46 protein-coding genes and 2 pseudogenes (2 of these 48 only partly in view) are annotated in these 57,671 nt (G+C 71.6%); 25 read left to right on the top strand and 23 right to left on the bottom strand.

What is annotated here, in order from left to right; translation table 11 throughout:
• From IH50_RS0100725 to IH50_RS0100705, 5 genes are all read left to right on the top strand, one after another.
• Nucleotides 1-2,915: the 3' portion of a helicase-related protein gene (locus tag IH50_RS0100725; protein ID WP_030856109.1), read on the top strand. 211 nt of this gene lie to the left of the window's left edge; the window shows 2,915 of its 3,126 coding nt (coding positions 212-3,126); its start codon lies off the left edge, out of view; its stop codon occupies nucleotides 2,913-2,915.
• Entirely contained in the window at nucleotides 2,912-4,768 is a 1,857-nt protein-coding gene (drmB, locus tag IH50_RS0100720; protein ID WP_030856108.1) for a DUF1998 domain-containing protein, read from the top strand. Before IH50_RS0100725 ends, drmB begins: the two co-directional genes overlap by 4 nt.
• Entirely contained in the window at nucleotides 4,765-5,850 is a 1,086-nt protein-coding gene (locus tag IH50_RS0100715) for an AAA family ATPase (protein ID WP_030856106.1), read from the top strand. The genes drmB and IH50_RS0100715 overlap by 4 nt, the downstream gene beginning before the upstream one ends.
• Nucleotides 5,851-6,536: 686 nt before the next feature.
• Nucleotides 6,537-6,734: a hypothetical protein gene (locus tag IH50_RS0100710; RefSeq protein WP_030856104.1), complete on the top strand. Its 198-nt coding sequence runs from the start codon at nucleotides 6,537-6,539 to the stop codon at nucleotides 6,732-6,734.
• Nucleotides 6,735-6,801: 67 nt separating this feature from the next.
• Nucleotides 6,802-12,897, top strand: coding sequence for a hypothetical protein (locus tag IH50_RS0100705; RefSeq protein WP_030856102.1), 6,096 nt, complete (start codon nucleotides 6,802-6,804; stop codon nucleotides 12,895-12,897).
• Nucleotides 12,898-13,028: 131 nt separating this feature from the next.
• Here IH50_RS0100705 and IH50_RS0100700 read toward each other — a convergent pair whose 3' ends face one another.
• Complete coding sequence (locus IH50_RS0100700; protein WP_030856100.1) at nucleotides 13,029-14,081, bottom strand: CBS domain-containing protein; 1,053 nt, start codon at nucleotides 14,079-14,081, stop codon at nucleotides 13,029-13,031.
• Entirely contained in the window at nucleotides 14,078-15,895 is a 1,818-nt protein-coding gene (locus IH50_RS0100695; RefSeq protein ID WP_030856097.1) for a DUF262 domain-containing protein, read from the bottom strand. The genes IH50_RS0100700 and IH50_RS0100695 overlap by 4 nt, the downstream gene beginning before the upstream one ends.
• Nucleotides 15,896-16,192: 297 nt before the next feature.
• Between IH50_RS0100695 and IH50_RS0100690 the strand changes: the two genes are divergently transcribed.
• Nucleotides 16,193-16,843 carry an alpha/beta hydrolase family protein gene (locus tag IH50_RS0100690; RefSeq protein WP_158801126.1) on the top strand — a complete coding sequence of 217 codons (651 nt, stop codon included), beginning with the start codon at nucleotides 16,193-16,195 and terminating at the stop codon, nucleotides 16,841-16,843.
• Between the two features lie 101 nt (nucleotides 16,844-16,944).
• Here the strand turns inward: IH50_RS0100690 and IH50_RS37280 are convergent, their stop codons facing one another.
• Nucleotides 16,945-17,166, bottom strand: coding sequence for a hypothetical protein (locus tag IH50_RS37280; protein WP_037871785.1), 222 nt, complete (start codon nucleotides 17,164-17,166; stop codon nucleotides 16,945-16,947).
• Nucleotides 17,163-17,498 (bottom strand): hypothetical protein, encoded by a 336-nt coding sequence (locus IH50_RS0100680; protein WP_234328049.1) that lies wholly within the window; start codon nucleotides 17,496-17,498, stop codon nucleotides 17,163-17,165. The genes IH50_RS37280 and IH50_RS0100680 overlap by 4 nt, the downstream gene beginning before the upstream one ends.
• A 92-nt stretch (nucleotides 17,499-17,590) precedes the next feature.
• Here IH50_RS0100680 and IH50_RS0100675 point away from each other — a divergent pair, with 92 nt between their 5' ends.
• Nucleotides 17,591-18,031, top strand: a complete 441-nt coding sequence (locus IH50_RS0100675) for a hypothetical protein (RefSeq protein ID WP_030856091.1) — start codon at nucleotides 17,591-17,593, stop codon at nucleotides 18,029-18,031.
• Between the two features lie 24 nt (nucleotides 18,032-18,055).
• On the opposite strand, the gene IH50_RS0100670 is transcribed toward IH50_RS0100675, so the two are convergent.
• From IH50_RS0100670 to IH50_RS0100660, 3 genes are all read right to left on the bottom strand, one after another.
• Nucleotides 18,056-18,970, bottom strand: a complete 915-nt coding sequence (locus IH50_RS0100670) for a YceI family protein (protein ID WP_030856089.1) — start codon at nucleotides 18,968-18,970, stop codon at nucleotides 18,056-18,058.
• 457 nt (nucleotides 18,971-19,427) lie between these two features.
• Entirely contained in the window at nucleotides 19,428-20,027 is a 600-nt protein-coding gene (locus tag IH50_RS0100665; protein ID WP_030856087.1) for an HD domain-containing protein, read from the bottom strand.
• Nucleotides 20,028-20,055: 28 nt separating this feature from the next.
• Nucleotides 20,056-22,911: a hypothetical protein gene (locus IH50_RS0100660; protein WP_030856085.1), complete on the bottom strand. Its 2,856-nt coding sequence runs from the start codon at nucleotides 22,909-22,911 to the stop codon at nucleotides 20,056-20,058.
• A gap of 312 nt (nucleotides 22,912-23,223) precedes the next feature.
• Between IH50_RS0100660 and IH50_RS0100655 the strand changes: the two genes are divergently transcribed.
• The gene (locus IH50_RS0100655; RefSeq protein WP_030856084.1) at nucleotides 23,224-23,763 is read left to right on the top strand and encodes a hypothetical protein; all 540 of its coding nucleotides are present in this window, start codon (nucleotides 23,224-23,226) and stop codon (nucleotides 23,761-23,763) included.
• 306 nt (nucleotides 23,764-24,069) lie between these two features.
• On the opposite strand, the gene IH50_RS0100650 is transcribed toward IH50_RS0100655, so the two are convergent.
• Entirely contained in the window at nucleotides 24,070-24,834 is a 765-nt protein-coding gene (locus IH50_RS0100650) for a CDP-alcohol phosphatidyltransferase family protein (RefSeq protein ID WP_030856082.1), read from the bottom strand.
• Nucleotides 24,835-24,942: 108 nt separating this feature from the next.
• Here IH50_RS0100650 and IH50_RS0100645 point away from each other — a divergent pair, with 108 nt between their 5' ends.
• The 5 genes and pseudogenes from IH50_RS0100645 to IH50_RS0100625 form a co-directional block, all read left to right on the top strand.
• Nucleotides 24,943-25,920, top strand: coding sequence for a zinc-dependent alcohol dehydrogenase (locus tag IH50_RS0100645; protein ID WP_030856080.1), 978 nt, complete (start codon nucleotides 24,943-24,945; stop codon nucleotides 25,918-25,920).
• A gap of 132 nt (nucleotides 25,921-26,052) precedes the next feature.
• Nucleotides 26,053-26,451, top strand: a complete 399-nt coding sequence (locus tag IH50_RS0100640) for a 6-pyruvoyl trahydropterin synthase family protein (protein ID WP_030856078.1) — start codon at nucleotides 26,053-26,055, stop codon at nucleotides 26,449-26,451.
• Between the two features lie 11 nt (nucleotides 26,452-26,462).
• The gene (locus IH50_RS0100635) at nucleotides 26,463-27,665 is read left to right on the top strand and encodes a glycosyltransferase family 4 protein (protein ID WP_051767134.1); all 1,203 of its coding nucleotides are present in this window, start codon (nucleotides 26,463-26,465) and stop codon (nucleotides 27,663-27,665) included.
• Nucleotides 27,662-28,636, top strand: a complete 975-nt coding sequence (locus tag IH50_RS0100630) for a class I SAM-dependent methyltransferase (RefSeq protein ID WP_030856076.1) — start codon at nucleotides 27,662-27,664, stop codon at nucleotides 28,634-28,636. The genes IH50_RS0100635 and IH50_RS0100630 overlap by 4 nt, the downstream gene beginning before the upstream one ends.
• Nucleotides 28,633-29,481, top strand: a pseudogene (locus tag IH50_RS0100625) (lysylphosphatidylglycerol synthase transmembrane domain-containing protein); the annotation flags it as partial. The gene IH50_RS0100630 and the pseudogene IH50_RS0100625, both read left to right, overlap by 4 nt.
• A gap of 254 nt (nucleotides 29,482-29,735) precedes the next feature.
• Here the strand turns inward: IH50_RS0100625 and IH50_RS39215 are convergent.
• The gene (locus tag IH50_RS39215) at nucleotides 29,736-30,521 is read right to left on the bottom strand and encodes a creatininase family protein (protein ID WP_078913789.1); all 786 of its coding nucleotides are present in this window, start codon (nucleotides 30,519-30,521) and stop codon (nucleotides 29,736-29,738) included.
• Nucleotides 30,522-30,562: 41 nt separating this feature from the next.
• On the opposite strand from IH50_RS39215, the gene ribA reads away from it, so the two are divergent.
• Nucleotides 30,563-31,222, top strand: a complete 660-nt coding sequence (ribA, locus tag IH50_RS0100615) for a GTP cyclohydrolase II (protein WP_030856070.1) — start codon at nucleotides 30,563-30,565, stop codon at nucleotides 31,220-31,222.
• A gap of 13 nt (nucleotides 31,223-31,235) precedes the next feature.
• On the opposite strand, the gene IH50_RS0100610 is transcribed toward ribA, so the two are convergent.
• A complete protein-coding gene (locus IH50_RS0100610) occupies nucleotides 31,236-32,465 on the bottom strand; it encodes a serine hydrolase domain-containing protein (protein ID WP_030856066.1) in 1,230 nt (409 codons plus the stop codon).
• A 57-nt stretch (nucleotides 32,466-32,522) separates the two neighbouring features.
• On the opposite strand from IH50_RS0100610, the gene IH50_RS0100605 reads away from it, so the two are divergent.
• Entirely contained in the window at nucleotides 32,523-32,969 is a 447-nt protein-coding gene (locus IH50_RS0100605) for a PPOX class F420-dependent oxidoreductase (RefSeq protein ID WP_030856064.1), read from the top strand.
• A 33-nt stretch (nucleotides 32,970-33,002) separates the two neighbouring features.
• On the opposite strand, the gene IH50_RS0100600 is transcribed toward IH50_RS0100605, so the two are convergent.
• The 10 genes and pseudogenes from IH50_RS0100600 to IH50_RS0100560 all read right to left on the bottom strand — a co-directional run bounded on the left by IH50_RS0100600 (nucleotide 33,003) and on the right by IH50_RS0100560 (nucleotide 44,560).
• Complete coding sequence (locus tag IH50_RS0100600; protein ID WP_030856061.1) at nucleotides 33,003-35,390, bottom strand: ATP-binding cassette domain-containing protein; 2,388 nt, start codon at nucleotides 35,388-35,390, stop codon at nucleotides 33,003-33,005.
• Nucleotides 35,391-35,631: 241 nt separating this feature from the next.
• A complete protein-coding gene (locus IH50_RS0100595) occupies nucleotides 35,632-36,216 on the bottom strand; it encodes a histidine phosphatase family protein (RefSeq protein WP_030856059.1) in 585 nt (194 codons plus the stop codon).
• 5 nt (nucleotides 36,217-36,221) lie between these two features.
• The gene (gene gnd / locus IH50_RS0100590; RefSeq protein WP_030856058.1) at nucleotides 36,222-37,106 is read right to left on the bottom strand and encodes a phosphogluconate dehydrogenase (NAD(+)-dependent, decarboxylating); all 885 of its coding nucleotides are present in this window, start codon (nucleotides 37,104-37,106) and stop codon (nucleotides 36,222-36,224) included.
• A gap of 6 nt (nucleotides 37,107-37,112) precedes the next feature.
• Nucleotides 37,113-38,759, bottom strand: coding sequence for a glucose-6-phosphate isomerase (pgi, locus tag IH50_RS0100585; protein WP_030856056.1), 1,647 nt, complete (start codon nucleotides 38,757-38,759; stop codon nucleotides 37,113-37,115).
• Nucleotides 38,752-39,687 carry a glucose-6-phosphate dehydrogenase assembly protein OpcA gene (gene opcA, locus IH50_RS0100580; RefSeq protein WP_030856054.1) on the bottom strand — a complete coding sequence of 312 codons (936 nt, stop codon included), beginning with the start codon at nucleotides 39,685-39,687 and terminating at the stop codon, nucleotides 38,752-38,754. The genes pgi and opcA overlap by 8 nt, the downstream gene beginning before the upstream one ends.
• A complete protein-coding gene (zwf, locus tag IH50_RS0100575; RefSeq protein ID WP_030856052.1) occupies nucleotides 39,684-41,297 on the bottom strand; it encodes a glucose-6-phosphate dehydrogenase in 1,614 nt (537 codons plus the stop codon). The genes opcA and zwf overlap by 4 nt, the downstream gene beginning before the upstream one ends.
• Entirely contained in the window at nucleotides 41,294-41,473 is a 180-nt protein-coding gene (locus IH50_RS41490) for a hypothetical protein (protein WP_158801124.1), read from the bottom strand. The genes zwf and IH50_RS41490 overlap by 4 nt, the downstream gene beginning before the upstream one ends.
• Before the next feature lie 374 nt (nucleotides 41,474-41,847).
• Complete coding sequence (locus IH50_RS0100565; protein WP_030856050.1) at nucleotides 41,848-43,263, bottom strand: glycoside hydrolase family 16 protein; 1,416 nt, start codon at nucleotides 43,261-43,263, stop codon at nucleotides 41,848-41,850.
• A gap of 295 nt (nucleotides 43,264-43,558) precedes the next feature.
• Nucleotides 43,559-43,760, bottom strand: a pseudogene (locus IH50_RS42290) (MMPL family transporter); the annotation flags it as partial.
• Nucleotides 43,761-43,789: 29 nt separating this feature from the next.
• Nucleotides 43,790-44,560 carry an IclR family transcriptional regulator gene (locus IH50_RS0100560; protein ID WP_030856048.1) on the bottom strand — a complete coding sequence of 257 codons (771 nt, stop codon included), beginning with the start codon at nucleotides 44,558-44,560 and terminating at the stop codon, nucleotides 43,790-43,792.
• A gap of 101 nt (nucleotides 44,561-44,661) precedes the next feature.
• Here IH50_RS0100560 and IH50_RS0100555 point away from each other — a divergent pair, with 101 nt between their 5' ends.
• The gene (locus IH50_RS0100555) at nucleotides 44,662-45,999 is read left to right on the top strand and encodes a 6-phospho-beta-glucosidase (RefSeq protein WP_030856045.1); all 1,338 of its coding nucleotides are present in this window, start codon (nucleotides 44,662-44,664) and stop codon (nucleotides 45,997-45,999) included.
• 178 nt (nucleotides 46,000-46,177) lie between these two features.
• On the opposite strand, the gene IH50_RS0100550 is transcribed toward IH50_RS0100555, so the two are convergent.
• Nucleotides 46,178-47,311: an ATP-grasp domain-containing protein gene (locus IH50_RS0100550; protein WP_030856042.1), complete on the bottom strand. Its 1,134-nt coding sequence runs from the start codon at nucleotides 47,309-47,311 to the stop codon at nucleotides 46,178-46,180.
• Nucleotides 47,312-47,550: 239 nt separating this feature from the next.
• Between IH50_RS0100550 and IH50_RS0100545 the strand changes: the two genes are divergently transcribed.
• Together IH50_RS0100545 and IH50_RS0100540 are read left to right on the top strand one after the other, a co-directional pair.
• A complete protein-coding gene (locus IH50_RS0100545) occupies nucleotides 47,551-48,408 on the top strand; it encodes a metallophosphoesterase family protein (protein ID WP_030856040.1) in 858 nt (285 codons plus the stop codon).
• A complete protein-coding gene (locus IH50_RS0100540) occupies nucleotides 48,405-49,082 on the top strand; it encodes a 4'-phosphopantetheinyl transferase family protein (RefSeq protein WP_030856039.1) in 678 nt (225 codons plus the stop codon). The genes IH50_RS0100545 and IH50_RS0100540 overlap by 4 nt, the downstream gene beginning before the upstream one ends.
• A gap of 12 nt (nucleotides 49,083-49,094) precedes the next feature.
• On the opposite strand, the gene IH50_RS0100535 is transcribed toward IH50_RS0100540, so the two are convergent.
• Together IH50_RS0100535 and IH50_RS0100530 are read right to left on the bottom strand one after the other, a co-directional pair.
• Nucleotides 49,095-49,331, bottom strand: coding sequence for a hypothetical protein (locus IH50_RS0100535; protein WP_030856037.1), 237 nt, complete (start codon nucleotides 49,329-49,331; stop codon nucleotides 49,095-49,097).
• 466 nt (nucleotides 49,332-49,797) lie between these two features.
• Nucleotides 49,798-50,454 carry a helix-turn-helix domain-containing protein gene (locus IH50_RS0100530; RefSeq protein WP_030856036.1) on the bottom strand — a complete coding sequence of 219 codons (657 nt, stop codon included), beginning with the start codon at nucleotides 50,452-50,454 and terminating at the stop codon, nucleotides 49,798-49,800.
• A 223-nt stretch (nucleotides 50,455-50,677) separates the two neighbouring features.
• Between IH50_RS0100530 and IH50_RS0100525 the strand changes: the two genes are divergently transcribed.
• The 7 genes from IH50_RS0100525 to IH50_RS0100495 all read left to right on the top strand — a co-directional run.
• The gene (locus tag IH50_RS0100525) at nucleotides 50,678-51,337 is read left to right on the top strand and encodes a hypothetical protein (RefSeq protein WP_030856034.1); all 660 of its coding nucleotides are present in this window, start codon (nucleotides 50,678-50,680) and stop codon (nucleotides 51,335-51,337) included.
• Nucleotides 51,338-51,627: 290 nt separating this feature from the next.
• A complete protein-coding gene (locus IH50_RS0100520) occupies nucleotides 51,628-52,626 on the top strand; it encodes a LacI family DNA-binding transcriptional regulator (protein ID WP_030856032.1) in 999 nt (332 codons plus the stop codon).
• A 136-nt stretch (nucleotides 52,627-52,762) separates the two neighbouring features.
• Nucleotides 52,763-54,106 (top strand): ABC transporter substrate-binding protein, encoded by a 1,344-nt coding sequence (locus tag IH50_RS0100515; RefSeq protein ID WP_030856029.1) that lies wholly within the window; start codon nucleotides 52,763-52,765, stop codon nucleotides 54,104-54,106.
• Nucleotides 54,107-54,109: 3 nt separating this feature from the next.
• A complete protein-coding gene (locus tag IH50_RS0100510) occupies nucleotides 54,110-55,063 on the top strand; it encodes a carbohydrate ABC transporter permease (protein ID WP_030856026.1) in 954 nt (317 codons plus the stop codon).
• On the top strand, nucleotides 55,060-55,926 hold the full coding sequence (locus tag IH50_RS0100505) for a carbohydrate ABC transporter permease (RefSeq protein WP_030856024.1): 867 nt from the start codon (nucleotides 55,060-55,062) through the stop codon (nucleotides 55,924-55,926). The genes IH50_RS0100510 and IH50_RS0100505 overlap by 4 nt, the downstream gene beginning before the upstream one ends.
• A 37-nt stretch (nucleotides 55,927-55,963) precedes the next feature.
• The gene (locus IH50_RS0100500) at nucleotides 55,964-57,547 is read left to right on the top strand and encodes a glycoside hydrolase family 13 protein (RefSeq protein ID WP_030856021.1); all 1,584 of its coding nucleotides are present in this window, start codon (nucleotides 55,964-55,966) and stop codon (nucleotides 57,545-57,547) included.
• Nucleotides 57,548-57,609: 62 nt separating this feature from the next.
• Nucleotides 57,610-57,671, top strand: partial view of a discoidin domain-containing protein gene (locus tag IH50_RS0100495; RefSeq protein ID WP_420708977.1) — the 5' portion only. 2,077 nt of this gene lie beyond the right edge of the window; the window shows 62 of its 2,139 coding nt (coding positions 1-62); its start codon is at nucleotides 57,610-57,612; the stop codon falls past the right edge of the window.

The raw sequence follows: 57,671 nt of genomic DNA, 5'->3' as shown, positions 1-57,671 counted from the left end.
CGGCGGGCGACCCCGTGCCGGAGTCGAACTCCTGGCTGCCGTCGTCCCTCGGCTTCAGCTTCTACACCGATGCCGAGACCCTCGAGGTCGAGTGCTCCGCCGCCCGTTACCGCACCCGGTCGCGCAGCGGTCAGCGCGGCCGGACGTGGCAGCGGATCGCGATACCGGCCGAGACGCATCTCCTCGGCCCGGACCGGAACCAGGTCCCCGTCCTGGACGCGCGAGCCGAACTGCGCGTCACGCGCCGCGACTTCGGCAACGGGAAGCTCGTCACCGTCGCCCTCGTCAACGCGGCCCGGTACGACTCCGCGCTCGGAAAAAGTGCCCACTGGGACGGGATGCTGTTCCAGGTGGAGCTGCGGGCCCGGCCCGCCGGCGGGCAGGTGCTCCCGTACCCGAGCGTGCGCCTGGCCAGCAGGGACCCGGAGGAACAGGAACTGCGCCTGCAGTACCGGCACGTGCGCACCCACGCCGTCGGCCACGGGTGCGCCGTCGAGGAGCTGCGGGACGACGGCCGGACGGTGACCGGACTCCGGGCGGCCGTCATGCCCGAGGCGGAGGTCACGGGCGTACGAGCCGCCGGACTCACCGACACCCCCGTGCTCAGCCTCACCCACCTCGCCGACCCGGCCGTCTCCACCGACCAACTCCGTGAAGAACTTTTCGAGTTCGCCTCCGCCTACCGGGCCTGGTACGTCGGCCAGCTCAACACCGAGGTACCCGCATGGGGCCGCGAGGCGGCCGACCGCGTCCTCGGACGGATCGGCACCGCGGTCTCCCGCATCGAGTCCGGCGTCCGCACCCTCTGCGACCCCCGGCGCCCCGAACTGCTGCACGCCTTCCGGGCCGCCAACCACGCCATGGCGCTGCAGATGCGCCACTCCGCCGCCGACCTCGCCGGCACCCGGCGCCCCCGCCGCGACGACGGCGTGCCGCCGGACCCGCGACCGTACGCGGACGCCACCTGGCGCCCCTTCCAGCTCGCGTTCTTCCTGCTGGCCGTCGACGGCGCCGTCGACCCCCGGCACCCGGACCGCGCCGTCACGGACCTCATCTGGTTCCCGACCGGTGGCGGCAAGACCGAGGCGTACCTGCTGCTGGCCGCGTTCGTGATGGTGCTGCGCCGGAGCGGACCCGACGGCGGGGGCACCGCCGTACTCAGCCGGTACACGCTCAGCCTGCTGACCACCCAGCAGTTCCAGCGCGCCGCGACGACCGTGTGCGCCCTGGAGTCCATGCGCCGCGCCGACCCGGCCACCTACGGCGAGGAGCCGTTCTCCATCGGGCTGTGGGTCGGTGAGACCACCACCGCGAACAGCTACGACAAGGCGCGCCGCGACTTCGAGGACGCGCGGGCGGCCGCCACCCCGGACGACGTGTTCATCCTGGACCGCTGCCCGTGGTGCGGCACCCGCGTCCTGCCCGCCCACAAGTCGCCCGACATCGGCGACTACGGGGTGCGGGCAGGCGCCGACTCCTTCGCCTTCTTCTGCCCCCGGGACGAGTGCCTCTTCCACGACGAGCTGCCCGTCGCCGTCGTGGACGACCACCTGTACGACCGTCCGCCCACCTTCGTCCTCGGCACCGTCGACAAGTTCGCCCGCCTCGCCTGGGAACCGCGTGCGGGACGGCTCTTCGGCGCCGGCACCGGGCACCGGCCGCCGTCCCTCGTCATCCAGGACGAACTGCACCTGCTCACCGGCCCGCTCGGCACCACCGTCGGCCTCTACGAGTCCGCCGTCCTCGGACTGTGCACCGGGCCGGACGGCACCGGGCCCAAGGTCGTGGCGTCCACCGCCACCATCCGCCGCTCCGGCGAGCAGGTCCGCGCCCTGTACGGGGGAGACGTCCAGCTCTTCCCGCCCGCCGGACTCGACGCCCGCCACTCCTACTTCGCCGAACCCGACACCTCCCGGCCGGGCCGCCGCTACGTCGGTGTCATGGCCCAGGGACACACCGCCGGCCGTGCCTCCGTCGCCACCGCCGCCGCCCTGCTCCAGGGCGCCTGGGAACTGCCCGAGGAACACCGGGACGCCTACTGGACCCTCGTCGCCTACCATCACAGCCTGCGCGAACTGGGCCGCACGGTCACCGCCGCCGCCGACGACATCCCCGCCCAGCTCGCCGGACTCGACTCCGGCAGCGGCGTACGCCCCCTGCCGGACCAGCAGGTCGAGGAACTCACCAGCAACCTGCCGCGCTCCGAGCAGCCCGTGCTCCTCGACCGGCTGGAGAAGAGCTGGGACGACACGGGATCGGTGTCCTTCCTGCCCTGCACCAACATGCTCTCCGTGGGCGTCGACGTGAAGCGGCTCGCCCTGATGCTGATGCAGGGGCAGCCCAAGACGACCGCCGAGTACATCCAGGCCACCAGCCGCGTCGGCCGCCACGCCGTACCCGGACTCGTGGTGACCTTCTTCAACGCCACCCGCCCCAGGGACCGTTCGCACTACGAGACCTTCGACGTCTACCACCGCGCGCTCTACCGGCACGTCGAACCGACCAGCGTCACCCCCTGGTCCGTGCCCTCCCGCCGCCGCGCCCTGCACGCCGTGCTCGTCGTCCTCGTACGCCACCGGCTCGGGCTCGCGGCCGAGAACCAGGCCGGACTGATCCTCGACCGGATGCCCGAAGCGGAAGCGCTGGCCGAGGAGCTGGCACAGCGGGCGGAGACCGCCGAACCGGGGACCGGCGACGCGGTGCGCGAGGAACTCGACGGGCTGCTCGCCGAATGGGAGGACCTCGCGCGCCAGGCCCGCAAGGACGGACGCGAGCTGTACTACCGCAGCCAGGGCAAGGGTCAGTCCCACCTCATCAAGAGCTTCGAGCAGCTCCACGGCCTGTGGGAGACACCCCACTCGATGCGCAACGTCGACCGGGAATGCCAGGTGACAGTGAAGGGAGCCGACCTGTGAGCCGCACACTCCGGGTACGTCAGTCGCAGACCGTGGTGCCCTTCGGGGCCGGGGCCGTCTTCGACATCCAGGGCGAGTCGTTCGTCGCCACCGGCATCGGCGACTGGCCGTCCCGCGGCAGGCAGCCCGTCGACTCGCCCCGCCTCGCGGACCGCCTCGGCGTCTCCGGCTTCTACGCCGCGCCCGCCACCGCCCATGACCGCTTCGACGTCGCCGACGCGCCCGGAGCGCCGTACATCCGCTTCCCCTCCTGGCTGTTCTGCGGCTCCTGCCGGCGGATGAAGCGGTGGCGGATCGCCGACGAGAAGCGCGGCCAGGCGCCGCGCTGCCCCTCCTGCTCCCCGGCGCGGACGCTGGCGCCGATGCGGTTCGTGCAGATCTGCCAGGCCGGGCACCTCGGCGACGTCGACTGGTGGTTCTGGGCGCACTCACGGCGCGACGGGGGCGAGCGGCGGCAGTGCGGGGAACGCGAGAAGCTGCGCTTCCTCGTCTCCGAACGGGCCTCCGGCCTCGAAGCGCTCTCCGTCGCCTGCACCGCGAAGGGCTGCGGAGCCGTCCGGGACCTGCTCGACATCCTCGGCACCCACGGCATGCGCTGCCCGGGACGCAACCCCTGGCAGCGTGCAAGTGAAGCCGTCGAGTGCCCGCGCCCGGTGCAGATCGTGCAGCGGACCGCCGGCAACCTCTACTACCCGATCGTGCACTCCGCGCTCGACATCCCCGAGACCGACGCCCCCGCCCACGCCGACGACGCGCTCGCGGACCAGGTGCGGGAACACCACCTATGGGTGTCGCTGTGCCGGGACCCGGCCTCACCGCGTGCCGTCCTGTTCCGGCAGATGATCCAGGAGGACACGGGAGCCGACGACGGCCTGCTGGACGCACTCCTGGCCGAGGAGACGGGCGGCACGAGCCCGGACGCCACCGCCACCGCTGCCGCGTCCGACGGCCCCGCACGGCCCGACCTGAGCCGGGAGGAATGGGCCGCCTTCACGGCACCCGCCCCACCCGCCACCCGTGACTTCGCCCTGCGCGAGACCACGCTCGGCCTGGCCGGTGAGACCGCCGAACCCTGGGCCGGTCTCGCGCGCCGCTTCGGCCGCGTCGTCCTCGCCGACCGGCTTCGCGAGGTCCGCGCCCTGTCCGGCTTCACCCGGGTCTCCCCGGACGCCGTCGTCGTCCCCGCCGACACCTCGCGCCGGCTCAAGTGGCTGCCCGCCGTCGAGGTCTTCGGCGAGGGCATCCTCCTCACCCTCGACCACGGCGCGCTGAAGGCATGGGAGGAGGACCCGGACGTACGCGGACGCGTCGAGGGCATGCGGGCCGACCTCGACCGCTCCTTCCAGAAGGACCGCCTCCAGAACGTGACCGGTCCCGAACTCTCCCCGCGCTTCGTCCTGTTGCACACCCTGGCCCACCTCCTCATCCGCCAGCTGTCCTTCGAGTCCGGCTACACCACGGCGAGCCTGCGCGAACGGATCTACGCCCGCCCCGAACAGGACCAGTACGGCATCCTCGTCTACACCGCCGCCGGGGACGCCGAAGGCACCCTCGGCGGGCTCGTCCGCCAGGGCGAACCACCGCGGCTGGCCGAGACCCTGCTGCGGATGACCGAGTCCGCCGCCTGGTGCTCCGCCGACCCGCTGTGCGCCGAACACTCCGGACAGGGCTTCGGCAACCTCAACCGGGCCGCCTGCCACGCCTGCGCCCTGCTCCCGGAGACCAGCTGCGAGGCCGGCAACAGCCTCCTGGACCGGGCCCTCGTCGTCGGCGGCGAACGGGTCCCCGGCTACCTGCAGTCGATCATCACCACGGCCCGCGCCGCCGCGGCGGGCGCCCTGGAGCAACAGTGACCGTCACCTACCTCGACCTCGACCCCGACCAGCGGTCCGGCCTCGACGGGCTCCCCTTCGACGGCAACCACCTGGTCAGCGGGCCCCCGGGCAGCGGCAAGAGCGTGCTGGCCGCGCAGCGCGCCGCCATGCTCGCCCTCACCGGCACCCCGGTGGTCCTGCTGACCTACTCCAACCTGCTGCGCCAGTCGCTCGCCGGCACGGCGCACGCACTGGGTCCCGCGGACCGCTCGGTCCACGTCACGACCGCACACCGCTGGCTCGCCGACTGGTACGGCACCACACCGCCCGGCGGCGGCGACGGCTGGTACGACTGGGACGCCCTCCACAACCGTGCCGCCGAGACCGCCCCGGCCGTCGGGCCCACCCTGGTCATCGACGAGGGCCAGGACCTGCCGCCCGAGTTCTACCTGCTCTGCCGCATGCTCAAGGCCCGTACGACCGTCTTCGCGGACCAGTGCCAACGGCTCACCGACACCAACTCCACCCTCGACGAGATCGTCCGCAACCTCGGTCAGTGCACCCGGCACGAACTCGCCGGCAACCACCGCAACACCGAGCAGATCGCGTCCTTCGCGGCCCACTTCCACACCGGCGCCGGCACGCCGGTCCTGCCCGGCCGCCAGGGACCGGTGCCGCGCCTGCACCGCTTCCACGAGCGGGGCGTCGCGGACCTGCTCGTCCTGCTCGCCGAGGCGCAGCCGGGGAAGAGCATCGGGGTGATCGCAGCCACCAAGCACACCCAGTTCTCCCTGCTCGGCAGCGTCCAGAACCGCGCGCCGCGCCTGAAGCCCCAGCTGTACACGTCCGAGTCCAAGGGCGGCCAGTACCGCAACCTCGACCTCGGCCGCCCCGGCATCGTGATCGTGCACCGCCGCAGCGCCAAGGGGCTGGGCTTCGACACGGTCGTCATTCCCGACACGCACGCGGACGCGGGCACGGACCCCACCTCCGCCGCCCTGCGCATGTCGTACTACGTGATGGCCACCCGCGCCCGGCAGGAACTCCACCTCGGCTACGAAGGAGAGTCCGAGCCGCCTCTCCTGGCCCGGATCGACCGCGGGGACCTGCGACGGGGCTGACACACGACACGTGCGCCGTCACGACCGGCACACGCGTTCCGGCGCACGCGGCACGTCCGGCAGGGGACGGGCCCGCGCCGACGACGTGGAGAAGGCCTCCGTGCGGGGGGACCCCACGGCCCTTGGCCGCCCGCCTCCCGGAGTACGTCGCGCCCCACCCCGACGGGACCGATGGCGCTCCACACCTCCAGGCGCACGGTGCCGCCTTTCAGGTCGCCCTGGCCCTCAGGACCGACGGCACACTGCGATGCCGGTCCGGGGCACCGCCCTCGCCCGACCGCGGGAACAGACCGCGGATCGAGGAGGGACATCGGTGCTCCACGTCTCCTCCCAAGACCCGTCGAAGACGAATTCGGTACACGAACTGACGTTCTGACGGCAATTTCAATATGTTGACGGGATCAACGCACTGAACTAGCGTGAGCTGAAGCCGGGGGGAAGGAATTCATGGCCGGAGTACACGTCGTTTCCGCTGCGGCACGGCAGGTCGCGGATCCGGCCCGCGGCTTCCGCTTCGGGAAGAGCTTCACGTTCCAGTCGCCCGCGCTGGTCCTGCCCGGCGTCACCATCGTGGTCAGCCCACTCGTCGCCCTCATGCACGACCAGGCCCTCGAACTCAACCGTTCCACCGGCGGAGCGGTCCGCGCCCTGCTCTCCCCGGTCGCGCCGAGCACGGCATCCGCCTGGTGTACATCAGCCAGGAACGCCTGTGCCGGCGGCGCTTCCGCGAGACCGTACGCAAAGCGGCGCAGGCGGGCGACGAGACGATCGGCATCCAGAACTACCTCCGCACCACCGACAGCGAACTGTGCCGGCAGACACCCCTGCGCCCTCGCCCACACGGCTTCCTGCGGCGACTGCCCGCGCACTCCCGCAGACGCTGACCGGTCTCCCGGCCGCCACCCCCCCCACGACTCTCCTCTCACATCTCTACGAGAAAGCCGACACTGTATGACCTTCAGCCATCCGGTGGTCGCGGAACCTCCGCTCTCCCCGCCGGGCACGCCCCTCGGCCTCCTCGAGGACCTGGCCTGCGCACTCGACGGACTGGGCGCGGTCCTGGAGTCGTCCCTCGCTGCGCTCACCGTCGAGGAGACGGAACGCGCGCTCAATTCCCTGGGGCCCCTGGACCGCCAGGCCATCATGCGGGGCCTCGGCTTCCGCAAGGTCGAACCGCGCCGCTTCGGCCGTGCGCTCAGCGAGCAGGTGCTCAAACGGGCGCAGCGGCTGGAGCAGGCTTCGGACCGCAGGCACGTCGTGTCCCACCTGACCGTGCGGATCATCAACGACGTCGTCGGTGCCGCCCTGGGGCAGACGACGCCACGGCAGGGCACCGGTCCGGTGGAGCGCTGGGGAACACGTCTCGTGCTCCTCGCGCTGTTCTCCCACCTTCAGGCGTCGGCGTTCGACGCCCGCCTGCTGGTATGGGCCTCCGACCACGACTGGTGCGGCGCCGAGGCGGACGAAACCGCCCGGAAGGCGGTGACCGAGGCGGCACAGCGGGTGATCGACGCGACACCCGAATTCGACCGGCCGCCCGTCCCGGAGGAGGACGCGAGGGGAGAGGAGGACGGTGACCCGCCGGCTGTTCCGGTTCCCGGGCAGACCCGCGGCAAGGCACCGGCGGAGACCTCCGTACAGCCCGTACAGCACGTACAGAAGGGGAAGCGGATGCCGGGGAGTGAGCGGACGGTCCTGGAGGACCCCGCCGTGGCAGGCGAGGCGCTGCGGCGCACCGTCGACGAGGCACGGGACGCCGTGGAGCGCGTCAGAACGGCTCTGCTGGACGGATGTCCCCCGGATGCCTCTGATCTGGCGGTGCTCACCGCCGTCGCACCGGCCTTCGCCCGAGTCCGGGAGGCGCTCTCGGCGGCCGGTGTCACCGACGTCACCGACCGCCTCGCGGACTTGATGACGGCGATCGACACCTCCCGGGAGACCGCCGAGAGGAACGAGAGGAACGAGCGGACCCGCCGCGTCCTGGCGACCGTGCTCGCCCTGGGATGCCGGCCGGACAGCGCGGTGACCGAGGTGATCACGGACGCACGCCGGCGTGCCGGGGAACTGCTCGCCAAGCACACCTGGGACGAGCAGGACGACGCCTGCGCGCACTACCTCGGTCTGCTGGTACGTCTCGTCGAGCTGGGGGAACGGGCCGACGCGGGGACGGCGGTCACCGAGGTGCAGCGGCAGCTTTCGGTGGCCCACCCGCCGTACGCCGTGGCGGCCGTGCTGTACGAGCAGATCACCGTGGCGACGGACCGGGACACCGAGGTCGCGGTGCCCGCACAGAGGAGCGGGGCACTCGCCACGGACGGGCAGTCGCCCGCCACCGTGACGGCGCCCGAACCACCGGACGCGCCGACCGGCGTGCCCATGGTTCCCGAACCGCCCGCCGAACCCGAACCGTTCGCGTCCGGTACGCCCGAGCCGCCGGACGCGTCCGAACCGCCCGCCGAGCAGCCCGAACCACCCGCCGGGCACCCGGAACCACCGGTGACCGGCCCCGCCCCGTCTTCCGAGCCCGTCACCGGCGGGACGGCCGCAGCCGCTGTCGCCCCCACCCCGGCCGGCACCGCATCCGTGCCCGCGGAAGCCCCGGCGGCCCCCGGTGACGGGCAGCCGGACGACGTGGAGCCGACCCTCGCCCGTCTCATCGCCGAGCAGCGGTTCGGGCTCGCCGCCCAGCTCTCGCACACGGCCGGCCGGCCGGAGGCGGAGGCCGCCGTGCTGCGCCTGTCCGCCGCGTCGGTCCTGCTGAACCCGCGCTCCGACCGCGCCGCACGCTTCGTCGAGGACGCGTTGCGCGAATGGGACGCCCAGGAGGACGCCGCGGCCGGGGGACTGGAACTGCTCCTGCTGCCGGTCCTCGTACGAGCCGCCCTGGTGACCGGCGCCCCGGTCGTCGGCGCCCAGCTGCGGGCGCTGGCACAGCACCTGCCGGGCTCGCTGCACCAAGTGGCCACGGACGTGGCGGAACGCACCCTGAACAGCGCGCTGTTGCTGGCACCGCTGCACACCGTCGTCGCGGACGCCTCGCAGGCCGAGAACCGCCTGCAGGACATGGTCGACACATGCCGGAACCTGCTCGTGCCGCCGCGGATGCGCTTCCAGCGCGCCTCCCAGATGGTGAAGCAGTGGCTGGCACCCCACGGGCTGCTGGGCAGTGTGCTGACGGCCGTGGTCAACGGCGCCGGGGACGCGGAGGAGCGGGCGGACGCCCTGCTGAAGCGGCTGGACCGGCCGGCGCACATCGAGGACGAGATCGACCGGATGGACGGCGAGCTGCGCGGCAGTGGCGGACAGGTCATCCACGGGTCCGGCCGCAACAACGTGCGGCACTTCGTCGAACGGGTGCGCGCCGCGGTGTGGGAGTGGCACAACGCCCAGCGCGAGCTGGGGATCGCGAGGTCCGAGGAGACCGCGTGGGCCGCGGACTCGGTCGCCGGTCTGCGGCTGTCCCTGCTCGGGCTGCGCAAGGGAGCACTGGCCGAGCTGGCGTCCGCCGGCGGCCGGAGCCGTCCGGTGGCCAGGGCTGCCGCCCGGACCGCGGGCGAGATGCTCGAAGCGATCTTCGGCGAGCTGGAGAACGGGACGTCCCCGGCGGTGAGGGCGACCGAGACCGAGGTCACCGAACTGCTCGACGCCGAGCTGTACAAGCTGCCGGACTGGCCGGGTACGGCTCCCACGGTCTCCGGCCTGCTCGCCGCGGTGGACCGGACCTGGGACGACGCGATCGGTTTCCAGACCGACCGGGACGGGTTCGCCGCCGTTCGGGCCATCATCCGTCTCGCGGAGGCGGGAGTCCTGCCCGCGGCCGGCGATCTGGACCTCTCCGACGACCGCCTCGCCCGGCTCACGCAGGCGGAGCAGCAGCGGTACGGCGTCCTCACCGAGCAGGCCCGCTCGCTCGGCGCGGACCTGCGACGCGCCCAGGCGGACGGTGCCCTCACCGACGAACAGGACGTCAACCTCCAGGAGCTGCTCGCCGACGCCACCGGGCGCACCGAGAACGGTGAGCCCCGCGAGCTGTCGTTGATCCGGCGCAACCTCGACCGGGTCGCCGAACTGCTGCCGCACTACCGCAAGGAGGCGGCCGACCGGCTCCGGGCCAGGCTCGACGCCCTCACCGACATCAGCGAGGACGACCGCGAGCGCGTCCGGCGCAACCTGGACAACGACACCCTGGCCACGGCCGCGGAACTGGTCTACTTCCTCGAACTGGGCGAGCCGGTCCCGGAGATCAGGTCCGAGGACTCGCACCTGGAGATGTTCTTCCCCGCCGTGCCCGACGCACTGCCCGGCGGCATCACCCCGGAACTGATCCAGGCCGTCCGCTCACGAGAACGCCTGCGCCGGCCGGCCGTGCTGGACTACTCGTCCCTGTCCGAGGGGGAGGCGGAACGAGCCGCCGACGCCCTCGAACGATGGGCGAAGCTCGCCTCGACCCGCGACCGGGCCAACATCAACCCGCGCATCGACCTGACCCCGGCCCTCTCCCTGCTCGGCTTCGAGGCCAGGAAGGCCCTGCCGCTGCGCGAGCTGCGGTACGGCAAGGACTACCGGTTCTTCGAACTCGGGGAGACGGAGGTCACCGGCCGCGCCTGGGCCCCGGCCTTCGGATCGCAGATCAAGGACCGCGGCAACAAGCTGCGCGCCCTGCTGATCTGGGGATGCCCGCCGGCGAAGCTGCTGATCAGCCGCATCTCCCAGGACCCCGACGAGGGCAGCCTGCTCGTCGTGCACTTCGGCACCCTCGACAGCAGGACGCGCACCGAACTCGCCGCCGCCTCCCAGGGCAGCAAGCCCATCCTCGTCGTCGACGACGCGGCCCTGGCCTATCTCACCGCGCACGGCAACCGGCGGGTGGACGCCGCCACCGAGACACTGCTGCCGTTCTCCGGCGTGAACCCGTACATCAAGGAGAAGCGGGGCCAGATCGGCCGCGAGATGTTCTACGGACGCGACCGGGAACGCAAGAACATCCTCGACCCGGCCGGGACGCAGATCATCTACGGCGGCCGCGGCCTCGGCAAGTCCGCGCTGCTCGCCGACGCGGGCGACCGGTTCGTGGAACAGCGGCCCGGATCCCACCGCAAGCTCTACCTCAACCTCGACAAGATCGGCATCGGCAAGGGCATCGCTCTCGGCGCGGCGGCGATCTGGACCACCCTGGACCAGGAACTGACCAGGGCGGGCGTCCTGGAGGAGCCCCGCCGCAGGGGGCCGCAGAGGGAACCCTGGCAGCGGGTCACCGACGGTATCGCCAAGTGGCTGGCGCAGGACGCCGACCGGCGGCTGCTCATCCTCCTCGACGAGTGCGACAGCTTCTTCGAGGCGGACGTGCCCGACTGCACGGAAACCCGTCGACTGCGCGGCCTGGGTGAGGACTCCCGCGGCCGGGCCAAGGTGGTCTTCGCCGGCCTGCATTCCGTGCAGCGGTTCACCCGCCTCGCCAGGAACAGCCCGTTCAGCCACCTCGCGCAGACGCCGACCGTCGTCGGACCGCTCACCCCGCAGTTCGCCGCCGACCTGATCGTCCACCCGATGCGGGCCCTCGGCTTCGAGTTCGCCGACGTCGACCTGGTCAACCGGGTGCTCGGCTTCTGCTCGTACCAGCCCTTCCTGCTGCAGATCTTCGGCAGCCGCATGGTGCAGGTCATGCAGGACAAGCGGGCCCGCCAGCCGCTCCTGCCGCCCCCGTACACCATCGAGGCGGCCGATGTGGACGAGGTCGAGCAGGACGCCTCCCTGCGCTCGGACATCACCGCGGCGTTCAAGGACACCCTGGCCCTCGACGACCGTTACAACGTCATCGCCAACGTCCTCGCCCAGCATGCCCGCGACAACGGCCTGGAGACCAGGCTCAGCGACCGCGAACTGCGTGACGAGTGCGCCGGCTGGTGGCCGCAGGGCTTCGACAAGCTGGACAGCGAGGGTTTCCGCGCCTACCTCCAGGAGATGGTGGGCCTCGGCGTCCTGGCACCCAACCACGACGGGCAGGGCTGGCACCTGCGCGGCCCGAACGCGCTCCGCATGATCGGCACCGCCCAGGAGATCGAGGCACGCCTCTGGAGCGCCGAGCAGGAGTCGCGGCTGGAGGAGACCGTCGTCCTGGAGAGCCGCCCCGGGCTCGACGGCGACCGCCGCTCCGCCCCGCTGACGATCAACCAGATCGACTACCTGCTCGGCGAGGGCGGCAACCAGGTCCGCGTCGTGCTCGGGACCACCGCCACGGGAATCGGTGACGTGGAACGCACCCTGCGGGACGCCACCGGACGCGTGAAGGATTGGACCCTGCCTCCGATCGGCAGCGCCAACGCCTACCGCAAGGCACTCGCGGAGGGCCGGCCCGGCACACGGCAGCTGGTCGTCAGCGACCTGGCGGCGCGTGGTGACAAGCCCTGCCGGGAGTCCCTGGAACTGGCCAGGACCGTCCTGCCCGCCACGGCCGGGGCCACCCGGTCGGTGGTCCTGGTCTCGAGCGTCGCGCAGCTCGCCTTCTGGCGGGAGCTGTTGCACGACGGCGAGGCCCGCCGAGCCGACGGGAACGGCATCGTGGTGGTCCTGCGCCGCTACGACCGGCGCGGTCTGCGGGACTGGACACAGGACCACGGCGCCTACGAGTCCGAGGAGCGGCTGGCCCGACTGGCCGCGGCCACCGGCGGCTGGCCGTTCCTGCTGGACCGCGTCCTGGAGCTGCGCGAACAGCGCAAGGACCAGGACCGTGCCCTGCACGAGCTGGAACAGTGGCTCGGACGGGCGGACGGCGCGGAGGAGTTCGCCGACGCCGTGGGCCTGCTGGAGGACGAGACGGTCAGGGCGGGCTACGACGCGATCGTCGAGCAGCTCGGCACCGGATGGAACCCCGACGCCGACTGCGCGACCGCGGCCGAACTCGCGGGCCTCACCCCCGATGACGCACGGTGGGCGCTGACCTGCCTGGAGACACTCCAGGTCCTGGACCGCGACGGCAACCAGGTGCGCGTCGAGCCGGTCCTCCACGAGGCACTGCTGCGCGAGCAGTTCGCCCTCGGAGCGGGCTGAGGACACGGCCCGGGGTGCCTCGGACCTTGATCCCGAGGCACCCCGAACGGTCCGTCATCAGACGGTGATCTCACCCGCGCAGGCAGTGAACGCGGCCCACTGCTCCCGGGGACCGAACCTCCTCCGCCACGTCACGACGCGAACGCCCGCAGCACCTTCGCGAAGGTCGTCAGCTCGTCGATCATCTCCGGCGGGAGCGGCTTCTCGTCGAAGTGAGCGATCCGGTTGCGGATGTCCTTCACCCGTTTCAGCAGGCCGACGAACTGCTCCCGGGGCATGTTGGGCCACTTCAGCGCCTCCCAGTTGCGGTCGGCCCGCTCGGCGAAGGACTGCTTCGTCTGGTCGCCGTCCAGCAGCCTCAGGTAGTCGCCGAACATGAGGTCCGATACCTGGCCGGTGCGCTGCTCCGGCTTCTTGTTCGTCTGGACCGCCTTGATGGCCTCCGCGTCCAGGGCCGCGCCCAGGCAGCGGCGCAGCAGCGACTCGATCTCGCCCACGATGAAGAAGGGGCGCGCCGCCCCCTCGAAGCGTTCCGTGACGTCCGCGGCGGTGACGATGCCCGACAGGCAGCCGTCGTCGCCGCGGACGAGCAGGTATCCGTGCTCGCGGATGACCGGGAGAGCGGTGAAGAACTCCTGGCGGGCGTCGGCGACGGGCAGCGAGTCCTTCTCCATCGCGTTGTCGAGGGTGGCCTCCTTCCCCGCCTCGTACATCTTGGCCACGGACCCCCAGGTGACGACCCCGTGGACCTGCGCCATGCCGGTGGTCACCGGCACCTGGGAGAGGCCCTTCGTGCGCATCAGGAAGGTCGTCTGGGACAGGGGCGTGCCGGGACCCACGGACACCAGGCCGCGCCGCGCCGACGGCATGTCGCCGAGCAGCAGCCGCTGCGGCAGCGCGTGCGAGGGCAGGGCCTCGTCCGCCTCGTCGGCCTCACCTTCCGGTTCGGCGGGCGTGCGCTGTGCCGGAACGGCCGCCAGCGGCACGACGTCGACGGTGCTGCGCAGACCGCAGACGGCGAAGTCCGGCAGCGTGGTCAGCCCGGCGTCCGTGAACGCCTGCGAGATCCGGTGCACCGTCCGGTGGTCGCGGACCCTGACCTGGAACAGGTCGAGGATCTCCTGCACGGACACGGTCCTGCCCTTGAGCGAGGCCACGTCCCGCTCGTGCGGCCTGGTCGTCATCGGGCGTCGCCCTCCGGCAGGTCACGGAGCATCGTCCTCTTGCCCATGGCCGAGTGCACCAGATCCTGCAACTGCTTGGAGCGGTCGCGGTAGAAGCGCTCGTAGTCGTTCTCGCGCAACGCGTCCGGATCGATCAGGTGGGTGGTCAGGAGGTCGTCGAACCACTCGGGACGCATGTCGGACGCGGCGATCATCGTGGACAGGTACGACGACGGCGCTCCCGTCATGTCCATCGACGCGCGATAGGACAAGGGCGTCTTGTTCACGATCGAACTGGTCGGCAGACCGCTGCTGTTGCCCCGTCGGAACCATGTCTTGGGGAAGATCTGCCGCACGTCCACGCCGTACTCGTCCAGCCGGCCGGGACTGAGCGGGGCGCCCGTGTAGTGCCAGTCCACCGCGCCCTGCTTGATCAGCAGGGCGTAGATGCCCTTGTAGGCGGCGCTGTTGCGGGTGGTGAGGGTGTCGAGGCGGTCGGCGAAGAAGAACGCCTCCGTGACCGTCTCGGGCGCCCTCTCGTCCTGTGCGATCCAGGGGACGAGCTGTTCGACGTCCTTGGTGAAGCGTGTCTCCGTGGAGCCGCCGTACATCTCACCGAGCACTCCGCACCAGTACCACTGCTCGATCTTCTCCTCCGCCCCCGGAGCGTCGGTCGCCGTGTCGAGGATGGCGCGGACGGCCGCGAGCGGGACGAGCTGCGTCTTGTACGGCAGATCGTTCGGGCGGACGATGCACTGCCGCTCCAGGAAGTCACCCACCCAGGCGAAGGCGTCGGCGAGTTTGGGCGCCAGGCGCACGAAGTCGGCCAGGGGGAGGTCCAGCAGGTCGCGGCGCTTGCAGGACACCGTGGTCCCGAGGCCCTCCTGTTTCCGTTCCCAGGTGCGTACCAGCGCGATGGCCTGCAGGAAGTCGATGCTGCTCAGCCCGTTCTCGAGGCCGCTCTCCAGACGGCCGAAGACCGGGTACTTGCCGGCCAGCTGCTGCTTGATCTCCCGCCAGACCTCGGGGAGCTGGTAGTAGTCCCCGGTCCGCTCCACGTAGTCGCGGTCCCCGGCGTAGGTCGCGGTGAGCAGTTCGAAGACGTTCAGGGGCACACCGCCCGTGTTGACCCGCTCGAAGACCGCGCAGACGGCGTCCATGGAGGTGGAGGCGGCCAGCCGGATCATCGGGACCTGGAAGGCGCGGACCTGCTGGAGGACCGCCTCGTCGAACTGGCCCCACAGGTCCCAGTTCCGGTCCTCGTCCGCCTTGATGTACGCCTTCTTCCACTCGTTGACGCGCTGGGCGTCGAAGACGAAGTGGAGGGGGAAGAGACCGGCCGCGCACTCGGCCTCGGTGGTGCTCAGGTCCAGCACCACGGTGCGGTTGAAGTCCGTCCGGAGCACCTTGTCGGCCGGGACGGACACGACGGCCTCGTCGCGGTCCGAGGACGGCCCGACGGCCTTCGCGATGTCGACGTAGTACCACCGCTGGATGGGCTTGCCCCGGGAGTCCGCCGTCTCCACCGGGGCGTCCAGCCACAAGGACTGGAAGAGCGAGGTGAGGCGCTGCTGCCCGTCCAGCAGCAGGAGGTCGGCCTCCGGGTCCCCGTCCGGCCGTGCGCCGGTGAGAGTCCGGGAGCGGAACCGGGTGGCACCGCCGGTCTGCAGCGTCATCACGACGCCGAGCGGGTAGTCCAGCGTGACCGTCGCGATGATCGCCCGGATCCGGTCGTCGTCCCACTTCCAGTTCCGCTGGAAGTCGGGCAGTTGTAAGGAACCCGAGGCGACATCCGCCAGAACGTCCTTCAGCTTCACATTGTCGAGGGCTGCCATGTGACTCCGTTTCCCGCCCTGTTGCCTGTACGGAGAGTGATTCCAGCAGCGCTCTGTGGTGACGGTCAAGCCGGTTCGAAGATGAACGACACAACCCGTAAGCGCCGGCCGACGGAGGAGACCCATGGTGTCCCTGGCGGACAAGGGCTCCTACTGCCGCTTCAGAGGACCTTGGCCCCTGCTGACGCAAAGTGCCGTTCGAATGCCGCGATCTACGGCGCTAACCTGAGACCGTAAATGAGCGAGGCGTGACCCGCGGGCCGGCTTCGGGGAACGGCGCTGTGGTGAAGGAGCGAGATGCGGGCACTGACACTTGGTCCCACGAACCGTGAGCGTGTCGTGCTCTTCGCGACGGGAGCGGGCGGCGACCCGGAGCGTTACCGGCCCCTCCTGGAGCACCTGGCGGCCCATGACTGCCAGGTCATCGCACCGTACTTCGAGCGTTTCGCCGCTCGGGAGGCGACCACTGCCGAGCTGCTCGCACGCCCGGTCGGGCTGGTCGAGGCCCTCCGCCGATGGGCGTCCGAGGACGCGTCCGTCGTGGTGGTCGGCCACTCGATCGGCGGATGGGCCGGCCTCTGTCTCGCCGGTGCGACGCCCTGGGGGCGGGACGGCAGACCGCTGGATGTCCCACGCGAGCCACGTGTCGGCCGTCTCGTCCTGTACGCGCCCGCGACCGGCTGGTTCGCCGCTCCGGGCGCCTTGGACGCGGTGAAAGCGCCGATGCTCGTTTACGCGGGAGAGATGGACACCATCACACCCGTCGAGCAGGCCGTCCGTCTGAAGAGCGCACCGGCCCAGGTCGACCTTCGCATCGTGCCGGAGGCCGGTCACTTCAGCTTCATGGACACTCCTCCGCCGGGCACGACCGAAAGCGAGGGCTTCGACCGTGCCCGGTTCCTCACCGACCTCGCACAAGCGACCCTGGAGTTCGCCGTCGCGCCCTGAGGGGACGTGACACGCCGTCCGGACGGCGCGATGGTGCCTGGCTCTGACGACGCCCCGGCCGGGATGACGGCAGGAACGGTGGTGATGCGGGCCGGCGTGCCTCAGTCGGTCCGCACCGCGCTGTAACGGACCGGCCGGTCCTCCACCTTCACCAGCAGGCCCTCGCTCGCGAGGTCGCGGAGGATCTGCCGGGTGTGCTTGTCCTGCGGGTCGTGCCCCGCGTCGCGCAGCGTGCGCAGGCCGCGTTCGGTGTCCCAGTGGCCGCCGTACGTGCGCACGGCTTTCTCGAGGTCGGCGCGCTGGCTGGAGTCCGGTCCGGTCAACGTCCTGCCTCCTGTGCCTGCTCGCCGCCGGTGGCGGCGTGCGCCTTCTTCGTGTGGTGGGCGATGCTCGCCGGTGCGCCGACGTAGTCGCAGGCCGGGCACTTCCGCCAGACGCCCTCGGACACGGCACGCGCGCTCACCGAGTGTCCGGGGCCGTATCCGTGTCCGTGCAGCAACTGGGCGACGGAGGAACCGTATTCGGCCGCGAGCAGCGCCGCCTCCGCCACCTTGTCGTGGCCGGGAGCGAAGAACGATCCGGCTCCGACCTTCTTGGCGCAGCCGCACCAGCAGGTGCCGGTCGGGGTGAGGTTGGGAAGAGACTTCGTCGGCATGAGGTCACAGTAGATCAACGGACGTGACGATTCGAGGTCTTCGCCGGGTCGCGGGGAAGGGCACCGGCACCGGGGCTCGTAGCCTTCCGATCATGGCCGACATCTACGAACTCCAGCTCACGCTCGACCTGCCGGGCTCGCTCCCGCCGCAGGACCTCGCCCTGCTCCGCTGGCACCTGGGAGAGGAAGGCGGCCGGCAGGACGACGGTTACGCGTACCCCCTCTGGGGAGACCGGGGGCCGGCGCTGCGGATCGGGGGCGCGCTGGTCGGGGAACTGTGCTCCGACGGGCCGCAGTGGGCGCTGACCGTGCGGCAGGAGGCGCACCCCGACGAGTTCGACGACCTGCGCAGGATGGTGCTGTGGCTCGGCGCCCGCACGACGACCGTGGGCACCGTCGGGTACCTCCGTTTCTACGAGTCCCATGTCCCCGACGTGCTGGTCGCGGAGGCGGGGGCCGTGCGCAGCGCGGTGCTGCGGGTGGAGAAGGTCCTCGAGTCGGCGACCGAGGTGATTCCCGACCCCTACGCGTGAACCGAGGGTGCCGCCCGGGCCGACCTACTCCGGGGGTGTGGGGGTCTCGGGGGTGTGGTACATCGCCTGGACGTCCAGCTCCAGTTGCACGGTCGGGCCGACGACCGCGATGCCGCGGGCCAGCATCGAGCGCCAGTTGAGGGTGAAGTCCTCGCGGTGCAGCTCCGCCTTCGCCAGGGCCGCGCAGCGCAGCTCCTGTTCGTAACCGCCGTTCACCGTGCCGAGGTACGTCGTGTCCAGCCCCACGGAGCGGCTGGTGCCGTGCATGGTGAGCGTGCCGTTCAGCGTCCACCGGGAGCCGCCCCGGTAGACGAACCGGGTGCTGGTGAAGTCGATGTACGGGTAGTGCTCGACGTCGAGGAAGTCGGCGGAACGCAGGTGGTTGTCACGGGTCCTGTTGCCCGTGGTGATGCTGGCGGCGTCGATGCGCACCGAGACCCGGGAGTCGCTCATGTCCGGCGTGATCTGGATGCCGCCGGTGAAGCGGGTGAAGCGTCCGTGGACGTGGGCCATGCCCACGTGCTTGGCGATGAAGCGGATCGCGGTGTGCGGCGGGTCGAACAGCCAGGTGCCGGGCGTCGGCAGTTCCAGCTGGCGTGCGGGCAGCAGTGCGACGCGTGCCGGGGGGAGGGCGGCACCGGCGGCTATGTCGACATCGCTGCGGGACGGAGTGAGGCCCTCCGCCGCGACCATCACGCTGTAGGAGCCGGGCGGGAGCGCCGCCATGAACAGGCCGTACGGATCGGTGGTGCCGTGGGCGGCGACCCGGTGGCTGTCCAGGGCGGTCACCGTGACCTCGGCGCCGCCCAGGGGCTGTCCCATGGGGTCGACGACCTCGCAGCCGTACGCGCCGGCACCGGCCGGCAGGGGCAGCGAAAGGTCCGGTGCGGCTCCGGGACCGTTGCGGGAACGTCGGCGCCGGAGCAGTCCGAGGGTCATGCGGTTCACCTTTCTTCCTGCGTGTCACCGCGGGGAGACGCGCACCGACGGGTGTGTTCGCGGTCACCGGGAAACATCAGGGAGGAGTTGCAAGCGCGATGAAGTCAACTATTAAACGATCATAGGGCAGGTGGGGTGGAGCGGTTTGCCTTCGGGGTCGGTGTGCGACATGGCTTGCCCGTGTGCCGAATTGACGTGAATCACCGTCATCCCGGTCATTCAGCGGGGTGTACCGCGTTCGCCGACTGTGATGCTTTGCTCCGGTGCTGTGGTGAACGCCACCCGGAAGCGTGAAGGATTCACACGTGACTCGCGGTCCCGTCACGCGGCCCACACATCGCACGGGCCGCGCCGCCGCGCCGGTCGGCTGTGTCCGTCCGCGCGGAAGGAGAAAGCCCGTACGCCGCGTGAGCGTACGGGCGAGGGCGACGCCGGTGTGGCCGGCGTCCGGTGGTGTTCACGGGCGGACGGACGCGCCGCCCTCCGGCACCGGCCGGTCGAGGTCCGGGTCGCCGAACTCCGCGCGCAGGGCCTCGAACGCGGTGACCTTCTCCTCACCGAAGCGGCGGACGTGGGCGGCGTACGCGTCGGGGGAGAGGAACGCCGACGGACGGGACTTGCTGTGGAACTTGTCCGCGTACATCACCAGCCGCTCCTCACGCGTCACCGCGAGGTAGTCGGCGGGAGGGATCGGGAGGCCCTGGCGCAGGACGTCGTCCTTCGTGACCCCCACCCCGGTGTGGTGGGAGCAGAACCGGCACAGGGGCTCGGGGAAACCCTCCCCGGCGAGGAGTTCGTGGCCGAGCAGGCCGTGACGGATGTAGTTCCCGTGGTCCAGGCGGCCGCCGTCGCCGTAGAGGCGGTAGACGCCGATGTCGTGGAGGAGACAGCCGGCGCGGACCAGTTCGGCGTCGACGTCCAGGCGCGAGGCCGAGATGAGCTGCTCGGCGACGCTCCAGACGATCTCGCAGTGCGTGTGGACGAGTTCGAACGCCTCGGTGGTGGGCGCGTGCTTCTGGTGCAGCGCGCGGATCTCTTCGGGTCCTGGAATCCTCACCCCGGGAGCGTAACAACCGTCGGCCCGCTCACTCGATGGTGCACTCCTTCACACTGAGCGGCTCGGTGCTGCCGGCCGGCCTGCTGCACAGGACCTCCGTCCGTGAGACGCCCTCCGAGGTTCTGCGGACCCGGTTGAGGACGATGCTGTGGCCGTGGCGCTCCTCGTACAGGGGTGCGTCGGTGAAGTCGATGGTGCCGGTGGCCATTCCGTCGAGCCTGACGTTCCTGAGGTTGACCCAGGTCGCCGCGCGGCTCTGGCGCACGTCCCCGAGGCTGGCCGCCCAGTACAGGGCGCGCGTGGCGTCGTGGGAGAGGGCGGTCTGCCCGCTCGCGAAGCCGGCGGCGTCGTACGTGGCCTTTCCGTCCTCCAGCCAGGGGAGGTAGTGGGCGGCGTCCTCGTAGAAGGCGGTCCTGGACGAGGCTTTCTTCAGCTCGGCCAGGGCCGCGTGGTACAGCGTGATCTGCGGGGCCACGCCGTCGCGTCCACCCGTGCCGGAGAACCGGGCCTTGCTCAGGTCGTCGCCCGTGAGGATCGAGAACTGTCTGTTCGCGCAGCCCGGTTCGGTACCCAGCTGTGTCATCAGCGGCCCGATGTCCTCGACCCGTCCGGCGAAGTAGATCACCGAGGGAACGTCCTCGCCCCGGCAGATGCTCTCCGCGTGCGACCGCAGTTCGGGCTTGCCGTTCGCCACCCGGTAGCGGCGCGCGGGCAGCATCCGGAAGCCTTCCCGCTTCAGCATCTCCCCGCCGTACAGCGCCTGTTCGCTGGTGTAACGGTCCTGCGACTCCTTGGTGTCGCGGGCCAGCACCAGGGCGTGCGGGGCGCTGTCGCGGGAGCGCAGCTGCCGGGCGACGAGGCCGAGTGCCTCGGCCTGGTGCTCGTCGGGAGCCGCGAGACTGAACCAGTTGGAGAACTCCTTCGGCAGGTAGGTCGCCGAATTGGTGCCGGAGACGATGGGCAGCCCCACCGCGTGCAGCCGGCGTGTGACGTCGGGGCTGCTCTGCAGGTCGCGGCCGAAGCCGACGACACCGACGACGGTCGGGTCGCGGTCGGCGTACGCGGCGATCGCGTCGGCCGTGACACGCTGGTGCCCCATGTCCGAGCCGCCGTTGGCGAGCAGCACCCGCAGTTTCACCGTGTAGTTCTCGTTGACCACCCGCTGGGCGAGGTACACGCCGGTCAGCTCCTCGGCACCCTTGACCAGGGACGGATCCACCGAGGAGGAGCTCAGCGGCCCCGCGTACACCACCGTGACGTAGTCGCCCGGGTGGTCGCGCAGGACCTCGGTGTTCTCGGCGCGCACCAGCCTCTCCAGCTCCTGCAGCCGCTTGCCCTCCCCGGTGGTGTCACCGCTCAGGTACGCCCCGAACCGGACGTCTCCGGTGGCTATGCCGACGCACTCCGTGCCGCCGCCGGGCGCGGGACGCAGCTCGGTGTCGCGGTCGGCGGTCAGCAGGCCCGCCGAGCAGTACGTCCGGTGCAGCTCACGGGCGTGGACGACGCCCGCGGTGACGACCAGGGCGAGCACGAGGAGCAGGCTGTGCGCCGACCACACCACGCGGGCTACGGACGGCCGGTGTCTCGCCCTGACGCACCGCCAGTCCGACTGCCGCAGCTGCACCAGCTCGCCGGGAGGCAGCGGGATCCTGAGCACCCAGGGCAGGGCGTTGGTCCTGCTCGGCGACTGATCGGCCCGCAGGTTCCCGGCCCATTCGTCGTACCAGTGCCGCAACCGCTGCGGAAGACGCGAGGGCTGGGCCGGCGGCTGCTGCGGCCGGTTGAGCGGAGGATCCGCGTCCGCGCCCCGGTCGAGCAGTGCCGTGTCACCCGCCGCCACGCCCGCCACGATCAGCAGCGGGTCGAGCTCGCTGCGCCGGCTGCGGACGTCACTGACCGCCCTGATCAGCTCTATGCCGCCGTTCTCCCTGCCCACCCGGCGCAGGAACAGCACCGGCGGACGCGTCCGCTTGAATCCCCGCAGGTCCCAGCTGCCGCGCCGGTGGTTGTCCCGCAGGTCCTCGAAGAGCGCCAGCACGTACAGCTGGAGGGGGAACGGGCCGCCCTCGCGCATGGCCTCGGCGACGTCGTAGGCGCGGGCCGCGATGGCACGCCAGGAGCGGACGGGCCGCAGCAGCCGCACGCTGGTCGACTGGCGGCGGACGGCGGACTGGAGGAACGTCGTGGTCAGGAACCACCGGCTCTCCCTGCGCAGCCACAGGAAAAGGGGAGCGCGCCCGGGGACGTGGTTGAGGCCGGCGAGGAGGACCATCAGCCCGATGCCCGCCAGGACGGCGATGTACCACTCGGGGCGGGTGAGCAGCGCGGTGAAGGCGCCCAGGACGCCCATGGGGAGGAACTGCTGCACGTCGTTGAGCAGGAGCTGCCGGTGCCGGCGCGTGGGTCTGCGGGGGCGCCAGCGCTGCTTGGCCAGGATACGCAGCAGGTGTGTCTGGGCCCGCTCCTGCTGGATGTTCCCGTCCGGGGTGCCGCCGGGGGCGGTCGGCCAGTGCTCGCGCATCTCCGGGTCGTCGGTGGCCTCCTGGAGGGCGCGCACCAGGTTGAGGCGGGGGAAGGAGTAGGGGCGGTAGGAGGCGGACCGGTCGCCCCACTTCCTGGAGTCGCCGAGGTCGATCAGGAGCCGCACGGCCCGGGCGGTGGGATCGAGGTCCCCCGGTTGTGGCTCGGTCGGGGCAACGGCCAGGCGGGTGCCGTGACGCTGCTGCCCCTCGCTCAGCTCGTCGACGAGTTCGATGACCCGGTCGTCGTCGGCGGGGTCCTCGGCGTGCAGCACGATCACCGGCATCGGGGGATCGCCGGCCCGGAAGTCCTGGATCAGGGACTCCAGCTGTCGCTGGACGTCGATGCCCGCCTCGGTCGACATGCCGGGGTGACTGCCCGGGCAGTCCTGAAGGAAACTCCGGTCACGGTCGTGCATGGACACCCCCCGTGGTCGCAAGACACATGTGTCACAAGCGCCTTGTGAGGATAACTCCCGCCCCTGACAACCGCCCCCGGCGCAACGGCGGTCCGCCGGGGGCGGTGATGCCATGGCCGGTGGTGGCGTCGTCGGCGGGCGGCGTCACACGATCGGGTGGTGCTGTGCGATGCGGGCACCTGTGGTGCGGGCGGTCCGTTCGATCCGGTGACGGGAACGACTCCCGCCCTCACACGACACGGACGACCGGAGCACATCATGAGCCTGCATCTCCACCGCAACCCCGACGGCACGACGACCGGGCGGAACGAGGCCACCGGCTTCACCGTGACACACACCGAAGAGGAGGAGGTGAAGCGGCAGTTGTACGAGGACGCGGGGTGGGCGTACACACCGCCACCGCCTCCTGTCCCGCCGGGGTTCCACCGGTTCACCCTGGTACACGAAGAGTTCGGGCACACCGGGTTCGGGGACGAGCGGTACGCGGGACTGAGGGCGCGCCCACCGGAGGGGTGCGCGCCGGTCGACTGGGGTTGTTTCGCCCTGGAGTGCGAGCGTCCGGGGAAGACGCTGCTGGACGCGGTCGCCGGCACCGTCGCGGAGGTCCGCCGTGAGCACGGGCTGGTGATGAACAGCCTGGGTGTCGAGAAGCCGGACGAGTGGTACGGGGCCGACCGGGACGGCCATGCGGGGGTGATCGCCGCTCACCTGATGCTGGCGGCGATCCACCGGGCCCGTGTGCTCGGCTACGGGCGCAAGGACCTGGTCCGGCTTCTCGACGCGGCGGGCGTCGAGTAGCGAGCAGGCGGCGGGGTGAGGGGAGCGGGGCTCCGAGGGCACACCGTGGGGTGCTGGAGATCCGGCCCGGTGACTCGGCCACCGGTGCCCCTCTGGGCGCGAGGCTGCCGCCCGTGACGCGAGGCGGCAGCCGGCCGGCCCGGGCCACCCGGTCGGCACGGAGGACAGACCGGACCGCACCGCACCGTCATGGCCGCGCGGCACCCCGCCGTGAAGCGCCCGCCCCCGGAACACCGGGTCCGCACCCCCGGCCGACCGTCGGCTCGTGACCGGTGCCGGCCGTCAGCCGGTGACCGGTTCCCGCCATCAGCTCGTGACCAGTTCCCGCCGCACCTCGGCCCCGACGGGAGCCGTCTCCACCCGGGACGTCCGCCACAGCCACAGCACGTCCCGGCCGAACGACCACACCAGCAGCCCCAGCGCCAGCACCACCACACCGACGTTGACCGCGTGCGGCAGCAGAGCCGCCCCGGTCAGCAGCAACAGCACGCCCTGGAGCGCGGCCACCGTCTTGCGGGCCGTGCTCGGCGGGAGCGGGGCGGTCAGCCAGGGCCAGACACGCGCGGCGGCCACGAAGACGTACCGCATACCACCGATGAGGAGCACCCATGGACCCATCGCCATCGACACGTACACACTCAGCACCAGAATCAGGAACGCGTCCACCTCCATGTCGAAGCGGGCGCCCAGCGGAGTCGACGTCCCCGTCCTGCGGGCCACCTTGCCGTCCACACCGTCCAGGATCAGGGCCACGGCGGTCAGACCGACGAAGAGCGAGACGGGCGGTGAGTCCTGGAAGGAGTCGGCGACCAGCGCGGTGACCCCGCCGACGAGGGTGGCGCGGCCGAGCGTGACCCGGTTGGCCGCGCCGAAGGAGCGCGGCCGGGACCGGTGCAGGGCCCGGGAGAGCACCGCCCAGGTGGCGATCGCGAACGCGAGGCCGGTCAGCCAGCCCGCGGGGCCCATGCCGATCGCCGTACCGATCAGGGCCAGCAACAGGATCTGTACGCCCGCCCCCACGGCGGTCTCCTGCTGTACGAGCCTCGCGTCGTAACTGTTGTTCAGGGCCACCGAACACCCTCCGGCCGTGTGACAGAGTCGATCAACGCCGCTACCTTGTGCGCGGCCTGTGCACCACTCGGTACGCGCGCGGCTTCCCGACCGTTCAGGAGGAATTCGATGAACCGCACCGCACGTGCGTTCTGGCTCGACTCGCCTGGGCGAGGGGTGATCCGCGAGGTCGGCCTGCCCGCCCCCGGCGCGGACGAGGTGCTGGTGCGCTCGCTGTACTCCGGGGTGAGCAGGGGCACGGAGACGCTCGTCTTCCGCGGTGGGGTGCCGCAGAGCCAGCACGCCGTCATGCGGGCGCCGTTCCAGGAGGGCGACTTCCCGGCCCCCGTGAAGTACGGCTATCTCAACGTGGGAGTGGTGGAGGAGGGACCGGAGGCGCTCGTCGGGCGGACCGTGTTCTGCCTGTACCCGCACCAGACGCGGTACGTCGTCCCTGCGGGCGCCGTCACACCCGTGCCCGACGGGGTGCCCGCCGGGCGGGCCGTGCTCGCCGGCACCGTGGAGACCGCCGTCAACGCGTTGTGGGACGCCGCGCCACTGGTCGGCGACCGGATAGCCGTCGTCGGCGGTGGGATGGTCGGCTGCTCCGTGGCCGCGCTGCTGGCACGGTTCCCCGGCGTACGGGTGCAACTCGTCGACGCCGACCCGGCGCGCGCCGAGACCGCGGCGGCGCTCGGCGTCGGGTTCGCGCTGCCCGGGGACGCGCTCGGCGGGTGCGACCTGGTCGTGCACGCCAGCGCCACCGAGCAAGGGCTGAGCCGGGCGCTCGAACTGCTCCGCCCCGAGGGCACCGTCGTCGAACTGAGCTGGTACGGCGACCGGAAGGTGAGTCTCCCGCTGGGCGAGGCCTTCCACTCCCGGCGACTGGTCATCCGCAGCAGCCAGGTCGGCACCGTCTCCCCGGCCCGCGCCGACCGCAGCTACGCCGACCGGCTGGCCCTCGCCCTCGACCTGCTCGCCGACCCCGCCCTCGACGCCCTCGTCACCGGCGAGTCCGCCTTCGAGGAACTGCCCGACGTCATGCCTCGCCTCGCCTCCGGAAAGACACCGGCCCTGTGCCACCGCGTGCGCTACGACACCCCGTAGCGAGGCCGGCACGCCTGACCTGAGAAAAGACGTGGCGGACGCTGAACAGGGGAAGACAGTCAGCCGTACTACACGGCATCCCCGCCGGAGATCGGCCGGGGAGCAGACGCGCCGCACCTGGAGGGTCGTCCGTTGTTCAGCATCACCGTCCGCGATCACATCATGATCGCCCACAGCTTCCGCGGCGAGGTCTTCGGACCGGCCCAGCGCCTGCACGGGGCCACGTTCCTCGTGGACGCCACGTTCCGGCGCGAACAGTTGGACGAGGACAACATCGTCGTCGACATCGGCCTGGCCACACAGGAACTCGGGGCCGTCGTCGGCGAGCTGAACTACCGCAACCTCGACAACGAACCCGACTTCGCGGGGGTCAACACCTCCACGGAGTACCTGGCCAAGGTCATCGCCGACCGGCTCGCCGAACGCATCCGCAAAGGGGCGCTGGGCGAGGGTGCCAAGGGCATCGCGGGCATCGCCGTCACCCTGCACGAGTCGCACATCGCCTGGGCGAGTTACGAGCGTGCGCTGTGACCGACACGACCATGGACGTGACCGGCACGGCCCCCGACCGGGCCGGCACCGCCCGCCTGGACTACGTTCCCCGGCAGGCGTCCTTCCCGAGGAACGGCGGGATCATCCCCATGTCCCTGCGCTCCGTGCACTTCGTGATGCCGGGTGGTGTCGACGACCCGGCCACGCCGAGCGGCGGCAACGCCTACGACCGGCGCGTGTGCCTGGACCTGCCCGGCTTCGGCTGGCAGGTGCACCGGTACGCCGTGGCCGGTGACTGGCCCCGGCCGGACGCCGCCGCCCGCGCCGAACTCGCCCGCACCCTGCGCGAACTGCCGGACGGCGCCGTCGTCCTGCTCGACGGGCTGGTCGCCTGCGGGGTGCCCGAGATCGTCGTGCCCCAGGCGGAGGAGGGCCGGCTGCGCATGGCAGTCCTCGTGCATCTGCCGCTCGGCGACGAGACCGGGCTCGACGCGGCCGTCGCCGCCGAACTGGACGCCCGCGAACGCGCGGTCCTGCGGGCGGTACCCGCGGTGATCGCCACCAGCGACTGGGCCGTACGCCGTCTCGTCTCCCACCACGGCCTGGCCCCCGACCGGGTCCACGTCGCCGCCCCCGGCGCCGACATCGCGCCCCTCGCGCCCGGCACCGACGGTGTCTCCCGGCTGCTGTGCGTGGCCGCCGTGACCCCGCGCAAGGGACAGCACCGGCTCGTGGAGGCCCTGGCGGCGGTGGCCGACCTGCCGTGGAGCTGCGCGCTCGTCGGCGGGCTCGGACACGACCCCGAGTACGTCACCCACCTGCGCGGACTCATCCGCGCACACGGCCTCGAGGACCGGCTGGAACTGACAGGACCGCAGGCCGGGGCCGCACTCGACGCCAGCTACGCCACCGCCGACCTCATGGTGCTCACCTCGTACGCGGAGACGTACGGCATGGCGGTCACCGAGGCGCTGGCGCGCGGCATCCCGGTGCTGGCGACCGACGTCGGCGGGCTGCCCGAGGCGGTCGGCCGCGCACCCGACGGGGGAGTGCCCGGCATCCTCGTCCCGCCGGAGAACCCCGCCGCCATCGCCGCCGAACTGCGCGGCTGGTTCGGCGAGGCGGACGTGAGACGCCGGCTCAAGGCCGCCGCCCGCGGCCGGCGGGCCGCACTCGGCGGCTGGGCGAGCACCGCACAGAGCCTGGCGGCGGTACTGCGCCGGCTTCCCACCGAACCCCGGAGGGCCGCATGACCGAACAGGCGACCACCACCCCGTACGGCGGAACGATCCCGGCCCCGCCCGGCACCCGGGAGGTCATCCCCGGGGCGGGCCCCGCGCCCCGCCCCGGGGAGCGGGCCACCCTGCGGCTGAAGGACACCGGCGACGACGAACCGGCCCGCTACGCGCCCGAGTGGCTGCAACTGCGGGAGCCCGCCGACGCCGCCGCCCGGTCGTACGATCTGCTGGACCCGCTGCGCATCCGGATCGCCGACCTGCCGCGCCGGGCGGACGGTCTCGTCATCCACGACATCGGCTGCGGCACCGGCTCGATGGGGCGCTGGCTCGCCCCCCGTCTCGACGGCGCCCAGCACTGGGTCCTGCACGACCGCGACCCCTACCTGCTGCACTTCGCCGCCGTCGCCTCCCCGCGCTCCGCCGCCGACGGCAGCCATGTCACCGTCGAGACCCGGCGCGGTGACGTCGCCCGGCTCACCTCCGACGCGCTGGCCGGCGCCTCCCTGGTGACGGCGTCCGCGCTGCTCGACGTCCTCACCCGCGAGGAGGTCGGTGCCCTCGCCGCCGCCTGCGCGGGAGCCGGCTGCCCGGCCCTGCTGACGTTGTCGGTGGCCGGACGGGTGGAGCTGACCGAGCCGCACCCGCTGGACCGGGAGATCACGGAGGCGTTCAACGCCCATCAGCGAAGGGGCGGGCTGCTCGGGCCGGACGCGGTCACGGTGGCCGCCGAGGCGTTCACCGAGCACGGTGCGACGGTACGGATCACCCCGAGCCCCTGGCGGCTGGGTCCCGGGGAGGCCGCGCTGACCGAGCAGTGGCTGCGGGGATGGGTCGGTGCGGCGGTGGAGGAGCGGCCGGAACTGGCGTCGCGCGCCGACGGTTATCTGGCCGAGCGGCTGGAGGCGTGTGCGGCGGGGGAGTTGCGGGTCGTCGTCCACCACAGTGATCTGCTCGCGCTGTGCCGGCCGGTGGACGGGGCCGCATGAGCGTGCGGTTCCGCGGTGTTCCGGCCCGGCTCAACACCCCTGCCGTGCGCACCCGTCTCGGCACGCTCGGCGGTGTCGTGATCCTCGCGGTCCTGCTGTGGCGCGTCGACACAGGGGTCCTGATGGAAGGGCTGCGCCGCATCGACGGGCCGACGCTGCTCGCGGGGCTCGGGATCGGGCTGGTGACCACCGTGTTCAGCGCGTGGCGCTGGGCGCTGGTCGCCCGGGGCATCGGGATCCGGTTGTCGCTGGGGGCCGCCGTCGCCGATTACTACCGTGCCCTGTTCCTCAACGCGGCGCTGCCCGGGGGTGTGCTGGGCGACGTCCACCGGGCCGTGCGGCACGGGCAGAGCGCCGGGGACATGGGGCGGGGGGTGCGGGCGGTGGTGCTGGAGCGGACCGCCGGGCAGGTCGCGCTGTTCGCCGTGGGGGCGGTGGTGCTGGTGAGCATGCCGTCGCCGGTGCTCGACGAAGTGCGGCAGGCCGCGCCGGTGGCGGGGCTCGGGGTGCTGGGGGCCTGTGCGGTGGTGCTGGCGGTGCGGATGAACCGGGCGCCGGGGCGGCGGAAGGGTGCTTCAGGGTTGCTCGCGGAGGCGCGCGAGGGGTTGTTCTCGCAGCGCAACGCGCCTGGTGTGCTTGTCTCCTCCGTCGTCGTACTGGCCGGGTACGTGGGGATGTTCGTGCTCGCCGCGGACGTCGCCGGAGCGGACGCGTCCGTGGCGGAGCTGCTGCCGCTGGCCGTGCTGGCGTTGCTGGCGATGGGGCTGCCGTTGAACGTGGGCGGGTGGGGGCCCCGGGAGGGGGTCACCGCGTGGGCGTTCGGGGCGGCGGGGCTCGGGGCGGGGCGGGGGCTGACCGTCGCGGTCGTCTACGGGGTGCTCAGTCTGGTGGCCAGTCTGCCGGGGGCGGTGGTGCTGGTCGGGCGGTGGTACGCGAGGGTGCGGGGCGGTGGGCGTGGTGGTGTCGCCCCCGCCGCCCCTTCCCTTCCCGTCCCCGGGGGCGCTGCCCCCGGACCCCCGGTCGGCCTTCGGCCTCGTCCTCAAACTCCCCCAGAGGGGGCACCCCCAGACGGGCTGGGACGTGTCCCTCGGCCTCGTCCTCAAACTCCCCCGGTCGGGCCGGGAGGTGACGTCAGCAGTGAGAAATACGCGGTGAACGAATCCGCCAGGCTTGCCAGGATTTCCCTGCCCTTTTCCGCAGTGCCCAGGGAAGGGCGGCCGATGACACCGGAATCGGTGTAGGCGGACATGCCGGTGGTGAGGAGATGACGGCGGTCGTCCGCGATGTGATCGGAGGTCTCATAACCGGGGCGGAGCGATTCGGGATGTGTGTGGAGAAGAATGGAGGTCTCGATTTCGCCCGCGTGCATGTCGGTGAGGAGGGACGTGGCGACGCCGGCCCGCACCCGTGCCGTCTCCCAGTCCTCCGGGGCCGGGAACAGCGCCATCCGCTCACCGCGGGCGGAGGACTCCTGGACGACGTTGCCCAGGACGTAGTTCCCGCCGTGCCCGTTGACCAGCACCAGGGTGTCCGTGCCCGACCTGCGGAGCGAGTCGGCGATGTCCCGTATCACCGCGTGGAGCGTGACGGAGGAGAGGGAGACGGTCCCCGGCCAGGCCGCGTGCTCGTGGGAGCAGGAGATCGTCACCGGAGGGAGGAGGTGCACCGGAAAGGCGTCGGCAATCTCCCGCGCGATCGCACAGGCGACCAGCGTGTCGGTCGCCAACGGCAGGAACGGACCGTGCTGTTCGAAACTCCCGACCGGAAGTACCGCGATCTGCCGTGAGACGCCGGCTCCCCGCGTCCGTACATCCTCTGTAGTATCCGCCGGCAACAGACCGTGCACCGGGCCGTATGCCGCCGACCGCTTTTGTGAACCACCCATATCGTCACGGCCTTTCGTCTCTGCTTAGGAACTCGAGAATCATGACAGAAAAAGTAGGCGTACTCGGCAAGAAGTCCCCTCGGCGGACCGGCGTGGAACGCGTCGTGAACGCGCCGCTGCCCACCGTGTACGGCACGTTCCAGGCGGTCGGCTACCTGGACCACGACCGCGGTGACGAGCAGGTCGCCCTGGTGTACGGCGACATCGGCGCGGACGGAGTCCTCACCCGGCTGCACTCGGAGTGCCTGACCGGGGACGCCTTCGGCTCCCAGCACTGCGAATGCGGCGACCAGCTCGCGTCGGCGCTGCGCGCGGTCGTCGCGGAAGGGGCGGGCGTGGTCGTCTACTTGAGGGGCCACGAGGGCCGCGGCATCGGACTCCTCGGCAAGCTGCGGGCGATGGCCCTGCAGGCGGAGGGCCTGGACACCGTCGAGGCGAACCTGGCGCTCGGGTTCCCGGTGGACGCCCGCGACTACGGTGTCGCCGCCGGGATCCTCCAGGACCTGGGCGTGCGCTCGGTACGGCTGATGTCCAACAACCCCCGCAAGCGCGAGGCGTTGGTGCGGCACGGCGTCCAGGTCGCCGAGCAGGTACCGCTGCTGATACCGCCGTGCGAGAACAACATCACCTATCTGCGCACCAAGCGGGAGCGGCTCGACCACCACCTGCCCCATCTGGACGCGGTGGCCCACCTGTCCTGACCCGGCCCCGCGGTCAGCGCGTCACCGCCTCGTGCACCAGCCGTTTGAGGTCCCGGAAGACGGTGTGGGACGACCTGGGCCGCACCTGCGTGTAGAACTGCACGGTCAGGTCGCGGCCCGGGTCGACCCAGAACGTGGTCGTGGCCACCCCGCTCCAGCCGTAACTGCCGAGGGCGGACGGGGCCTGCGTACGGGACGGGTCGACGACGACGGAGACGCCGAGGCCGAAACCGACGCCCTCGTTGCCGGGCACGTCGTGTGCGGGACGGCTGCCGAAGGCGCGCAGGTCGGCGCCGCCGGGGAGGTGGTTGCGGGTCATCAGGTCCACGGTCGCCGGGGAGAGCAGGCGCACGCCGTCGAGTTCGCCGCGGCGGCGCAGCAGCTCCATGAAGCGGTGGAAGTCGTGGGCGGAGGCCACCATGCCGCCGCTGCCGGACAGGAACCGGGGCCGGCCCCGCAGCGGCAGCCCCTCGATCGGCTCGATGCCGCCGTCGTCGGACTCCCCGTACATCTCCGCGAGCCGCTCCGCCTGCGCGTCGGTGACCTCGAAACCGGCGTCCGTCATGCCGAGCGGCCGGAAGATCCGCTCGGCGAGGAACACGTCGAGCGGCCGGCCCGACACCACCTCGACGATCCGCCCCAGCACGTTCGAGGCGACCGAGTAGTTCCACTGCGTGCCCGGATCGAACTGCAGCGGCAGACGCGCGTACACCTCGGTCGTCCCCGCGAGGTCCGTCCCCGGCGCCACCGACGACTCCAGCCCGGCCTCGCGGTACAGCGCGTCGACGGGGTGGGAGTGGTAGAAGGCGAACGTCAGGCCGGCGGTGTGCGTCATCAGATGCCGTACGAGGAGGGGACCGGCGGGAGGGCGAGTCCGCACCCCGTCACCCGACCCGCCCTCGTACACGCGCGGCCGTGCGAACGCCGGCAGATGGCGGCCGACCGGGTCGTCCAGCGACAGGCGGCCCTCCTCCATCAGCATCAGCGCGGCGACGGCCGTCACCGGCTTGGTCATGGAGTAGATCCGCCACAGGGTGTCGCTCTCCACCGGCAGCCCCGCCGCGACGTCCCGCGCCCCGTACGCCGTGAGGTGGGCGACACGCCCGCCCCGGGCGACGGCCACCAGGAACCCGGGCAGCCTCCCCTCGTCGACCCGGCGGGCGAAATGCCGGTCCAGGCGCTCCAGCGCCCCCGCGTCCAGCCCGGCCTCGACGGGATCGGCCTCTTGCCGCAGCACTGTCATCGTTCTCCTCGCTCCCCTCGGAGGAACACCGGCCCGGTGCGGGCCGTTGAACGAGTCATGACCCAGGACGCCGAACAGAACGCACTGCTCGCCCTGCTCTCCGAACTGCACGGGGGGGTGCTCGTCACCCTGAAACGCGACGGACGGCCCCAGCTGTCGAACGTCATGCACGCTTACTACCCCGACGAGCGGGTCATCCGCGTCTCGCTCACCGACGACCGGGCCAAGACCCGCAACCTGCGGCGCGACCCCCGCGCCTCCTACCACGTCACCACCGACGACCGGTGGGCCTACACGGTCGCCGAGGGCACCGCCGACCTGTCGCCCGTCGCCGGAAACCTGTACGACGAGACGGTGGAGGAACTGATCCGGCTGTACCGCGACGTCAACGGCGAGCACACCGACTGGGACGACTACCGCGCCGCGATGGTCCGCGACCGGCGCCTGGTGCTGCGCCTGCGCGTGGAACGGGCGTACGGCGTCCCGCGCCGCGCCGGGGCGTGACCGAAGCCCGCCCCGGCGCGTACCGCGCGTGGCTCAGGCGCCGACGTACTCCGCGAGGTGCTCGCCCGTGAGGCCGGCGCGGGCGGCGACCAGGTCGGCGGGGGTGCCCTCGAAGACGATCCGGCCGCCGTCGTGACCGGCCCCGGGGCCGAGGTCGACGATCCAGTCGGCGTGCGCCATCACCGCCTGGTGGTGCTCGATGACGATGACCGACTTCCCGGAGTCCACGAGCCGGTCGAGCAGGCCGAGCAGCTGCTCCACGTCGGCCAGGTGCAGACCGGTGGTCGGCTCGTCGAGGACGTACACCCCGCCCTTGTCGGCCATGTGGACGGCCAGCTTCAGCCGCTGCCGCTCACCGCCGGAGAGCGTGGTGAGCGGCTGGCCGAGGGTGAGGTAGCCGAGCCCGACGTCCGCCATCCGCTCCACGATCCGGTGCGCGGCCGGGATGCGTGACGCGCCCTCGCGGAAGAACTCCTCGGCCTCGGTCACCGACATCGCGAGCACCTCGCTGATGTCCCGGCCGCCGAAGCGGTACTCGAGGACCGACGCGTCGAACCGCTTGCCCCCGCAGTCCTCGCAGGTCGTGGCCACGCTCTGCATGATCGCCAGGTCGGTGTAGATGACGCCGGCGCCGTTGCAGGTGGGGCAGGCGCCCTCGGAGTTGGCGCTGAACAGGGCCGGCTTGACGCCGTTGGCCTTGGCGAACGCCTTGCGGATCGGGTCGAGCAGCCCCGTGTACGTCGCCGGGTTGCTGCGACGCGAGCCGCGGATCGGGGTCTGGTCCACCGAGACCACGCCCTCGGAGGCCGGTACGGAGCCGTGGACGAGGGAGCTCTTGCCGGAGCCGGCGACGCCGGTGACGACGCAGAGCACACCGAGCGGGATGTCGACGTCGACGTCCTGGAGGTTGTTGGCGTTCGCGCCGCGGATCTCCAGCGTGCCGGTGGCCTCGCGGACCTTCTCCTTCAGCCTGGCCCGGTCGTCGAGGTGACGGCCGGTGACGGTGTCGCTCGCCCGCAGGCCGTCGACGGTGCCCTCGAAGCAGACGGTGCCTCCCGCCGTGCCGGCGCCGGGACCGAGGTCCACGACGTGGTCGGCGATGGCGATCGTCTCCGGCTTGTGCTCCACCACCAGCACCGTGTTGCCCTTGTCGCGCAGCCGCAGCAGCAGGTTGTTCATCCGCTGGATGTCGTGCGGGTGCAGGCCGATCGAGGGCTCGTCGAAGACGTAGGTGACGTCGGTGAGCGGGGAGCCGAGGTGGCGGATCATCTTGGTGCGCTGTGCCTCACCGCCGGAGAGCGTGCCCGAGGCGCGGTCGAGGGAGAGGTAGCCGAGGCCGATCTCCACGAACGAGTCGAGGGTGTGCTGGAGCTTGGCCAGCAGCGGCGTCACCGACGGCTCCGTCAGCCCGCGGACCCATGCGGCCAGGTCACGGATCTCCATGGCGCAGGCGTCGGCGATGCTGACCTCGCCGATCTTCGAGGAGCGGGCCAGTGCGCTGAGCCGGGTGCCGTCGCACTCGGGGCACTCGGTGAACGTGACCGCCCGGTCCACGAAGGCCCGGATGTGCGGCTGCATCGACTCGCGGTCCTTGGACAGGAACGACTTCTGCAGCTTCGGGATCAGCCCCTCGTAGGTGAGGTTGACCCCGTTGATCTTGACCTTGGTCGGCTCGCGGTACAGGAAGTCGTGCCGTTCCTTCTTGCCGTACTCGCGGATCGGCTTCTCCTTGTCGAAGAAGCCCGACTCGGCGATGACCCGCACCACCCAGCCGTCACCGGTGTAGCCGGGGATGGTGAAGGGGTCCTCGGAGAGCGACCTGGAGTCGTCGAACAGTTGTGTGAGGTCGATGTCGGAGACGGTGCCCCGGCCCTCGCAGTGCGTGCACATGCCGCCGGTGCGGCTGAAGCTGACCTTCTCGGTCTTCGTCTTCTCGGAGCCGCGGTCCACGGTGAAGCCGCCGGTCGCCGAGACCGAGGCGACGTTGAAGGAGTACGCGGCGGGCGGGCCGATGTGCGGCGTGCCGAGCCGGCTGAAGAGGATGCGCAGCATCGCGTTGGCGTCGGTGGCGGTACCGACGGTGGAGCGGGGGTCGGAGCCCATCCGCTGCTGGTCGACGGTGATGGCGGTGGTCAGACCGTCGAGCACGTCGACCTCGGGGCGGGCCAGGTTCGGCATGAAGCCCTGCAGGAAGGCGCTGTAGGTCTCGTTGATCAGCCGCTGCGACTCGGCGGCGATCGTGTCGAACACCAGGGAGCTCTTGCCCGAGCCGGAGACACCGGTGAACACCGTCAGCCGGCGCTTGGGTATCTCGATGCTGACGTCCTTGAGGTTGTTCTCACGCGCCCCGTGCACGCGGATCAGATCGTGGCTGTCGGCGGCGTGCGGCCCGGCCGGCTGCTGCTCTGTCCTCGTGGTCATGCTCGTCGTTCCCCTCCGTCGGGCGGGGACCGTGTACGCGTTCCCCGCCGGCGTCATCATCGCGGCAAGGCTAGGCTAGGCGGCCCATGTCCACCTGCGCTTCTTGATTCCTGACCGGTCGGGGAACGCCTGCGCCGCGGGCCGGACCGTCACCTGCGCCGGCCGCCCCGCGCCCTCTCCGACGGCCCGTGCGCCGGGCCGTCCGGTGGGGACGCGAGGGGGCCCGCGGGCCGTGCGCGTCTCACGGCCGTGTGTTCCACTCCGCGATCACCGGGCGGCCGTGCTCCAGCGACAGGCGGCTCAGGGTGCCCGTCTCCAGGCGGAACAGCCGGCCGGCGGACGGCGGCAGGCCCAGGCGGCGGGCCGTCAGGACGCGGAGCAGGTGGCCGTGCGCCACCAGCATCACGTCCCCCTCCTCCAGCGCCCCGGCCATCCGGGACAGCACCCGGTCCGCGCGCTCGCCGACCTGCTCCGGGGACTCGCCGGGGAACTCCCGGCCGGGCGGCACCCCGTCGGTCCACAGGTCCCAGCCGGGCCGGGTGCGGTGGATCTCCGCGGTGGTGATCCCCTCGTAGCCGCCGTAGTCCCACTCCCGCAGGTCCGGCTCCTCCGCCACCCCGGTCAGTCCCGCCAGTTCGGCGGTGTGCCGGGCGCGGACCAGCGGACTGACGAGGACCAGCCCGAAGGCCCGCCCCGCCAGCAGCGGCGCGAGGGACTTGGCCTGGGCCTCACCGGCCGGGGTCAGCGGAAGATCGGTCCGGCCGGTGTGCCGGCCCGCCCTGCTCCACTCCGTCTCGCCGTGCCGCGCCAGCAGCAGATCCCCCACGGTCGTTACGCCTTCTTCGCCGACTCGACGGCGTGGCCGCCGAACTGCTTGCGCAGCGCCGCGATCATCTTCATCTGCGGCGAGTCCTCCTGCCGGGAGGCGAACCGCGCGAACAGCGAGGCGGTGATCGCCGGCAGCGGTACGGCGTTGTCGACGGCGGCCTCCACGGTCCAGCGGCCCTCGCCCGAGTCCTCGGCGTATCCGCGCAGCCGCTCCAGGTGCTGGTCCTCGTCGAGGGCGTTGACCGCGAGGTCGAGCAGCCAGGAGCGGATGACGGTGCCCTCCTGCCAGGAGCGGAACACCTCCCGGACGTTGTCCACCGAGTCGGCCTTCTCCAGGAGCTCCCAGCCCTCGGCGTAGGCCTGCATCATGGCGTACTCGATGCCGTTGTGGACCATCTTCGCGAAGTGCCCGGCACCCACCTTGCCCGCGTGGACATAGCCGTACGGACCCTCCGGCTTGAGCGCGTCGAAGATCGGCTTCAGCCGCTCCACGTGCTCCTCGTCGCCGCCGACCATCAGGGCGTAGCCGTTCTTCAGGCCCCACACGCCGCCCGAGACACCCGCGTCGACGAAGCCGATGCCCTTGGCCGCCAGCTCCTTGGCGTGCTTCTCGTCGTCCGTCCAGCGGGAGTTGCCGCCGTCGACGACCGTGTCGCCGGGCCTGAGCAGGCTCCCGAGCTGGTCGACGACCTGCTGGGTGACGGCGCCGGCCGGCACCATGACCCACACCACGCGCGGCCTCTCGAGCCGGACGACGAGGTCGGACAGGTGGTCGACGTCGGAGAGCTCGGGATTGGTGTCGTACCCGATGACGGTGTGGCCGGCGTTGCGGAGGCGCTCGCGCATGTTGCCGCCCATCTTGCCGAGCCCAACAAGACCGATCTCCATGTCAGTTCACTTCCTGCGTTCGCGGTAGGCGGCCACCAGCGCGGCCGTGGACGGGTCGAGGCCGGGGACGTCGGCGCCTTCGGAGAGGGCGGGCTCGACGCGCTTGGCGAGCACCTTGCCGAGTTCGACGCCCCACTGGTCGAAGGAGTCGATGTCCCAGACGGCGCCCTGGACGAACACCTTGTGCTCGTACAGCGCGATCAGCTGGCCGAGCACCGAGGGGGTCAGTTCGGTGGCCAGGATGGTGGTGGTGGGGTGGTTGCCCCGGAAGGTGCGGTGCGGCACCTGTTCCTCGGGCACGCCCTCCGCCCGCACCTCCTCTGCGGTCTTGCCGAACGCGAGGGCCTGGCCCTGCGCGAACAGGTTGGCCATCAACAGGTCGTGCTGCGCCTTGAGTTCATCGCTCAGCTCGGCGACCGGGCGGGCGAAGCCGATCAGGTCGGCCGGGATCAGCTTCGTCCCCTGGTGGATCAACTGGTAGTAGGCGTGCTGCCCGTTGGTGCCGGGCGTGCCCCACACCACCGGGCCCGTCTGCCAGCCGACGGGACGCCCCTGCCGGTCCACCGACTTGCCGTTGGACTCCATGTCGAGCTGCTGGAGGTAGGCGGTGAACTTCGACAGGTAGTGCGAGTACGGCAGCACCGCGTGCGACTGGGCGTCGAGGAAGTTGTTGTACCAGACGCCCAGCAGGCCCATCAGCAGCGGGGCGTTGGCCTCGGCGGGAGCGTTGACGAAGTGCTCGTCGACGATCCGGAACCCGTCGAGCATCTCCCGGAAGCGGTCCGGGCCGATGGCGATCATCAGCGACAGGCCGATCGCGGAGTCGTAGGAGTAACGTCCCCCGACCCAGTCCCAGAACTCGAACATGTTCGCCGTGTCGATGCCGAAGTCCGTGACCTTCTCGGCGTTGGTCGACAGCGCGACGAAATGCCGGGCCACCGCCTTCTCGTCACCTCCCAGGCCCTTGAGCAGCCAGGTCCGCGCGGAGGTGGCGTTGGTGACCGTCTCGATCGTGGTGAAGGTCTTGGAGGCGACGATGAACAGCGTCTCGGCCGGGTCCAGGTCGCGGGTGGCCTCGTGCAGGTCGGCGCCGTCCACGTTGGACACGAACCGGAACGTCAGCGAGCGGTCGGTGTACGGGCGCAGCGCCTCGTACGCCATCGCCGGACCGAGGTCGGAGCCGCCGATGCCGATGTTGACGACATTGCGGATGCGCTTGCCGGTGTGACCGGTCCACTCCCCGGAGCGGACCCGGCCGGCGAAGTCGGCCATCCTGTCGAGCACGGCGTGCACGGCCGGGACGACGTTCTCCCCGTCGGCCTCGATCACCGCGTCCCGCGGGGCGCGCAACGCGGTGTGCAGCACGGCCCGGTCCTCGGTGACGTTGATCCGCTCACCGCGGAACATGGCGTCACGCAGCCCGGACACATCGGCGGCCTCGGCCAGTTCGCGCAGCAGGGCGAGCGTCTCGTCGGTGACCAGGTGCTTGGAGTAGTCGATGCGCAGGTCGCCCACGTGCACGACGTACCGCTCGGTGCGGGACGGGTCGGCGTCGAACAGCTCGCGCAGGTCCGGCCGGGGCAGCGTGTCCGCGCGGTGGTTCTCCAGGGCGGTCCACTGGGGGCGCCGGGTCGGCTCGGGGACGTCAGACATGGGCGGGGATCTCCTCGGTGGCCTCGCCGCGCAGGGCGACGGCGTACATCTCGTCCGCGTCGAGGCGCCTGAGCTCCTCGGCGATGAGTTCGGAGGTGGGACGGACCTTCAGCGCCAGCCGGCGCGGGGGCTGCCCCGGCAGGGTCAGCGTGGCCAGCGGACCCTCGGGACGGTCGATGACGACCTCGCCGTCCGCGGTGCCGAGGCGGACCGCCGTGACGACGGGCCCCGCGGTCACCACCCGGTCGACGGTCACCCGCAGCCGTGCCTCCAGCCAGCGTGCCAGCAGCTCGGCGGCCGGGTTGTCGGCCTCGGCCTCCACGGTCGCCGAGATCACCGTCGCCCGCGCCTGGTCCAGCGCCGCCGCCAGCATGGAGCGCCACAGCGTCAGCCTGGTCCAGGCGAGGTCGGTGTCGCCGGGCGCGTAGGTGCGCCGCCGGGCCTCCAGCACATCCATGGGGTTCTCGGCCGTGTACAGGTCGGTGATCCTGCGCTGGCCCAGCGCGCCCAGCGGGTCCTGCGCCGGGTTCTCGGGCGCGTCCGTCGGCCACCACACCACCACCGGCGCGTCCGGCAGCAGCAGCGGCAGCACCACCGAGTCGGCGTGGTCGGACACCTCGCCGTAGGTCCGCAGCACCACCGTCTCGCCGGTGCCGGCCTCCGAGCCGACCCGGACCTCGGCGTCCAGCCGGGGGTGGGTGCGCTCGCGCGGGTTGCGGGTGTGCCGCTTGATCACGACCAGGGTGCGTGAGGGGTGCTCGTGCGAGGCCTCCTCGGCCGCCTTGATCGCGTCGTAGGCGTTCTCCTCGTCCGTGACGATCACCATCGTCAGGACCATGCCCACGGCCGGGGTGCCGATGGCGCGGCGGCCCTGCACCAGCGCCTTGTTGACCTTGCTTGCCGTGGTGTCGGTCAGGTCGATCTTCATGGCCTGCGCCAGCTCCGTCCGTCTCGTGCGAGCATCTCGTCGGCTTCCGCGGGGCCCCAGCTGCCCGAGGTGTACCGCGCCGGCCGGCCGTGCGACGCCCAGTACTTCTCGATCGGGTCGAGGATCCTCCAGGACTCTTCCACCTCCTGGTGGCGGGGGAACAGGTTGGCGTCCCCCAGCAGGACGTCCAGGATGAGCCGTTCGTACGCCTCCGGGCTGGACTCGGTGAACGACTCGCCGTACGCGAAGTCCATGGTCACGTCCCGCAGCTCCATCGACGTGCCCGGCACCTTGGAGCCGAACCGGACCGTCATGCCCTCGTCCGGCTGGACCCGGATGACGACCGCGTTCTGTCCCAGCTCCTCGGTGGCGGTGGAGTCGAAGGGGGAGTGCGGCGCCCGCTGGAAGACCACCGCGATCTCGGTGACCCGGCGGCCCAGCCGCTTGCCGGTGCGCAGGTAGAAGGGGACGCCCGCCCAGCGGCGGTTGTCCACGCCGAGCTTGATCGCGGCGTAGGTGTCGGTCTTCGAGGAGGGGTCGATGCCCTCCTCCTCCAGATAGCCGCGCACCCTGGCGCCGCCCTGCCAGGCACCCTCGTACTGTCCGCGCACCGTGCTGCGGCCCAGGTCGTCCGGGACCTTCACGGCCCGGAACACCTTCAGCTTCTCGGTCAGCAGCGAGGCCGCGTCGAAGGAGGCCGGTTCCTCCATCGCGGTGAGTGCCATGAGCTGGAGGAGGTGGTTCTGGATGACGTCACGGGCGGCGCCGATGCCGTCGTAGTAGCCCGCGCGCCCGCCGATGCCGATGTCCTCCGCCATGGTGATCTGCACATGGTCCACGAAGGACCGGTTCCAGATCGGTTCGAACATCTGGTTGGCGAAGCGCAGCGCCAGGATGTTCTGGACGGTCTCCTTGCCGAGGTAGTGGTCGATCCGGAAGACCTGCTCCGGGTCGAACACCTCGTGCACGATCGCGTTCAGGTCTTGGGCCGACCTCAGGTCGTGCCCGAACGGCTTCTCGATCACCGCGCGCCGCCAGGACCCCTCGGGGGCGTCGGCCAGGCCGTGCTTCTTGAGCTGCTGGACGACCTTCGGGAAGAATTTCGGCGGTACGGAGAGGTAGAAGGCGTAGTTGCCGCTGGTGCCCCGATGGGCGTCCAGCTCCTCCACGGCCTCGCGGAGCTGGTCGAACGCGTGGTCGTCGTCGAAGTCGCCCGGAACGAACCGCATGCCCTCGGCGAGCTGCTGCCAGACCTCCTCGCGGAACGGGGTCCGCGCGTGCTCCTTGACGGCGTCGTGCACGACCTGGGCGAAGTCCTGGTCCTCCCAGTCCCGGCGGGCGAATCCCACCAGAGAGAAGCCCGGCGGCAGCAGGCCCCGGTTGGCGAGGTCGTACACGGCCGGCATCAGCTTCCTGCGGGACAGGTCGCCGGTCACCCCGAAGATGACCAGACCGGAGGGGCCCGCCACCCGGGGCAGCCGCCGGTCCCGCGGGTCGCGCAGCGGGTTGGCCCAGTCGGCCGGGGGCGCGGGGAAGGCCGTGAGGCTCTCCTCCTGTTCTTCCCGTCCGTCCGGGGCGTCCGCCGTCGGTTCGGTCGTCTCGTCGGTCATTCCGCGTCAGCTCCCTTGCGGTCGGGCGACTCCGTCACCGCGTCGCGCAGCGCCTGCCAGGCGTCCTCGGAGGCCGCGACGCCCTCGTGGTCCAGGGTGTCCTTGCCCGCCGGGTCCTTCATCCCGGCGGACGCCCGGCGCTCACCGGGGAAGACCCTCACGGCTGTTTCACTCACAGTGCTCATCTTCTTTCTCGCGGTCATGACAACCGTGTGCGGCAGCCGGTGATTCCCCGGCGGTCACGCTGCGGGGGTGGCGCCGCACGGGGCGGGTGGCACGCCGCGTCACTTCAAGAAGTCCTCGGTTCGAGCAACATCGATGCCGTCATGTGTTCAAGTTTAAAAGTATGATCTTTTTTGTTGGCAGGTTTCCACCAGGCCGGGGGGAAACCCTCGGCGCCGGCGGCCCCTGCCTCCTCGCCCGGCTCCGGGTACCGCGGAATCGCCATGGCCATGCGGTCTCCGGCCGGAGGCATGCGGAAGAGGGCCCCGCGCACACGCGCGGGGCCCTCTTCCGTTCCCGGCCGGGGAGGGCCGGTGTGGGGGTGGGATCAGTGGCCGAAGGTGAACCAGTTGACGTTCACGAAGTCCGCCGGCTGGCCGCTGGTGAAGGTCAGATAGACGTCGTGGGTACCCGTCACGTTGCTGATGTTCGCCGGGATCGTCCGCCAGGACTGCCAGCCGCCCGTGTTGCCCACGGCGAAGCTGCCGATGGGCGCGTTGCTCCGGCTGTCCAGCCGCACCTCGACCAGACCGCTGACACCGGCGCCGGCACCGCTCGCCACCCGCGCGGAGAACTGCCGGGCCGGGTTCGAACCGAAGGCGACCCCCTTGAACTGCAGCCAGTCACCGTTGGCCAGCGCGCCCACGTTCCGGCCGCCGCCGGAGTCCGAGGTGTTCTCCGTCATCACGCCGGCCTGGCCGTCGTAGGACTCGGCCTGGATGGTGCCGTAGGCGTCGCGGTTGCCGGGGGTGCCGGGGTCGCCCGGGTCCTCCCCGCCGCCGCCGGAGGTCAGCACCTGCACGTAGTCGACGAGCATCGAGTGCCCGGGCTGGGTGCCCGCGTCTGGGCCGCCGCCGAAGGCGTCGGGGAAGCCGCCGCCCATCGCCACGTTCAGGATGACGAAGTAGCCGTGGTTCGTCGCGTTCGTCCAGGTCGTCGCGTCGACCTGGTTCTCCCGCACGGTGTGGAAGGTGGTGCCGTCGAGGGAGAAGCGGATCTCCTCGACGCTCGTCGAGCGGTCCCACTCCATCCGGTACGTGTGGAAGCCGGCCTGGCAGGTCGTGCCCTGGCAGGTGGTCGAACCGCCGATGCCGCTGGTCTCGTTGCACGGGCCGCCCGGCGAGGTGCCGCAGTGCATCGTGGCGAACACGGTGTTGTTGCCCTGCGTGTTCTCCATGATGTCCAGCTCGCCGACGGCGGGCCAGTTCCAGTAGTTGCCCCGGTAGGGGGAGCCCAGCATCCAGAACGCCGGCCAGTAGCCCTTGGCCGCGGCGCCGGTGACGTTCGGCACCTGGATGCGGCCCTCGACGCGGAGCTTGCCGCCGGCCGGGGGCTGGAAGTCGGTGCGCCGGGTCTCGATGCGGCCCGAGGTCCAGTTGCCGGAGGCGTCGCGGCGCGGGGTGATGCGCAGGTTGCCGTTGCCGTCGAGGGAGACGTTGTCCGTGCTGGACGTCATCGTCTCGATCTCGCCGGTGCCCCAGTTGGCGGGGCCGCCCGGGTAGCCCTTGCCGGTCGCGTACTGCCAGTTGGAGGTGTTGACACCGCTGCCCGCGGAACCGTTGAAGTCGTCGGCGAAGACCTGGGTCCAGCCCGACGGCGGAGGCGGCACGGACGCGCTCGCGGACGGGCCGGCCGCGGTTGCGGCGCCCGCCGTGAGGGCGAGCGTGCCGACGACGGCGAGGACCGCCCGCCGCAGCGGGCGGGGTCTGCGGAGCGTACGGGGGATGCCGGAGGTGTCACTCATGTGGGGATGCCCTCTCGGGTTCGGATGCCGGTGGCTTGAGAGCGCTCTCAAAGTGACGCCAATGTGCTCTGCGGCACTCGCTCCGTCAAGAGGTGTAACCGGGAAAGTCCTTGTGGGTGGGGAGAGTTCAGGCCCCGAACTGACGCGAATGTGTGCAAGGGGAGTGATGAACGCCGGATGGGGGCGACGCCGGGGAGCACCCGGGCGTCGCCCCCCATCGCTCCGTTCGACCACGCGAGGGCGAAAGGGCGGATGCCGGATCGGTCGTGTCGCGGCTGCGGGTGAGTGGGTGGTTGCTCGCGCAGTTCCCCGCGCTCCCGAAGGGGCGCGGGGCTGTGCCGATATGCGGCTCCGCCACGGCCTCCGCGTCGTCCCCCGTACGCTCCCGCACCCTCCCGCGTCCGCGCCAGGATGAACAGCTCGTAGTCCATGGCCGGTCCGAACGCGATCGCCACGATCAGCGGCGGCGCGGTGAGACCCGGCGCGCCCAGCCCCTCGTCGGCGTCCCCGGGACGGGAGCCGGAGTTCAGGCGTCTCCGGCGGGAGCCGGGACGTCCGGGTGCCAGCCCAGGGCCCTGGAGATGCCGCGGGCCGTGAGACGCAGGACCGGGACCAGGGCGGGGACACGGGCGTCGGAGTGGGGGACGACGACCGACACCGCGGCGGTGACCGTGCCGTCGGGGCCGCGTACGGGCGCCGCCACCGACAGCGCGTCCGGGGTGACCTGACGGTCGCTCACCGCGACGCCCGAGCGCCGTACCTCGGCCAGTACCCGGCGCAGCGGCTCCGGTCCGGTGATCGTGTACGGGGTGAAGGCGGCGAGCGGGCCCGCGCAGTACTCCTCCTGGAAGCCGGCGTCGCTGTGCGCGAGCAGGACGAGGCCGACCCCGGTGGCGTGCAGCGGCCAGCGGGCGCCGACCCGTATGCGCACGCCGACCGACGAACGCCCCGACAGCCACTCGGTGTAGACGACCTCACCCCCGTCGCGCACCGCCAGCTGCACGTTCTCGTGCGTCGCCTCGTACAGGTCCTCCAGGTACGGCAGCGCGGCCTGCCGCAGCGCCGGCCCGCGCGGGGCGAGCGCGGCCAGCTCCCACAGCCGCAGCCCGACGTGGTACGTCCCCGACGCGTCCCGCTCCAGCGCGCCCCACCGGGCGAGCTCGCCCACGAGCCGGTGCGCGGTGGTCAGCGTGAGCCCGGCCCGGCGGCTGATGTCCGTCAGCGTCAGCGCCGGGTGCGCGTGGTCGAAGGCCGCGAGCACGGACAGCAGACGGTCGGACGCGGAGCGGCTGGTCATGTCCGGCTGTCCTCCGGTGGGTCGGGTCGGCGGAGCGTACTCCGGCGCGGTCGCGCCGCGAGTAGGGTCGTCCCGGTTCGTCGTGGTGGGAAGGTGCGGATGTGAAGCTGACGATTCTGGGCGGTGGGGGATTCCGGGTGCCGCTGGTGTACGGGGCACTGCTCAAGGACCGTGCCGAGGGCCGGGTGACCCGTGTCGTCCTGCACGACGTGGACGCCGGGCGGCTGCGCGCGATCGCCCGGGTACTGGCCGAACAGGCCTCCGGTGTGCCCGACGCGCCCGAGGTGGCCTTCACCACCGACCTCGACGAGGCGCTGCGCGGCGCCGCGTTCGTCTTCTCCGCGATCCGCGTGGGCGGCCTCGAGGGCAGGGCGGACGACGAACGGGTCGCCCTCGCCGAGGGCGTGCTCGGCCAGGAGACGGTCGGCGCGGGCGGCATCGCCTACGGTCTGCGCACCGTGCCCGTCGCCGTCGACATCGCCCGGCGGGTGGCCCGCCTCGCCCCCGACGCCTGGGTCATCAACTTCACCAACCCCGCCGGCCTGGTCACCGAGGCCATGTCCCGCCACCTCGGCGACCGCGTCATCGGCATCTGCGACTCACCGGTCGGCCTCGGCCGCCGTATCGCCCGGGCGCTCGGCGCGCGCCCGCGGGAGGCGTGGATCGACTACGTCGGCCTCAACCACCTCGGCTGGGTGCGCGGTCTGCGGATCGCCGGCCGCGACGAACTCCCGCGCCTGCTCGCCGACCCCGTCCTGCTCGGCTCCTTCGAGGAGGGCAGGCTCTTCGGCGCCGACTGGCTGCGGTCCCTGGGCGCGATCCCCAACGAGTACCTGCACTACTACTACTTCAACCGCGAGGCCGTACGCGCCTACCAGGAGGCGGAGCGGACCCGGGGCGCGTTCCTCCGCGACCAGCAGGCGCGGTTCTACGCCGGGGTGGCCGACCCCGGCGTGCCCGCCCTGGAGCTGTGGAACCGCACCCGCGCCGAACGCGAGGCCACCTACATGGCCGAGAACCGGGAGGCGGCCGGTGCGGGCGAACGCGAGGCCGAGGACCTGTCCGGCGGCTACGAGGACGTGGCGCTCGCCCTGATGCGGGCGATCGCCCGCGACGAACGCGCCACCCTGATCCTCAACGTCCGCAACCGCGGCACCCTGGCTCCCCTGGACGCGGACGCCGTCATCGAGGTCCCCTGCCTGGTGGACGCCAGTGGCGCGCATCCGGTCTCCGTCGACCCGCTGCCCGGCCACGCCACCGGTCTGGTCTGCGCCGTCAAGGCCGTCGAGCGCGAGGTGCTCGCCGCCGCCCGGTCGGGTTCCCGCGCGACGGCCGTCAAGGCGTTCGCGCTGCATCCGCTCGTCGACTCGGTGAACGTGGCCCGTCGTCTCGTCGACGGCTACACCGCCGTCCACCCCGGCCTTGCCTACCTCGGCTAGCCGGCACGGCACACGGCTTCGGGCCGGCCGGTCGCCCCCCGTGACAGCGGCCGACCGACCCGAGCCCCCCGTTCCCCCGTGCTTCCCCCCCCGGCGGCTTCCCCAAGTCGCCTTCACCATCAAGAGCACGTGGTCCGGCCCCTGATACACCCCCGGCGGAAATTCCCCGAAAAAATTTCTACGCGCGTGCCCCGGTCGCCGTCCGCGGCTCCACGGGCGCGGCCTGAGCCGGTACGGCACCCAGCGCGGGCGCGGCCGTGGGCACGTCGGCACGCTGCTGCGGCAACGTCACCGGCAGCAGCGGACGCGGACCCGACACCACCGTGTAGTCCTGGGCCAGGAACGGCGGCGCCAGCTCGCCCGGGTCCTCGCCGAGCGCCAGCCGCACGGCGGCCCACGGGGCGTTCACCCCGCACAGCGACAACTGGTGCAGCCCGCCCGCCGGCCGGGTGTTGACGTCCATGAGCACGGGCCGCTCGCCCAGCATCCGGAACTGGATGTTGGACAGATAGTGCAGTCCGAAGCCCTCCGCGATCCGCCGGGCCGGCTCCAGCCACCGCTCGTGCAGCGTGAAGCCCCTGCGCCGGCCGTTCTTGGTGCGCCCCACCGCCAGCCGGATCCGGTTGTCGGTGCCGGTGAGACAGTCCACCGACACCTCGGGCTGTTCCAGCCGGGGCATCACCAGCCAGTCCACCGGCTCGTCGGCCTCCCGCAGGGCGTCCAGCACCAGGCCGAGCGGCACATACGGGCTCGGGAAGCCGCCCAACTGGGTGAGCGAGAAGGGCGCGCGAGTGATCACGCGGAAGCCCACCCCGCCCGCGCCGGACGCGGGCTTGAAACAGGCCCGGTATCCGCCCGCCTCCAACTCGTCGACAGCCGCGACGAGTTCGTCCGCGCTACGGACCCGCCACCACGGCGGTACGGGAACCCCGATCGCCTGGACCGCCTCATAGGCGATCACCTTGTCGTGGAACACGGCCACCGCCTCGGGCGGCGGCGCCAGCAGCGCCGTACCGACCGCCTCGAACTCGGCGCGGTGCGCGACGATCGCCGCCTGGTGCAGCCGGGGCACGAACACGTCGATGCCGCGCCGCTCGCACTGGGCGAGCGCGTACTCGACGTACGCCGCCGGGGACAGCCCCTCGGGTTCGAGTTCGGCGGTGTCGGCGGCGGCCAGCACGGGGGAGTCGGGGTCGCCGTGGGTGGCGTGGATCTCGACGGCCCGGTCGCCGGGATTTCTCCGCAGCTGATCCATGAAGAACACGTTCTCCGCGTACGTGCGGTTGAGCCAGACGCGTACGCGAGAGACCATGCAGGCCGCCTTCCGAGGGTCGCGGGCAGGGGTAAGTGACCCGTTGCCCGGGCAGGTGTGTGGAGGGTCACCTAACCGCCCTGGGCACAGGACGTTTCACGGCGGTGGTGATGGGGCAGATCATAGGGCTTCGAGAGCCGTTCCCGTACCACACCCGAGTGAGGGTCGTGCTTGTTCCGGCGGCACGGATGTGATCTTCTTCGGGAAGGCGGGTCCGACGGCTGGAGGGGAGACGGGTGATGTCGGGGACAGACGGCGGCAAACAGCTGTGGGCCATCAGCGACCTGCACATCAGCTACGCCGAGAACCGTGCCCTGGTCGACGGCATGCGGCCCGAGTCGGACGAGGACTGGCTGATCGTGGCCGGTGACGTCGCGGATACCGTGGAGGACATCCACTGGGCCCTCAAGACCCTGGCCGGCCGGTTCGCCAAGGTCGTCTGGGCGCCCGGAAACCACGAGCTGTGGACCCATCCGAGCGACTCGGTCACCCTGCGCGGCGTCGCCCGCTACGGCCATCTGGTCGAGCAGTGCCGCGACCTCGGGGTGATCACACCCGAGGACCCCTACCCCGTCTGGGACGGCCCCGGCGGCCCGGTCGCCGTCGCACCGCTGTTCCTGCTGTACGACTACTCGTTCCTGCCGCCCGGGTGCGCCACCAAGGACGAGGGACTGAAGTACGCCCACGGCACCGGGGTCGTCTGCACCGACGAAATGCTGCTGCACCCCGACCCGTACCCGAGCCGGGAGGCCTGGTGCCGGGCCCGGGTCGCCGAGACCGAACGCCGGCTGGCCGAGGTGCCGGACGGACTGCCGCTCGTCCTGGTCAACCACTGGCCGCTGCACCGCCATCCGACGGAGGTCCTGTGGTACCCCGAGTTCGCCATGTGGTGCGGCACCGTGCTCACCGACGACTGGCACCGGCGGTTCCCCGTCCACACCATGGTCTACGGCCATCTGCACATCCCCCGGTCCACCCGGCAGGACGGTGTCCGCTTCGAGGAGGTCTCGGTGGGCTATCCGCGTGAATGGCGCAAGCGGAAAGAGCCGCCGGGGCGGCTGCGCCGGATCGTGCCGCGGGAGGGCGAGGGGCGATGATCGAGGAACTGCTGCCGCAGACGGTGGTGGCCGTCGAGGCCTACGGCGACGAGGGCGTCGACGCCCCGCTGTATCCCGAGGAGGAGGCGCTGCTGGAGCGCGCCGTCGCCAAGCGCCGCAGGGAGTTCACCGCCGTACGCTCCTGTGCCCGCCGCGCCATGGACAAGCTGGGCGTGCCCGCGCAGCCGGTGCTGCCCGGTGAGCGGGGCGCCCCCGTCTGGCCCGACGGGCTGGCCGGCAGCATGACCCACTGCCAGGGCTACTGTGCCGCCGCCCTGGTGCGCGCCGCCGATCTGGCGTCCCTCGGCATCGACGCGGAGCCTCACGCCCCGCTGCCCGAGGGCGTCCTGTCCTCCGTGGCGCTGCCGCGGGAGGCGGCGCGGATCGGCGCCCTGGCCGGTGAACTGCCCGCCGTGCACTGGGACCGGCTGCTGTTCAGCGCCAAGGAGTCCGTCTACAAGGCGTGGTTCCCGCTCACCGGGAAGTGGCTGGACTTCATGGAGGCCGACCTCGACTTCTTCGCCGACCCCGGCGACCACACCCGCGGCGGCTTCCGGGCCACCCTCCTGGTCCCCGGCCCGCGCGTCGGCACCCGGGTGGTCGACCACTTCACCGGCCGCTGGATCACCGGGAAGGACCTGGTCGCGACGGCGGTCACCGTCCCGCACGGTTAGAGGGCACCCCTCCTACGGCTCGGCGTGCCAGTCGCGCAGCATCCGGAAGAACACCTCCTCGTTGCCGGTCAGGCCCGCCCGGGCCAGGGCGGTCTCCGCCTCGGCGAGCACGGAGGGCGGCACCATCGGGGGCCCGACGGGCCCCGGCGGGCCCGACTGGGCGTCGAGGGCGGCGCGCACCGTGTTCAGCAGCCGCAGATAGGCCTGGACGGCGGTGCGCTCGCGGTCGGTCGGTACGGCGGTGGACATCGCTCGGCTCTCCCCGTGTCGAGATCGGTCACACGTCGCCTCCAGCTTGCCGCCCGCCACTGACAGCCGGGTCCCGCCGGGGGCCGGTTCGCCCGCCCGGCGGGCACACACGCCGGGGCGTGCCCGCCCGGCCCCGTGACCCCGGGCACCCCGGTGACGCCTCGTCCCGCCCCGCGGCCCCGGCTCCGCCGTACCGGTCCGCAGCGGGGTTCCGCCGGGGGCCGGTTCGTCCGCCGGGCTCTGTGACCTCGGGTACCCCGGTGACGCCTCGTCCCGCTTCGCGGTCCCGCTCCCGCCGTGCCGAGTCACAGCCCGCTCGTCGTCCCGGGTGGGAGGAGCGCCGTACGGATCGGCCGCGGTGTCCGCTCACCATCTCGCGCGGAGCCGTGTACGGATCGGCCGGCCGCGCCAGGAAGCGTCGGCTCCGCCGGGAACCCGCCGTACGGGCGGCGCGTCGCCCCCCGGGTCAGGTCCTGGGGCGCTGGACGCTCTCCAGGAGCATGTCCAGCCACTCCGCGACCTTGTCGCGGTGCTGGTCGGTGGGCAGCTGGGCGGCCCGCCAGGCGATCTGGCGCACCCCGTGGTCCCGCAGCAGCCGCTCCAGCGGGTCGTCGGCCGGTGCCGCCGCCGCCCGCTCCCGGTCCGCGAGTTTCTGCAGCAGTTCCTGCTCGGTGTGCTGGAGCGCGCCCGCGAGCGCCTCGGGGTCCTCGGCGGTGAGGAAACCGGCGTGCACCCGGAAGAACCGCTGGATGGCGTCGCAGTGCTCCATGGTCGGGCGCCGGTCACCGTTGATCAGCGCTCCGGCCTGTTGCCGGGACATGCCCGCGCCGTCGGCGATCTCCTGCTGCGTGTACTTGCGGCCGTTCGGCTTCAGCCGGGTGCGGCGCAGCAGGTCCAGCCGCTGCACGAACCGCGCCTGCACATCGGGCTCACCCGCGGACCGGCCGCTCAGCAGCGCCTTGACCACGGACTCGGGGACACCGGAGGCGGCGGACAGCCGGCCGACGTCGAAGACCTCGGTGTGCGCCACACCGAGCCGGTCGGCGAGTGCGGTGACGCGGGCGACGACGGCCGGCAGCGCGGCCGTCGGCGTGGCGTCCGGACCCTCGAAGCCACCCGTCACCGAAAGATCTCCTACGTCTCTCACAGGCTTCTCACAAGCGATTGCCGTGAACCTCACGGAGACTAGCCGTTGCCTCGAACTCACATCCAGGTCTCGCCACAACTGTGGCCAATTTCAGCCGTCGACCGGCATGAAATGCCACGATAGTTGACACGCCTCGCGTGCGGGCAGCAGGATCGGGGCGCCGCGTCAGGGCCGCACAGGCAAGAGGGGTGACCTCCCGATGGCACATCAGGCAGGAGGGCAGCGGCCGGTACCGCGGCCCGTCCCCGGGACTCCCGGGGCCCAGGCCTATCTACGGGACTACGCCGTCCTCCTGGAGGCGGTCCCCTTTCCCTCCTTGGTGGTCGACCACCGCTGGGACGTGCTGCTCACCAACACCGCTTTCCGGACGCTCTTCCAGGGTGTGGAGCCGCACCCCACGGCCCTGCCCGCCGACAACTTCCTCCGGTTCGTCCTCTTCCACCCGGACGCGGCCACGGTGCTCGGCGACCACGAGTCGAGCTGGTGCCTGCCGATGCTGGCCCACTTCGCCGGGACCGTCGAACGGTACGGCCACGACCACGGCCTGGCGGCCATCCGCCGCGACATCGCCCAGGACCCCATCATGGAGGCCGCCTACCGGCACGGACTGCCGCACTGGCTGCGGGCCGTCGGCGAACAGGCCGCCGAACACGACGGCGCCGTACGGCCGTTGCTGCACCCCGACCCGCGCTGGGGCGCCACGGACTGCCGGATCGTCACGGAGACGACCCCGGCCCTCCAGGACATGAACTGCACCCGGCTGACGCTGGTCCTGCGCGAGGCGCGCCGTACCCCGTCCGGGGGGCGAGGGCGCCGCCGCGCCGCCTCCCACCTGAGAGTGGTCCGCTCCACCGGCTGAGGCGGCCCTTCACCGGCGATGTCCGCCCTCTTCCCCCGAACACCGCCCTCTCCGATCCGGGCGGCCGCAGGCCCGGCTACCGTGAGCGGGTCGCGGACGCGCTGCGGGCGGCGCTGATCGCCGAGGAGCATCTGGAGCTGCTCGACGCGCCGCTCGTCCGGGACACGGAGACGGTACGAGCCGTGACGACCTGCCACCTCGGACATGTCCGAGGGCTCCGGGCGGCACACTGACCGGAAATTTGCGTCGCAACGCAAGCCGCTTGCGTTTCTTGCGCTACTCTTGCGTGCATGACGCGACGACTTGCTGTGGTGGCGAAGAAGGTCGGGGTCAGCGAGGCCACGGTCAGCCGGGTGCTCAACGGCAAGCCCGGGGTCTCCGAGGCCACCCGGCAGGCGGTGCTCTCCGCCCTGGACGTGCTCGGCTACGAACGGCCCACCCAGCTCCGCGGTGAGCGCGCCCGGCTGGTCGGCCTGGTCCTGCCCGAGCTGCAGAACCCGATCTTCCCGGCCTTCGCGGAGGTCATCGGCGGCGCGCTGGCCCAGCTCGGTCTCACGCCGGTGCTGTGCACCCAGACGCGGGGCGGTGTCTCCGAGGCGGACTACGTGGACCTGCTGCTCCAGCAGCAGGTGTCCGGCGTGGTGTTCGCCGGCGGCCTGTACGCCCAGGCCGACGCCCCCCACGACCACTACCGGCGGCTCGCCGAGCGCAACATCCCGGTCGTCCTCGTCAACGCGGCCATCGAGCACCTCGGCTTCCCCGCCGTGTCGTGCGACGACGCCGTGGCCGTGGAGCAGGCCTGGCGGCACCTGGCCTCGCTCGGCCACGAGCGCATCGGGCTGGTGCTCGGCCCCGGCGACCACGTGCCCTCGGCCCGTAAGCTGGCCGCCGCCCGCGCGGTCGCCGGCGAGGTGCCCGAAGAGCACGTCGCCCGCGCCATGTTCTCCATCGAGGGCGGTCACGCCGCCGCCTCCCGGCTCATCGACCGGGGCGTCACCGGCTTCATCTGCGCCAGCGACCCCCTCGCCCTCGGTGTCGTACGGGCCGCCCGCCGCAAGGGACTCGACGTCCCCGGACGGATATCCGTCGTCGGTTACGACGACTCGGCGCTGATGAACTGCACCGAGCCCCCGCTCACCACCGTCCGGCAGCCCATCGAGGCCATGGGCAAGGCGGTCGTGGAGCTGCTGAACGCGCAGATCAGCGGCAGCACCGTGGCTCCCGAGGAGCTGCTCTTCGAACCCGAGCTGGTGGTGCGGGGGTCGACCGCCCAGGCGCCTCGTCCCTGAGATCCACTCCGCTGTCGAATAATTTCACATTCTGCGCGACATCTTGCGGACCGATGTCGTCGGTGCTTGAGTGTGCCCCGCCCACCGCTCCTGTTCCGAGGGGTTCACTCACTCCTGTCCCTTAAGGGGTCCACCGATGAGAAACACCGGGATCCGTCGTACCCTCGTCGCGCTAGGCGTCGGCGCGCTCGCGCTCACCGCCTGCGGCTCGGACGGCGACGACACCGCAGGCGGCAAGACCCGCATCACCGTCAACTGCATGCCGCCCAAGAGCGCCAAGGTCGACCGGCGGTTCTTCGAGGAGGACATCGCCGCCTTCGAGAAGAAGAACCCCGGCATCGACGTCGTCCCGCACGACGCCTTCCCGTGCCAGGACCCGAAGACGTTCGACGCCAAACTCGCCGGCGGACAGATGGAGGACGTCTTCTACACGTACTTCACCGACGCCAAGCACGTCGTCGACATCAACCAGGCCGCCGATCTCACCCCGTACGTCAAGGAGTTGAAGAGCTACGACACCATCCAGCAGCAGCTCCGCGACATCTACACCGTCGACGGCAAGGTCTACGGCATCCCGCGCACCGGCTACTCCATGGGCCTGATCTACAACCGGGACCTCTTCGAAAAGGCCGGCCTCGACCCGGACCGGCCGCCCACCACCTGGGCCGAGGTCCGCACCGCCGCCAAGAAGATCACCGCACTCGGCGACGGCACCGTCGGCTACGCCGACTACAGCGCCCAGAACCAGGGCGGCTGGCACTTCACCGCCGAGCTCTACTCCCAGGGCGGCGACGTGGTCAGCGCCGACGGCGAGAAGGCCACCATCGACACCCCCGAGGGCCGTGCCGTGCTCCGGACCCTCCACGACATGCGGTGGAAGGACGAGTCGATGGGCAGCAAGCAACTGCTCGTCATCAACGACGTCCAGCAGATGATGGGCGCCGGCAAACTCGGCATGTACCTCGCCGCCCCCGACAACATCCCCATCCTCGTCAAGGAGAAGGGCGCCGCGTACGAGAACATCGCCCTCGCCCCCATGCCCGGCGGCGAAGGCACCCTCATCGGCGGCGACGGCTACATGTTCCACAAGAACGCCTCACCCGAACAGATCCGCGCCGGCCTCAAGTGGCTCGACCACATGTTCCTCACCCCCGGCGACGGATTCCTCGGCGACTACGCCCGCGCCAAGAAGAACGACGCCCCCGTCGGCCTGCCCGAACCCCGCCTCTTCACCGGCGCCGCCGACGACAAGGACCAGCAGGTCAAGAAGGCCAACGCCAACGTCCCGGTGGAGAACTACCAGGCCTTCCTCGACGGCAATCAGCAACTGGAGATGAAGATCGAGCCGCCGCACGCCCAGCAGCTCTACTCCGTCCTCGACGGTGTCGTCTCCGCCGTCCTCACCCAGGAGGACGCGGACATCGACCGGCTCCTCGAGGACGCCTCCGGCAAGATCGACGGCATCCTGGCCCGGAGCTGACCGGTGACGAAGACGGTTGAACGGCCGCCCGCGGCCCCGCGGATCCGACCGGTGAAGGCGCCGTCCCCGGCAGGGGACCGGAGACGGCGCCGCCTCACCGACCACCTGCGCGCCTACGGCTTCCTCGCCGGCGGACTCGCCTGCTTCGCCCTGTTCTCCTGGTACCCGGCGATCCGCGCCGTCGTGATCGCCTTCCAGAAGTACACGCCGGGCTCCGACCCCGAATGGGTCGGCACCACCAACTTCACCCAGGTCCTGAACGACCCCGAGTTCGGCGCCGCCTGGCGCAACACGCTCACCTTCACCCTGCTCGCCCTGCTGATCGGCTTCGCGATCCCCTTCGTCCTGGCCCTCGTGCTCAACGAACTGCGGCACGCCAAGGCCTTCTTCCGGGTCGTCGTCTACCTGCCGGTGATGATCCCGCCGGTGGTCAGCGCCCTGCTGTGGAAGTGGTTCTACGATCCTGGCGCCGGCCTCGCCAACGAGGCGCTGCGCTTCCTCCACCTGCCCACCTCGAACTGGTCCAACGGCGCCGACACCGCACTGATCTCCCTGGTCATCGTCGCCACCTGGGCCAACATGGGCGGCACCGTCCTCATCTACCTCGCCGCCCTGCAGTCCATCCCCGGCGAGCTGTACGAGGCCGCCGAACTCGACGGCGCGGGCCTGCTCCAGCGCATCCGCCATGTGACGGTCCCGCAGACCAGGTTCGTCATCCTCATGCTGATGCTGCTCCAGATCATCGCCACCATGCAGGTGTTCACCGAACCCTTCGTGATCACCGGCGGCGGCCCCGAGAACGCCACCGTGACCGTCCTCTACCTCATCTACAAGTACGCCTTCCTCTACAACGACTTCGGCGGCGCCTGCGCGCTGAGCGTGATGCTCCTCGCCCTGCTCGGCGCGTTCTCCGCCGTCTACCTCCGTCTCACCCGCTCCGGAGAGGAGGCCGCATGAGCAGCACCACCCGCACCCTCGTCTCCCCGGCCGTGCTGGCCCGCCCGCGCGGCAGGGCCGTCTACTGGACCGTGTTCACCGGCGTCGTCGTGCTGTTCGCGCTCGCCTTCCTCTTCCCCGTCTACTGGATGGCGAGCGGCGCGATGAAGTCACCGGACGAGGTGGCGCGCACCCCGCCCACCCTCGTCCCGGAGAGCTGGAGCACCAGCGGCTACACCGACGCCTGGGAGCTGATGGAGCTGCCCACCCACCTGTGGAACACGGTGGTGCAGGCGGCCGGCGCCTGGCTGTTCCAACTGGTGTTCTGCACGGCCGCCGCCTACGCCCTGTCCAGGCTCCGGCCCGCCTTCGGCACGCTGATCCTCGGCGGCATCCTCGCCACCCTGATGGTCCCGGCGCAGGCCCTCGTCGTACCGAAGTACCTGACCGTGGCCGACCTCGGCCTGCTCAACGACCCTCTCGCCATCTGGCTGCCTGCCGTCGCCAACGCCTTCAACCTCTACCTGCTCAAGCGGTTCTTCGACCAACTGCCCAGGGACGTGCTCGAAGCCGCCGAGATGGACGGCGCCGGGAAGCTGCGCACCCTGTGGTCGGTCGTGCTGCCCATGTCACGGCCCGTGCTCGGCGTGGTGTCGATCTTCGCCCTGGTCGCCGTGTGGCAGGACTTCCTGTGGCCGCTGATGGTCTTCTCCGACACGGACAAGCAGCCGATCAGCGTGGCCCTCGTGCAGTTGTCGCAGAACATCCAGCTCACCGTGCTCATCGCCGCGATGGTGATCGCCAGCATCCCCATGGTCGCGCTGTTCCTCGTCTTCCAGCGGCACATCATCGCCGGCATCAGCGCGGGCAGCACCAAGGGCTGACACCGCACCTCATCCGCACAAGAGAAAGGCACGCACCGTGGGACAGCCCACCCCTGCCCCGAACGACGACTGGTGGCGCTCCGCCGTCATCTACCAGGTGTACGTCCGCAGCTTCGCCGACGGCGACGGCGACGGCACCGGAGACCTCGCCGGCGTCCGCGCCAGACTGCCGTACCTCGCCGGACTCGGCGTGGACGCCCTGTGGTTCAACCCCTGGTACCTGTCCCCGATGAAGGACGGCGGCTACGACGTCGCCGACTACCGGACGATCGACCCGGCCTTCGGCACCCTCGCCGAAGCCGAGAAACTCATCGCCGAGGCACGGCACCTGGGCATCCGCACGATCGTCGACATCGTGCCGAACCACGTCTCCGACCAGCACCCCTGGTTCCGGGCCGCGCTCGCCGGCGGCCCCGAGCGGGAACTGTTCCACTTCCGCCCCGGCCGCGGCGAGCACGGTGAACTCCCCCCGAACGACTGGAAGTCCGAGTTCGGCGGCCCCGCCTGGAGCAGACTGGACGACGGCGACTGGTACCTCCACCTGTTCGCCCCCGAGCAGCCCGACCTCAACTGGGCCCATCCCGCCGTCCGCCAGGAGCACGAGGACATCCTGCGTTTCTGGTTCGAGCGGGGAGTGGCCGGCGTCCGCATCGACTCCGCCGCCCTGCTGGTGAAGGACCCCCGGCTGCCCGACTTCGTCGAGGGCCGCGACCCGCACCCCTATGTCGACCGCGGCGAACTCCACGACGTCTACCGCGCCTGGCGGGCCGTCGCCGACGAGTACGGAGGCGTCTTCGTCGGCGAGGTCTGGCTCCCCGACACCGAACGCTTCGCCCGCTACCTGCGCCCCGACGAACTGCACACCGCGTTCAACTTCTCCTTCATGACCTGCCCCTGGGACGCGGCCCGCCTGCGCACCTCCATCGAGGACACCCTCGCCGAACACGCGCCGGTCGGCGCCCCCGCCACCTGGGTGCTGTGCAACCACGACGTCACCCGCACCGTCACCCGCTACGGCCGCGCCGACACCGGCTTCGACTTCGCCGCCAAGGCCTTCGGCACCCCGACCGACCTCGCCCTCGGCACCCGCCGGGCCCGCGCCGCCGCCCTGCTCTCCCTCGCCCTGCCCGGCGCGGTCTACGTCTACCAGGGCGAGGAACTCGGACTGCCCGAGGCCGACATCCCCCTCGACCGCATCGAGGACCCCATGCACGCCCGTTCCGGCGGCACCGACCCCGGCCGCGACGGGTGCAGGGTGCCACTGCCGTGGACGGCCGGCGCACCGCACGCCGGGTTCGGCGGCGAACCGTGGCTGCCGCAGCCCGCCGGCTGGGCCTCGTACGCGGCCGACCGGCAGAAGGGGGACCCCGGCTCGATGCTCGCCCTCTACCGTGAGGCGATCCGGCTGCGCCCCGTCCTCGGCGACGGCCCGCTCACCTGGCTGCCCGCCGCCGACGGCGTCCTCGCCTTCAGCCGCGCCGACGGCGGCGTCCTCTGCGTGGTCAACCTCGCGGACACGCCCGTCGACCTCCCCGCCCACACCGCTCTGCTCCTCGGCAGCGGCCCCCTGGACCCCGACGGACGACTGCCGAAGGACACCGCGGTCTGGTTGCGCGGCTAGCTTTCCCTGCCCCCACCACGAAGGGACCAGCACACATGAGCACCGGATCCACTGTCAGGAGCATGCCAGCCATCGGTACGGTCGTCGCCGTCGCCGCCGGCATGCTCGTCGCCCTCGCGCCCGC

Source organism: Streptomyces sp. NRRL S-37 (genome assembly GCF_000721605.1).
GTDB lineage: Bacteria > Actinomycetota > Actinomycetes > Streptomycetales > Streptomycetaceae > Streptomyces.
Note: the sequence above shows the minus strand (reverse complement) of the source record. Positions and strands in the feature narration are given on the sequence as shown.

Coding starts and splice junctions, on each gene's coding strand:
- IH50_RS0100565 (WP_030856050.1), bottom strand. CDS start 43,263: ATGAGTGACACCTCCGGCATCCCCCGTACGCTCCGCAGACCCCGCCCG.
- IH50_RS0100700 (WP_030856100.1), bottom strand. CDS start 14,081: ATGACGACCAGGCCGCACGAGCGGGACGTGGCCTCGCTCAAGGGCAGG.
- zwf (WP_030856052.1), bottom strand. CDS start 41,297: ATGACCGACGAGACGACCGAACCGACGGCGGACGCCCCGGACGGACGG.
- IH50_RS0100680 (WP_234328049.1), bottom strand. CDS start 17,498: ATGCCGACGAAGTCTCTTCCCAACCTCACCCCGACCGGCACCTGCTGG.
- IH50_RS0100600 (WP_030856061.1), bottom strand. CDS start 35,390: ATGACCACGAGGACAGAGCAGCAGCCGGCCGGGCCGCACGCCGCCGAC.
- IH50_RS0100705 (WP_030856102.1), top strand. CDS start 6,802: ATGACCTTCAGCCATCCGGTGGTCGCGGAACCTCCGCTCTCCCCGCCG.
- ribA (WP_030856070.1), top strand. CDS start 30,563: ATGACAGAAAAAGTAGGCGTACTCGGCAAGAAGTCCCCTCGGCGGACC.
- IH50_RS0100660 (WP_030856085.1), bottom strand. CDS start 22,911: ATGTCGACCGAGGCGGGCATCGACGTCCAGCGACAGCTGGAGTCCCTG.
- IH50_RS0100550 (WP_030856042.1), bottom strand. CDS start 47,311: ATGGTCTCTCGCGTACGCGTCTGGCTCAACCGCACGTACGCGGAGAAC.
- IH50_RS0100630 (WP_030856076.1), top strand. CDS start 27,662: ATGACCGAACAGGCGACCACCACCCCGTACGGCGGAACGATCCCGGCC.
- IH50_RS0100540 (WP_030856039.1), top strand. CDS start 48,405: ATGATCGAGGAACTGCTGCCGCAGACGGTGGTGGCCGTCGAGGCCTAC.
- IH50_RS0100690 (WP_158801126.1), top strand. CDS start 16,193: ATGCGGGCACTGACACTTGGTCCCACGAACCGTGAGCGTGTCGTGCTC.
- IH50_RS0100605 (WP_030856064.1), top strand. CDS start 32,523: ATGACCCAGGACGCCGAACAGAACGCACTGCTCGCCCTGCTCTCCGAA.
- gnd (WP_030856058.1), bottom strand. CDS start 37,106: ATGGAGATCGGTCTTGTTGGGCTCGGCAAGATGGGCGGCAACATGCGC.
- IH50_RS0100675 (WP_030856091.1), top strand. CDS start 17,591: ATGGCCGACATCTACGAACTCCAGCTCACGCTCGACCTGCCGGGCTCG.
- IH50_RS0100520 (WP_030856032.1), top strand. CDS start 51,628: ATGACGCGACGACTTGCTGTGGTGGCGAAGAAGGTCGGGGTCAGCGAG.
- IH50_RS0100655 (WP_030856084.1), top strand. CDS start 23,224: ATGAGCCTGCATCTCCACCGCAACCCCGACGGCACGACGACCGGGCGG.
- IH50_RS0100535 (WP_030856037.1), bottom strand. CDS start 49,331: ATGTCCACCGCCGTACCGACCGACCGCGAGCGCACCGCCGTCCAGGCC.
- IH50_RS0100525 (WP_030856034.1), top strand. CDS start 50,678: ATGGCACATCAGGCAGGAGGGCAGCGGCCGGTACCGCGGCCCGTCCCC.
- IH50_RS0100515 (WP_030856029.1), top strand. CDS start 52,763: ATGAGAAACACCGGGATCCGTCGTACCCTCGTCGCGCTAGGCGTCGGC.
- IH50_RS0100635 (WP_051767134.1), top strand. CDS start 26,463: ATGGACGTGACCGGCACGGCCCCCGACCGGGCCGGCACCGCCCGCCTG.
- IH50_RS0100505 (WP_030856024.1), top strand. CDS start 55,060: ATGAGCAGCACCACCCGCACCCTCGTCTCCCCGGCCGTGCTGGCCCGC.
- IH50_RS0100645 (WP_030856080.1), top strand. CDS start 24,943: ATGAACCGCACCGCACGTGCGTTCTGGCTCGACTCGCCTGGGCGAGGG.
- IH50_RS0100670 (WP_030856089.1), bottom strand. CDS start 18,970: ATGACCCTCGGACTGCTCCGGCGCCGACGTTCCCGCAACGGTCCCGGA.
- pgi (WP_030856056.1), bottom strand. CDS start 38,759: ATGTCTGACGTCCCCGAGCCGACCCGGCGCCCCCAGTGGACCGCCCTG.
- IH50_RS39215 (WP_078913789.1), bottom strand. CDS start 30,521: ATGGGTGGTTCACAAAAGCGGTCGGCGGCATACGGCCCGGTGCACGGT.
- IH50_RS0100610 (WP_030856066.1), bottom strand. CDS start 32,465: ATGACAGTGCTGCGGCAAGAGGCCGATCCCGTCGAGGCCGGGCTGGAC.
- opcA (WP_030856054.1), bottom strand. CDS start 39,687: ATGAAGATCGACCTGACCGACACCACGGCAAGCAAGGTCAACAAGGCG.
- IH50_RS0100560 (WP_030856048.1), bottom strand. CDS start 44,560: ATGACCAGCCGCTCCGCGTCCGACCGTCTGCTGTCCGTGCTCGCGGCC.
- IH50_RS0100545 (WP_030856040.1), top strand. CDS start 47,551: ATGTCGGGGACAGACGGCGGCAAACAGCTGTGGGCCATCAGCGACCTG.
- IH50_RS0100695 (WP_030856097.1), bottom strand. CDS start 15,895: ATGGCAGCCCTCGACAATGTGAAGCTGAAGGACGTTCTGGCGGATGTC.